This window comes from Verrucomicrobium sp. BvORR106 (assembly GCF_000739655.1).
Classification (GTDB): domain Bacteria; phylum Verrucomicrobiota; class Verrucomicrobiia; order Verrucomicrobiales; family Verrucomicrobiaceae; genus Verrucomicrobium.
Window position 1 is genome coordinate 1 of sequence record NZ_BATR01000036.1, and the last position, 41,472, is coordinate 41,472.

At 62.7% G+C, this 41,472-nt stretch carries 25 protein-coding genes and 1 pseudogene; 14 read left to right on the forward strand and 12 right to left on the reverse strand.

From position 1 onward, the window contains the following. Both BV106_RS05875 and BV106_RS05880 read left to right on the forward strand, forming a co-directional pair. A pseudogene (locus BV106_RS05875) lies at positions 1–882 on the forward strand (gfo/Idh/MocA family oxidoreductase); the annotation flags it as partial. Positions 883–972: 90 nt separating this feature from the next. Next, entirely contained in the window at positions 973–1,488 is a 516-nt protein-coding gene (locus BV106_RS05880; protein WP_051945229.1) for an MGMT family protein, read from the forward strand. A gap of 152 nt (positions 1,489–1,640) precedes the next feature. Here BV106_RS05880 and BV106_RS35095 read toward each other — a convergent pair whose 3' ends face one another. Then, positions 1,641–4,427, reverse strand: a complete 2,787-nt coding sequence (locus BV106_RS35095) for a serine/threonine-protein kinase (protein ID WP_081891541.1) — start codon at positions 4,425–4,427, stop codon at positions 1,641–1,643. Between the two features lie 25 nt (positions 4,428–4,452). Further along, positions 4,453–5,682 (reverse strand): hypothetical protein, encoded by a 1,230-nt coding sequence (locus BV106_RS05890; protein WP_265595376.1) that lies wholly within the window; start codon positions 5,680–5,682, stop codon positions 4,453–4,455. 141 nt (positions 5,683–5,823) lie between these two features. On the opposite strand from BV106_RS05890, the gene BV106_RS05895 reads away from it, so the two are divergent. Continuing rightward, positions 5,824–6,285, forward strand: a complete 462-nt coding sequence (locus BV106_RS05895) for a hypothetical protein (protein ID WP_038161941.1) — start codon at positions 5,824–5,826, stop codon at positions 6,283–6,285. A 400-nt stretch (positions 6,286–6,685) separates the two neighbouring features. Here the strand turns inward: BV106_RS05895 and BV106_RS05900 are convergent, their stop codons facing one another. Continuing rightward, a complete protein-coding gene (locus BV106_RS05900; RefSeq protein ID WP_038161944.1) occupies positions 6,686–8,284 on the reverse strand; it encodes a DHA2 family efflux MFS transporter permease subunit in 1,599 nt (532 codons plus the stop codon). Between the two features lie 76 nt (positions 8,285–8,360). Next, positions 8,361–9,533, reverse strand: coding sequence for an HlyD family secretion protein (locus BV106_RS05905; RefSeq protein ID WP_265595377.1), 1,173 nt, complete (start codon positions 9,531–9,533; stop codon positions 8,361–8,363). A 104-nt stretch (positions 9,534–9,637) separates the two neighbouring features. On the opposite strand from BV106_RS05905, the gene BV106_RS05910 reads away from it, so the two are divergent. Continuing rightward, positions 9,638–10,579, forward strand: coding sequence for a LysR substrate-binding domain-containing protein (locus BV106_RS05910; RefSeq protein WP_051945216.1), 942 nt, complete (start codon positions 9,638–9,640; stop codon positions 10,577–10,579). Positions 10,580–11,492: 913 nt separating this feature from the next. Here BV106_RS05910 and uvrA read toward each other — a convergent pair. Together uvrA and BV106_RS05920 are read right to left on the reverse strand one after the other, a co-directional pair. Further along, entirely contained in the window at positions 11,493–17,102 is a 5,610-nt protein-coding gene (gene uvrA / locus BV106_RS05915; RefSeq protein WP_081891543.1) for an excinuclease ABC subunit UvrA, read from the reverse strand. 591 nt (positions 17,103–17,693) lie between these two features. Beyond that, complete coding sequence (locus BV106_RS05920; protein WP_038161946.1) at positions 17,694–19,262, reverse strand: sialate O-acetylesterase; 1,569 nt, start codon at positions 19,260–19,262, stop codon at positions 17,694–17,696. Positions 19,263–19,426: 164 nt separating this feature from the next. Between BV106_RS05920 and BV106_RS05925 the strand changes: the two genes are divergently transcribed. Continuing rightward, entirely contained in the window at positions 19,427–20,779 is a 1,353-nt protein-coding gene (locus BV106_RS05925; RefSeq protein ID WP_051945219.1) for a hypothetical protein, read from the forward strand. A 12-nt stretch (positions 20,780–20,791) separates the two neighbouring features. After that, positions 20,792–22,591, forward strand: coding sequence for an autotransporter outer membrane beta-barrel domain-containing protein (locus tag BV106_RS35100; RefSeq protein ID WP_051945222.1), 1,800 nt, complete (start codon positions 20,792–20,794; stop codon positions 22,589–22,591). Positions 22,592–22,915: 324 nt separating this feature from the next. Here BV106_RS35100 and BV106_RS05930 read toward each other — a convergent pair whose 3' ends face one another. The 5 genes from BV106_RS05930 to BV106_RS05950 all read right to left on the reverse strand — a co-directional run bounded on the left by BV106_RS05930 (position 22,916) and on the right by BV106_RS05950 (position 28,986). Further along, positions 22,916–23,371, reverse strand: a complete 456-nt coding sequence (locus tag BV106_RS05930; protein ID WP_038161949.1) for a hypothetical protein — start codon at positions 23,369–23,371, stop codon at positions 22,916–22,918. 119 nt (positions 23,372–23,490) lie between these two features. Continuing rightward, positions 23,491–26,412 carry a PAS domain-containing sensor histidine kinase gene (locus BV106_RS35105; RefSeq protein WP_081891544.1) on the reverse strand — a complete coding sequence of 974 codons (2,922 nt, stop codon included), beginning with the start codon at positions 26,410–26,412 and terminating at the stop codon, positions 23,491–23,493. A 126-nt stretch (positions 26,413–26,538) separates the two neighbouring features. After that, positions 26,539–27,267 carry an alpha/beta hydrolase-fold protein gene (locus BV106_RS05940; RefSeq protein ID WP_038161953.1) on the reverse strand — a complete coding sequence of 243 codons (729 nt, stop codon included), beginning with the start codon at positions 27,265–27,267 and terminating at the stop codon, positions 26,539–26,541. A gap of 45 nt (positions 27,268–27,312) precedes the next feature. Then, positions 27,313–28,281 (reverse strand): acetylxylan esterase, encoded by a 969-nt coding sequence (locus BV106_RS05945; protein ID WP_081891545.1) that lies wholly within the window; start codon positions 28,279–28,281, stop codon positions 27,313–27,315. A 180-nt stretch (positions 28,282–28,461) separates the two neighbouring features. Further along, the gene (locus BV106_RS05950) at positions 28,462–28,986 is read right to left on the reverse strand and encodes a cytochrome c (RefSeq protein ID WP_038161959.1); all 525 of its coding nucleotides are present in this window, start codon (positions 28,984–28,986) and stop codon (positions 28,462–28,464) included. Positions 28,987–29,117: 131 nt separating this feature from the next. Between BV106_RS05950 and gluQRS the strand changes: the two genes are divergently transcribed. The 4 genes from gluQRS to BV106_RS05970 all read left to right on the forward strand — a co-directional run bounded on the left by gluQRS (position 29,118) and on the right by BV106_RS05970 (position 34,116). Further along, positions 29,118–29,966: a tRNA glutamyl-Q(34) synthetase GluQRS gene (gene gluQRS, locus BV106_RS05955; RefSeq protein ID WP_038161963.1), complete on the forward strand. Its 849-nt coding sequence runs from the start codon at positions 29,118–29,120 to the stop codon at positions 29,964–29,966. A 44-nt stretch (positions 29,967–30,010) separates the two neighbouring features. Next, positions 30,011–30,922: an aldo/keto reductase gene (locus tag BV106_RS05960; protein WP_038161966.1), complete on the forward strand. Its 912-nt coding sequence runs from the start codon at positions 30,011–30,013 to the stop codon at positions 30,920–30,922. Between the two features lie 66 nt (positions 30,923–30,988). After that, positions 30,989–32,254 carry a glycosyltransferase family 2 protein gene (locus tag BV106_RS35110; protein WP_051945227.1) on the forward strand — a complete coding sequence of 422 codons (1,266 nt, stop codon included), beginning with the start codon at positions 30,989–30,991 and terminating at the stop codon, positions 32,252–32,254. 62 nt (positions 32,255–32,316) lie between these two features. Then, entirely contained in the window at positions 32,317–34,116 is a 1,800-nt protein-coding gene (locus tag BV106_RS05970) for a hypothetical protein (RefSeq protein ID WP_038161969.1), read from the forward strand. Positions 34,117–34,424: 308 nt separating this feature from the next. Here BV106_RS05970 and rtcR read toward each other — a convergent pair whose 3' ends face one another. After that, positions 34,425–36,062 (reverse strand): RNA repair transcriptional activator RtcR, encoded by a 1,638-nt coding sequence (gene rtcR / locus BV106_RS05975; RefSeq protein WP_038161971.1) that lies wholly within the window; start codon positions 36,060–36,062, stop codon positions 34,425–34,427. Between the two features lie 458 nt (positions 36,063–36,520). Here rtcR and BV106_RS05980 point away from each other — a divergent pair, with 458 nt between their 5' ends. The 4 genes from BV106_RS05980 to BV106_RS05995 form a co-directional block, all read left to right on the forward strand. Further along, complete coding sequence (locus BV106_RS05980; protein WP_038161974.1) at positions 36,521–37,252, forward strand: slipin family protein; 732 nt, start codon at positions 36,521–36,523, stop codon at positions 37,250–37,252. Positions 37,253–37,275: 23 nt separating this feature from the next. Continuing rightward, a complete protein-coding gene (locus BV106_RS05985; protein WP_038161977.1) occupies positions 37,276–38,844 on the forward strand; it encodes a TROVE domain-containing protein in 1,569 nt (522 codons plus the stop codon). 715 nt (positions 38,845–39,559) lie between these two features. Further along, a complete protein-coding gene (locus BV106_RS05990; protein ID WP_038161980.1) occupies positions 39,560–41,065 on the forward strand; it encodes an RtcB family protein in 1,506 nt (501 codons plus the stop codon). Between the two features lie 72 nt (positions 41,066–41,137). Beyond that, the coding region (locus BV106_RS05995) for an RNA 3'-terminal phosphate cyclase (protein WP_038161983.1) at positions 41,138–41,472 on the forward strand (335 nt) is incomplete at its 3' end.

Here is a 41,472-nt window from a genome sequence, read left to right on the forward strand (position 1 = left end):
GCCTCGGCCAACTATCGTCGCGTGGTGGAGCTGGTGCAGGGCGGGGCCATTGGTCCAGTGCGCGAGGTGCATGTGTGGGTGTCACGCGCCTGGGGCATGCAAAGCAAGGCGGAGGCCGAGGCCAACGGTGACCTCTTTGTGAAGGCGGGCCTGCTGGACTATATCGACAAGATGCCCACCGAGGCCAAGCCTGTGCCGCCACAGCTTGACTGGGATCTCTGGATCGGACCCGCTCCCATGCGGCCCTATCACGACATCTATTTCCCCGGACCGCGCTGGTATCGCTACTGGGACTTTGCCAATGGCACCATGAGCGACCTCGGCAGCCACTGGAACGACCTTCCCTTCTGGGCGCTGAAGCTGGACCATCCCAAGACCATCTCCGCCGACGGTCCCGCTCCGCATCCGGAGCTGGCTCCGGCCAGCATGTCTGCCACCTATGAGTACGGAGCCCGTGGTGACTTGCCACCGGTGAAGCTCACTTGGTATCAGGGCTCACTGAGGCCCCAGCTGCTGAAGGACAAGAAGATCCCGGAGTGGAGCAATGGCGTCCTTTTTGTCGGCGATGGCGGCATGCTCCTCGCCGACTATGGCAAGTACCTGCTCCTGCCAGAAGACAAGTTCAAGAGCTTTACCGCGCCAGCTCCTTCCATCCCCGCGAGCGTGGGGCATCACAAGGAGTTTGTGGAGTGCGCCTCGGCCGGTAAGCCAGCCCTGTGTGACTTCAGCTACAGCGGTCTGCTCACGGTGGCCAACCACCTTGGCGGCGTGGCGTATCGCAGTGGCAAGAAGATCACCTGGGATCCGGTCAAAGGCGTCACCGATGACGCTGGTGCCAACAAGTTCCTCCAGCGCGAATATCGCGCGGGTTGGAAGCTGTAGAAGAGATTCTTTCTGGTCTGGGTGCGAAGCAAAAACTGCTTCGCACCCAGCTTTGTCCATGGCAGAATGGACGGACTGGAAGGTTTGTTCATGAAGAAATCATCCCCGCCCCCCGCTACTCCGGCCCGCAGCAAGAAACGGAAATCCTGGCAGGAGAAGCTCGACCATGACAATGGGCTGCCCAAGGTCATCCAGATGGAAGGGCGGCTGGAGAAACAGTTTGGTCCCGGGACCATGGTGGTGCCCGCACCTCGTGCGGTGGATGCCAAGATGAAGAAGGTGCCGCTGGGCAAGCTGACCACCATCGAGGCCATCCGCGATCGCTTGGCCTCAGATCACAAGACGACCACCGCCTGCGGTATCACCACGGGCATTTTTGCCTGGATCGCCGCGCACGCCGCAGCAGAACTGGAGGCCGATGGTGCCACTGAGGCGAAGGTCACCCCTTATTGGCGGACGCTTAAGACGGGCGGCGAGTTGAACGCCAAGTACCCGGGCGGTGTGGAGGCACTGCGGGAACGATTGGAAAACGAAGGCCACGAGGTTTACCAGAAGGGCAAACGCTGGCTGGTGAAGGGGTATGAAGAGCGACTAGTGAGGTTGTAGGGGAGTGGAGACACAAGATGCAAGATCTGAGTGGGTGAGTGGAAGGGCGTCAGGATGTTCTTTACTCGAACCCGCAGGCGAGTGCCTTGACTTGAGAAGCTGCTGGCATCGCCAGGAAGCTCAGATCACCTCCCTTAGGGTCTGGCCCCTCCTCACTGAAAACTCAGCGTCAATCCGTTCCTGCCATACCGCAGACTGGTGCCGGCGGGTTGGGGAATACGGCTCGCATCCTGAATCTCGATCTGCCGGTCGGGACCGGTGACGGGGGCGCTCCGGCGGTCGGTGAGATAGATGGTGGTCTTCACCGGGGTCTTGATGCGCAGGTCTGATTCCGGGGCTCCGAAATTACAACTCTCAAACACGCAGTTCTTCGTGGCGATGAGCACGCTCTCCGGAATGCGGCAGTTGATGAAGCGGCAGTTCTCGATGGACAACCACGAGCGCTTCACTTCGTCGCCTGCGTCCTTCTGATAGAGAAGCGGGGAGAAGTCCACCTCGTGAAAGGTGCACTGGTTCAGCTTGATGCCGATGTCGATGACCTTCCAGGGTTGGATGAAAGAACCGGCAAACACACAGTTGTCGAAGGTCCACTTGCTGGAGAAGTAATCACCAAACCAGTCGCCTCCCTTTCCAAGGCGGCAGTTGGAGAAGAGGGAATTCGTGGCCTTGAAATCGGCACCCCACTCTGCGGTGATTTTCACGTTGGTGAAAAGCGTGCCGGTGGCCGTCCAGGATCCTCTTTCGATGAAGGCCGAGCCGCCGGTGATTCGGGCACCTGGCAGCGTGAAGAACCGGCCCGCGGTCTTGGCTTTGGGGTCCACGGGGTCTGGTCCGCCCAGAACGAGATGCTTCTTGGGGCGATAGTCTCCGGCCGGGAACGTGATGCGGCCGATCATCCGTTCTTCGCGATCCAGGAACGCCTGCGTGGCCTGGACGACGGGAATGCGTGATCCATTGACGCGGAATGGACGCCCATTGAAATCGGTGCCGGAATAGGTGGCGAGATCCTCGGCGAAATGGAGATGCGCCTCAGTGTTGTTGGAGCGACCGGTGACTTTCAGCAGGACATGCCGCCGACCGAGCACCTGCCATTGCACTCCCAGATTCTGTTCGTCCCAGGAGGGGCAGACGACCTTGCCCCCGGCATGGAGTTCAATGGCTTCATCACTCTGGCTGCGCCAGCGCCAGACGGTGTCGCTGAGGTATTGCTGGAGTTTCCCTTCCTCGCCGCCCAGCGTGGGCGCGACGGGGGCGGGAGTTACCGGGACCTGAGCGGCGGCGTCAGGCATGACGGGCGCGGTGCTGGCCAATGCAGGGGCCGCGGCTGGCTCCGGCTGGCTCAGACTGGCTCGCACGATCTCACGACGCCGGCGCACCTCGCCAGCACCAGCTTCTTGTCCGGGCTGGGCCAGCTCCTGTTCATAGGCCGCAAGGACGTCGTCATACTTTTGGGACAAGGTGCGCTGGGTTTTGGCGGCCTCGGTTTCAATTTGGCCCAATGTCGTCCGATAGATCCGGCGCAGGTCCTTGAGCCCGCTGGTGATTTCGGGGCCGTCTTCGGCTGACAGTGGCTGGTTTTGTGAAACCCGGGCCTTTTCGGCGTTGAGGGCGGCGATCTCTTGAGGCGTGGCCGTTCCTGCTGCGGCGTTGATCATGGCCCGATCCAGTGCAGCCAGGAACTTGCTGTTGAGGTCTCGCAGTGCGGCTTCTTTGACCTGGGTCACGTCCCGCTGCACGGCGCTTTGGAATTGTGTTTCCAGCCCGGTCAGGCGGTGAGCGACTTCAGGGGGGATGACGGGTGCAGGCGTCGGAACCGGCGAGGGCGCAGCTGGGGCCGCTGCGGTGGAGCTCGCGCTTTCCGAGGTCACCGTGGCAGGTGGTGACCCGTCCGTACCTCCAGCAGTCGACCCCGCGTCGTTCTTGCCGTTCAGCACGTAGAATCCCACTGCGCCTGCGACGATGATCCCCACGGTCAAGACGCCCCACGGGAGCGAGCTGCTCTTGGGCTTGGTACGGGCCGCCGCCGCTGCAGCCTGCTCGGCACTGGCGCGGAAGGGGGCAGGTCTGGGGCTCTGCGCCTTGGCCACGGGGACGGTGAGGATGTGATTGAGATCTTTGCGGAAGTCTGCCGCCTTCTGATACCGGGCCCCGGGCTCATGCTGCATGGCCCGCTTCACGATGGCATCCAGCCGCTTGTCCAGACCGGGCACCACCTCACTGGGTGAGGGGTGCAATCCACGGGGCACCTCGCCGGTGAGCATCTCATACAGCATCACACCCAGGGAGTAGAGGTCGGCACGTCCGTCCGCCACCACCCCCATCTGCAGGGACTCTGGAGCCACGTAGTCTGGCGTGCCCATGGTCACGGTGCTGTGGGCTTCGTCCCCATCCTGGGTGGAATGTTTGGCCAGACCGAAGTCGGCCACCTTCACGCGGCCCTCCATGTCCACCATCACATTCGCGGGCTTGATGTCGCGATGCACAATGCCGTGCTCATGAGCATAGCTGAGTGTGTCGCACACATGGGCCGCGATGGAGATCGCATGCACGGGCTCCAGCTGCCCCTTCTGGAGCAGCATCTTGGAGACGTCCGTACCTTCCACGAACTCCATGACGATGTAGAGCAGACCGCCCGGCATTTCGCCGAAGTCGAAGACGGCGATCATCCCCGGGTGCATGAGCCTCGCCATGAGCCGGGCTTCATTGCGGAAGCGCTGAGCATACTCTGCCTCATCTTCCCAGAGGCCGGAGGGGAGTACCTTGATGGCGACCAGCCGGTCCAGGGAGTTCTGCCGGGCCTTGTACACAGCTCCCATGCCCCCCTGGCCGATGAGTTCCAGCACTTCGTAGCCGTGCAGCGTCTGTTGCAGGGAAGAAGGTGAGGGCGCTCTCCAGTGGGGACCACTGGAAGAGGATGCGGAATATGAAGAGCCAGACATGAGGGGGGCGTGATTTAACCTGAGGCTATGGCGCAGCCCCTTTTTCCTTCAACAGTACTTTGTGCAAAATGTCGCGCAACTTCGCCTCTGTCTCAGCGGGAACTCCCGGCTTGGCCAGTGCCGTCTCCAGATCCTGCTTGGCCCCGCTGACGTCCCCCATGGCGATGCGCACGACAGCGCGCATTCCCAGCGCGTCCAGCACTCGCGAGGGCTCGGCGCCTTTTATCTCCAGGATGCGGGTGAGATCCTCCTGCGCCTCAGAGTGGTTCCCTTTGTTGGCCCGGATCGAGGCGCGAAAGCCGTAGGCAGTCCCCAGAAGTTCGGGAGAAACATTCTTGGACTGGATGATGGCGGTGAAGTCGTTCTCCGCCTCGGCAATTTTCCCGATCTTGAAAAGGGTCAACCCCCGGTTGTTCAGCGTTTGGTGACGGCGAAGATCGCCGAGTGCCGGCGACGCCAGAGCCTTGTCCATCGACTCGATTGCGGCTGTCTGCTGACCGCGGCTGATTTCGACAGTCGCCAGCACCGTGTAAGCTTCCGCGACAATATCGGCGGGCACATCCTTCATGGACAGGATCTTGCCGATGTCCGCCTCTGCTTCGTCCGCGCGATTGGATGTTGCCCGAATGTAAGCCCTTTTCACCAACGCCGCCGCCGCATACTCGACCGGGGGGTTCTCAAGGAACAGCAGTTCGGTGAAGTCGAAGCTCGCCTCGCTCATTCTCCCCTTGTCGCCATAAGCCAGACCCCGCTCCATCAGGGCTTTTCCCCTGTTCTTCACAGAAATGTCCTTCATCTTGAGCGTTTGGGTGAAATCCAGAATCGCCTTGTCCTTCTCACCTGTCGCCGACTGGACTGCGCCCCTCGTGTTCAGGAGGCCGGCTTGGAGGTTGGCGGTCAGACCAGGCAGCTCCAGGGCCCGGTCGAGATCCTTCAGCAGCTCCTTCACCCGGCTTTGATGGTTGAAGATCGCAGCCCGCATCATCAATGCCGTGGCCTTGAATTCATTGGAGACCGCTACGTCGGCGAGGATCTTCTCCAGGGCCTCCGATCCCTCCTTCTCCTTTCCGGTGTGGATGAGATTCCCCGCCTCGCGCGCTTTTAGAGTCAGTTCCGGCGGACTGTTCAAGCCCAGATAGAACTCGGCAAAGTCGCGAATCTCCACCATTTGGGCGGGCAAAGACTTTGTCGCTCCGAGAAACACCGATGGCAGCAACACCACGAAAATCATGCGGATTCGAAGGGGGGCTCGCATGAAAGGCATTCTAAGCTTTTTTCGACTGCGTTGACAATCTAAGGAATGCGCGGCCGCCTGCCGGGCGTGGAAAAACCATTGCCTCCCCGGACTTTACTGGGGTACACTTTCTTTCACCGGTGCAAACACCCGGATAAACGCATGAAACACTCCATGAAGTGGTCGGCGGCGATATTTGCCGCGGGCCTGGTGCTGTGCAGCCCTGCCGCTGCGGAACAGAAAGAAAAAGGGGCGGCGACAGCTCCCGCCACCAAGACAACCCCGGCGGCTGCGGCCGAGAAGGAAGCCAAACCGAAGAAGGACACCTACCCGCTCTATGGGGAAGTGGTCTCCATCAATGCCACCACGCTGGTCATCAAGGGCGGGGTGGACAAACCCAACCGGACCTTTGTACTGAACAAAGACACGGAGATCGTGGACGGCGACAAGGCCGCCAAGGTCAGCGATGTGAAAGTCGGCCATTGGGTAGGTGGCCTGATCAAGAAGACGGAGAAGGGCGATGATCAACTGCTCAAGCTCAATGTGGACGTGAAGCAGAAGGAGGCCAAGGCGGCGGAGCCCGCGGCGACTGGTGCGAAGGCCCCCGACAAGAAGAAGCCTTAGCCCGCTTCGCGGGAGACACCAGACTGCCAGACGCCAGACATCAGACTTGAGGTCAGGGGCGGAGCAGAGTTTTCCTGAATGCTAACTCGTCAGTTGCGTTACCCGATGCTTCCAATACCAGGCTAAAGCCCGGCACTACTTTCAGCTGCCGCGTGCGGCGTAGTCCGGTTGTGCCAACCGGCTTTGGAAGCGGAGGGGACGAAAGTATTGAGGCGGTGCGATGTCATAACCGTCTGCTGCGTCAGGGGTGGCGCGTCTGACCGGGACAGGAATGTCCCTAGCTCCCTTTACTGACCGCAGGATTGAGTGCCTTAGACCGGCTCCTGAGTCCAGGCCGCCTTCCATCCGCCCCCAGACCTCAAGTCTGATGTCTGGAGTCTGGCAGTCTGGTGTCTCCACTTCAATGCGCTCCTGCTGGTGCAGGTCCGGTGGCCTTGCGCGTCAGGAAGATCAGAGGGATCATCGCAAACAGCAGGAGGGAGGCGACGTGGAAGCTGTCGTTGTAGGCCATGATGTAGGCCTGTTTGCGAACGCCGAGGTCAAGCAGCCCCAGGGCGCGGGACTGGGCGGTGACGGCGTCGAGGCCCTGGTTCATGAAATTCTGCGCCATGGCGGTGAGCCGCTCATTGGTGAGCGGGTTGTAGGTGCTGATGGCCTCGCCCAGATGGTGGGAGTGGAAGTGCTCCCGGTTCGTCAGCAGGGCGGAGAGCAGGGCTATGCCGATGGACCCGCCCAGGTTGCGCAGCATGTTGAACAGGCCGGAGGCGCTGGCGGCCTGCTCGGACTCAATGCCGCCTGTGGTGATGAGGGAGAGCGGGACGATGGTGCAGGTGAGCCCGATGGCGCGGATGATTTGCGGCAGGACGAGCTGGTCATGGCCGGTGTCGGCGCTCATGCCGCTCATGAGGAGGGCGCTGAGGCCGAACATGCCGAGCCCGAAGGCCACCACCACGCGCTTGTCCACCCACTGCATGATCTTTGGGATGAAGGGCATGACCACGAGCTGGGGCAGGCCCACCCACATGAGCGTGCGGCCGATCTCCAGCGCGTTATACCCTTGAATCTGGGCCAGATAGAGCGGGAGCAGGTACATCATGCCGTACAGGCAGAGACCCACGACAAGGTTCACAATGCAGCCGAGGAGGAAGTTGCGGCGGGAGAAGAGACTGAGGTTGACGGCCGGAGTGCGCTTCCGCTTCACAAGAGAAAGGATGACAAACACCGGGAGGGTGATGGCGGCGATGATGGCCAGGGTGGTGATGAACTCAGAACCGAACCAGTCCTCGCGGGTTCCTTCCTCCAGGAAGACGGTCAGAGAACCCAGACCCACAGCCATGAAGGCCATGCCCCACCAGTCGCCTTTCTTTAGCAGCGACAATTTCGCGGGCGTGGAGTTCAGGCCGTAGCCGATGGCGCTGATGAGGATGATGCCCGGTACCAGGTTGAGGTAGAAGATCCAGGGCCAGGAGTAGTTCTCTGTGATCCAGCCGCCGATGCTGGGTCCGATGGCCGGGGCGAACATGGCGGAGAGGCCGAAGAGCGCGAAGCCCACCGGCTGCTTCTCCGCAGGCAGCATGATCATCACCATGGTGGAGGCCATGGGAATGAGGGCCCCGCCGGTGAAGCCCTGAAAAGCGCGGAAGGCGATCATGCTCTCCAGGTTCCAGGCAAAACCGCAGCACATGGAAAAGACGAGGAAGAGCACGCTGTTCCACATGAGGTAGCGGCGCAAACCGAAGACCTGGGCCAGCCAGCCGCAGAGGGGAATGACGATGATCTCCGGCACCAGGTAGGCGATGGAGATCCAGGAGCCCTCATCCAGCGTGGCTCCGATGCCGCCCGTGATGTTTTGCAGGGAGGAGTTGGAGATCTGGATGTCGAGCACCGCCATGAACGCGCCGAGCAGGGCGCCCAGCACGGCGATCCAGTTGCGCAGTGACGTTCCGGGGTTCGTGGAGTCACGTGCGCCTGTCTGGGGCAGGGTGGCGGTCGCGTTCATGGCGGGAAGTGTCCGGAGTTTTCAGGTTCAAGCTTTCAGTTTTCAGCACTCGGTGGCGGCACTGGGAGCTGCTGGTTCACTTGACCTTCACGGTGGCGATGGCGGAGAGGCCGGGGGCGATGCGGTCCTGGTTGGCTTCGGCGTTGGCGTTGTGATCGAAGGTGATCTTCACCGGCACGCGTTGCACGATCTTGGTGAAGTTGCCCGTGGCGTTGTCAGGAGGCAGCAGGCTGAACTTGGCGCCCGTGCCGGGGGCAAAGCTCTCCACCCGGCCTTCGAAGCGCTGGCCTTTGATGGCGTCGATCTTGATCTCCACCGGCTGGCCAGCCTTCATGGTGGCGAGCTGGTTTTCCTTGAAGTTGGCCACCAGCCAGTGGTCTGGGGAAACAACTGCCAGCAGGGCCTGGCCGGGTTGAATCTGCTGGCCTACTTGGAGGGTGCGCTTGCCCACCTTGCCGGCGGCGGGGGCCCGCACGGTGGTGTAGGAGAGTTGCAGCTCGGCATCGGACACCGCGGCCTGGGCGTGGTGCTGACCCGCCTTGGCCACGGCGAGGTTGGCTTCTGCCGTTTTTACACCAGCTTCACCAGCCTGACGGGCGGCTTGGGTGGAGGCGTGACTGGCCTGGGCGGCCACGTAGGCAGCCTTGGTGGCGTCGAAATCCTGGTCAGAGATGGCCTTGCCGGAGAGGTTACGCAGCTTCTGGGCGCGCTCGAAGTCCAGCCGGAACTTCTCCAGTTGGGCAGCACTGGCGTTGACCTGGGCTTCGGTCTGGGCGCTGGTCGCTTGGGCTTGGGCCAGGGCGGCTTCTGCCTGGGGCACCTGGGCGGCGGCTTGTTCCAGGGCGGTGCGGGCGGACTGGAGCTTCATCTCGTAGTCACGAGGATCGAGCTGGGCGACGGGTTGGCCTGCCTCGACCTGCTGGTTGTCCTCCACCAACACGGTCTGGATGTTGCCCGCCACGCGACTGCTCACGGGGTGCACGTCCGCCTCGATGAAGGCGTTGTCGGTTTCCACAAACTGGGCGGCGTAGTGCAGCCAGAAGCCGACGGTGGTCGCCACCACCAGCAGGATCGGCAGCCCGATCAAGAGGGGCTTGCGGCTGCGATGGCCGGTGGATTGAGGCGGCTTGGGCTCCGATTCCGCTGGGGTCGTGGTTTGCGGGGCGGCCGCTCCGTTGTGCTCCACTTCGGGGGCCGGAGAAAAGCCCCGCTTGGGAAGCTCATTAAGGCTGATGACTCGACTGCTCATAGGAAAAGGTTCTGGGGTTGCACCCGGAATCTCCTTCACCGCCGTACCTCTGGACATGACTTGTTTCCTTTGCGCGTGATAGGAAAAACCTATAAGCTCATTCTATGGAACTCCGGCATTTGCGTTACTTTGTGGCGGTGGCGGAAGCCCTGAGTTTCAGCCGGGCGGCCACAAGGCTGAGGCTGGCGCAGCCTTCCCTGAGTGCGCAGATCCGCAATCTGGAGGACGACTTGGGATTCCAACTGCTGGAGCGTGATCGCAATCGAGTGGCTCTGACCGATGCCGGGACGGTGTTCCTGAAAGAGGCCCGACAGGTGCTGGCGCGGGCGGACAAGGCGGTGGCACGGGCAAGGGAGGCCGCCGAAGGGAAATCGGGTGAGTTGCGAGTCGCCTCGATGGGCCCGCTCACCTTCAACTTTCTTCCTACCTGTCTGACGCGGTTGCATGCGGAACTGCCGGCCGCTAAGGTCAATATCACGGAGATGTCCGCCTCGGATCAGCTCACCCAGGTGGCTTCAGGGCGCGTGCATCTCGGCTTTGTGCCCGCCCCGTTCCCCAGCCTGGCCGCGGGGAAAAAGCTCGCGGCCCAGCTGATCTTGAAGAGTCCTCTGGCCATCGTGATGTCCACGGGGCACCCACTGGCCTCGCAGAAGAGCATTCGGCTTCATGCGCTGGAGGACGAGACTTTTGTGCCCATTACGATGTTCGGCACGGACGCCCAGCGGATCTGGAGCCAGGAGGTCTGCCGGAAGTCGGGCTTTCTCCCGCGCTTCGGTCCAGCCGCATCCAGCCCGGACAATCTGGTCACCCTGGTGGCAGCCGGCAGCGGGGTGGCTTTGATCCCGAAGATCGCCGAACGCATGAGCTCACCCGGATGCATCACCGTGCCCGTCGCGGACAAGGGGCTGCGGTATGAGCTGTATGCGCTGTACGATGACCGGTTTCCCTCCGTGTTGCGGGACCGGTTTCTCGCCATCGTCACAGAAGAGGCCGTGACGGTGCAGGCGATCCTGGAGAGCAATGGAAGCGTGACGGCACCGCACTAGGGAGTGGGATTTGGGGGGGGCGGGTCAGGGACAGGGCAATGTAGTCACAGTCCCGCTGACCAGCGCCAACGACGCCAGGCTAAAGCCTAGCACTACTTTCAGCTGCCACGTGCGGCGTAGTCCGACGGTCCCCGTCGGCTGTGGGAGCGGAGCGCACGAATGGGTCCGTCGATACCGGCCATACATCGCGACAGACTCCGGCCGACCGCGCCACAAGATACGCTTTCTCGCGACCCTTCAGGCCGCCATGCAAAAGCCGCGCCCCTACCCAGGGTCTGCGTCCACTTCGTGGCCTTCGCCCCTGGGCTGAGCTCTTTGGGCCCTTCAGGCCCGGAGCGCTTCGCGGGTGAAACAAGACATCAGACTTGAGCTGGCGCATAAGAGAGCACCCTCAACGAAGCGGTCAGTAAAAGGAGCGAGGGACATTCCTGTCCCGGTCCCGTGCAAGCGTCCCAAGACGCCGCAATTTGCGTGGGCTTCTCTACGCGAGCGCCAGCTCAGGTCAGGCTTCTCCTGCACAGCGGCGGAATGTCCCTCCCTCCTTTTGCTGATCGCCAGTCTGGAAGCCTAAAGGAGGCGGGGGTTCCCAGCCCCGCGTTGGAGCGAAGGTTTGGCGCGTTGCCTTCATGACTGTCGAGTTGCCGCATTGGACTCAGAGCGCACGTTCCTCGGGCGTACTGATTGGCTGAGGCAGCCGAACTCCTTTCAGGCTGCCGCCGCGGGCGTAGTCCGACGGTCCCCGTCGGCTGTGGGAACGGAGCGATGCAGCGTGTTGGGCGATGGGACATGATGAGGTCTGCGGCGTCAGTCGCGGACCAAAGTAGTATAGAGCTTTAGCTCGTCATTCGCGCTGCTGAGCACAAACAACAACGAGCTAAAGCTCTGTACTACGTTTGCTTACCGCCTCCGCCCCCTACCCCAGCACGGGCTTCAGGAACTTACCGGTCCAGCTGCCTTTCACCTTGGCCACCTCTTCCGGGGTGCCCAGGGCGATGACCTTGCCGCCGCGTTCGCCGGCCTCGGGGCCGATGTCCACGAGGTAGTCTGCCTCGGCAATGACGTCGAGATGGTGCTCGATGACGACCACGGTGTGTCCTTCGTCCACAAGGCGGTGCAGCACCTCGATGAGGCGGCGCACGTCGTGGGCGTGGAGGCCGATGGTTGGCTCCTCGATGATGTACAGGTTGCGCTTGTCGGTCTTCAGGCCTCGCATCTTCTCGGTGACGGTGCGGCCCTGACCGGCGTTGAGTTCGGTGACGAGCTTCAGACGCTGGGCTTCGCCGCCGCTCAGGGTCGGGCTGGGTTGCCCCAGTTGCAGGTAGCCCAGGCCGGTGTCGGCGAGCAGTTGCAGCGGACGGGCAATGCGCGGGATGCTGGCAAAGAAGTCCGCCGCCTCGGCAATACTCATGCGCAGCACTTCGCCGATGTGCTTGCTGTTGAACTCGACCTCCATGGTGGCGGCGTTGAAGCGCAGGCCGTGGCAGACCTCGCAGTGCACGCGGGTGGTGGGGAGGAAGTTCATCTCCACCTTGATCTCCCCGTTGCCCTGGCAGGTCTCGCAGCGCCCGCCCTCGGTGTTGAAGGAGAAACGCCCCGCCTCATAGCCACGGGCACGGGCCAGTGGCACCTGGGCGAAGAGCTTGCGGATGTCGTCTAGGACGCCCACATACGTGGCCGGGCAGGAGCGCGAGCTCTTGCCGATGGGGGACTGGTCCACCTCGTACACGGCGGCGATCTGGTCGGCGTTCAGCACTTCCTTCCAGGTGCGCTCCTCATTCTTCTTCTGCTTGGTTTTGGAAATCACGGCCTGCACGGCGGGATGCAGACAGCCGCGGATGAGGGAGCTCTTGCCGCTGCCGCTCACGCCGGTGATGACAGAAAGGCGGCTGAAGGGCAGGGCCACATCCACATTCCGCAGGTTGTTGGCGGTGGCCCCCTTGAGCCGGAGCCAGCCGGTGGGGGAATTCCGGGCCGGAAGCTTGCGCCGCTGCCCGTGCAGCGGGTGCTTCATGACATCCTTCAGGGCACGGCCGGTGGCCGAGGCCGGATTGGACCGGATGTCCTCCAGGGTGCCCATGGCGGTGATCTCCCCGCCAAAGCGCCCGGCACCAGGTCCGAGGTCGATGATGGTGTCCGCCCGCTTCATGGTCTCGTCATCGTGCTCCACAATGAGCAGCGAGTTTCCTTTATCCCGCAGGGCCAGCAGGGTGTTGAGCAGGTTCTCGTTGTCACGCGGATGGAGCCCGATGGTGGGCTCGTCCAGGACATAGAGCACCCCGCGCAAGTTTGAGCCCAGCTGGGACGCCAGGCGGATGCGCTGTGCCTCCCCGCCGCTCAGGGTGTCGGCGCTGCGGTTGAGCTGCAGATACCCCAGGCCAACCTCCTGCATGAAGCGGAGCCGCTGGGTGATCTCCTTCATGATGTCCCGGGCGATCTCTGCCTGGATGCCGCTGAACTTGAACTGGGAGGCAAGCTCCCCGCCGCGTTCGGCAGAGAGGCAGACGATCTGCTCCATGCGCACCCCCTTCACCTCCACCGCGCGAGCCACGGGGTTGAGGCGGCTGCCGTGGCAGGACTCACAGGGGACGAGGGCGTGCTCCTCGCTGGCGAACTTGCGCTCCTCCTCCATCTCCGCCTCCAGCAGGGAGACGTCGTCGCGGCGGTGGTCCAGGTTCTCCGTGGCGGGGCGGAAGCCGAAGCCGCGGCAGTCGCGGCACCAGCCGTGCGGGCTGTTGAAGGAGAAGAGGCGCGGATCCAGCTCCTCAAAGGACATGCCGCACTGCGGGCAGCTCATCTCCGTGTTGAGCACGTGGGTGGTCTTGTCCGCCAGCAGCACCTTGATCGTGCCCTTGCCCATCTTCAGCGCCTTTTCGATCACCGGGCGCAGCGCGATGGCGGAGGCCTTCTTGTCCACCTGGCCGAGCACGGCGTCGATGGTGTGTTCCTTGAACCGCTCCAGGCGCTTGAATCCGGCGGTCTCCTTGAACTGACCGTCCACCAGCAAGGTGGTGATGCCCTGTTTGGCGGCAAACTCCGCCACATCCGTGTGGAAGCCCTTCCTGGCTTTCACCAGCGGGGCGAGGATGTGCACCTTGCCCTTGGCGGCCATGGTCTCCACGGAGCGGACGATCGCCGCCACGCTCTGCTTCTCCACCGCCACGTTGCAGTTCGGGCAGAACTGGGTGCCCACCTTGGAATAGAGGAGCCGCAGGAAGTGATAGACCTCGGTGACGGTGGCCACAGTGCTCTTCCCGCTGCCGCGGGAGACGCGCTGCTCGATCGCGACGGTCGGCGGCACTCCGGAAATGAGGTCCACGTCCGGCTTCTCCATCTGCTCCACAAAGGTGCGGGCATAGACGGACATGCTGTCCAGGAAGCGGCGCTGACCTTCGGCAAAGACGAGGTCGAAGGCCAGGGATGATTTCCCGGAACCGCTCAGACCGGTGACCACGACCATCTTGTCGCGCGGGATGTCGAGGTTGAAGTTTTTGAGGTTGTGCTCCCGGGCCCCGCGGATCGCGATGGTGTTGGGCGCAGCCTCCACCGTCGTGCTTCCATACTTGGGTGAGGCTTCCTTGAGGGAGGCAGCGCGTTTAGCGGCGGCTCCGGATCCCTCCAGCACCTCGCCGAGATAGCGTCCGGTCCAGGAGGCGTCGCATGCGGCGACCGTCTCTGGCGTGCCTGTCACGACCACGTTGCCACCGGTCGCTCCGGCTTCCGGACCCAGGTCGATGACCCAGTCCGCGCACTTGATGACCTCCATGTTGTGCTCGATCACCAGGATGCTGTGTCCTTCATGAGTGAGGCGTTGCAGCAGCTTGAGGAGGAGGGCGATGTCGTCGAAATGCAGCCCTGTGGTGGGTTCGTCCAGGAGGAAAAGGGTCTTGCCCTGGGGATCATCGCTCTCGGCCAGGCCCTGGGTATCCAGCAGGTGGCCAATGAGCTTGAGCCGCTGGGCTTCACCGCCGCTCAGGGTGTTGAGTGGCTGGCCGAGCCGGAGGTAACCCAAGCCCGCCTCCACCAGCATGTTCATGGAGGCCACCACGGCCTTGGCCCGGCGGGACTCCAGTGCGCCGAAGAATTCCGCCGCCTCCTCAACCGTGAGGCTCAGCACCTCGTGGATGTTTTTTCCTCGAAGCCTGAGCCTGAGCGCATGCGGCTGGTAGCGCTTGCCCTCGCACTCCGGACAGGTCACGTACAGGTCGCTGAGGAACTGCATCTCGATCTTCTCGAAGCCGTTGCCCCAGCAGCGCTCGCAGCGGCCGTCTCCGCTGTTGAAGCTGAAGAATCCGGCGGTGACGCCTTCCGTCTTGGCATCCTCCGTATCGGCAAAGAGCTGACGGATCTGGTCAAAGGCACCCACGTACACGGCTGGTGTGCTTCGCGGGGTGCGGGCCAGCGGGCTCTGGTCCACCATCACCACCTGGCCGACCTTGTCGCCGCCTTCGATGGCTTTCACCTTGCCGGGCTCGTCCTCGATCACCTCCCCGCGCTGGCGGAGCAGGTTGCGGTAGAGCACGTCATGCACCAGCGTGCTCTTGCCGCTGCCGCTCACGCCCGTGACGCAACACATCAGCCCCAGGGGCACGTCCACGCTTACATTCTTAAGGTTGTGCTGCCGGGCGCCTACGATGCGCAGGTTCTGGCCCTTCTTCACCGGGCGGCGTTTGGCGGGCACGGGGATGCTCTTGCGGCCAAAGAGGTAATCTCCAGTGAGCGTGCCTGGCGTGTCCTGCAGGGCGGTCAGCGGGCCGTGGAAGACGAGCTCGCCCCCTTTCTCGCCACGACCGGGTCCGATCTCCACGAGGTTGTCCGCCGCATGCATGACGGCCTCCTCATGCTCCACCACGAGCAGGGTGTTTCCTTTATCCCGCAGGCCTTCCATCACGCCGATGAGGCGGCCGATGTCCCGGGGATGGAGGCCGATGCTCGGCTCATCCAGGACAAAGAGCGTGTTCACGAGCGAGGCACCGAGGCAGGTGGTGAGGTTCACACGCTGCAACTCCCCGCCGCTCAGGGTGCGCGTCTGGCGGTCCAGGTCCAGATACCCCAGGCCGGCGCGCTCCATGTAGCTGAGGCGGGAGACGATTTCATCCCGCAGCATCTTTACCGCGCGATCGCCGTCCGGGACTTCCAGTGTCTGGATGAAAGGCGAGAGATCGCTCACTGGCGTCTTCCAGAACTCCGCCAGGGACTTCCCGCCCACGCGGAAGTACGCGGCCTCTTTCTTCAGACGCCCGCCTCCGCAGGCCTCGCATTCCGTGTAGGCGCGGTAGCGGCTCAGGAAGACGCGGACGTGCATCTTGTAGGCGCGGCTTTCCTGCCACTTGAAGAACCCGCGCACGCCGTACCATTCACCATTGCGGTGGGCTTCTTCAGGGTCGCTGTTGTCGCCTTCGATGAGCCAGCGCTGCTGCGGCACGGGCAGCTCGTTGAAGGGCGTGTTGATGTTCACCTTCGCGGCCTTGGCGCATCGCTCCAGGTCGTCCTGGCACTCGCTGTAGGTGTCACCTTGGAAGGCCCGCACCAGCCCGCCCCGGATGCTCAGGGTCTCATCTGGCATCGCCTTGCCCATGTCGAGCCCCAGAGTGCGGCCAAAGCCACGGCAACTGGGACAGGCTCCGATGGGGTTGTTAAAGCTGAACAGTCCTGGTGTGGGCTCCGGCAGCTTGAAGTCGCAGTCGGCGCACCGCCAGTCGGTGGAGAAGCTCAGCATCTCCGGTTTCCCGGCAGCGTCTTTGCCAGAGCCGGTCAGCGACACGCTCACCTGCCCCTTGCCGTGACGCAGCGCGACCTCGATGGCCTCCGTGAGACGCGGTTTGTTGGCGGGTTCCAGGACAATACGGTCCTGCACCACATGCACCATGGCGGGCAGCTTGCGGCCCTTGAGATTCTGGGGCTCGTCGGTGCGGAACACTTCGCCGTAGATCAGGACGCGCACATAGCCCTGGGCCTGGAGGAAGCTGAAGAAGTCCTCAACAACGGTGTCTGCGGGCACGGGCACGCCAAAGAGCAGAAGGGAGGTCTTACCCGTGTGCGCATGCAGCAGCGCATGGAGAATGCTTTCTGGTGTCTCCGGGCGGACCGGGCGGTGGCACTCCGGGCACTCGCCCACGGCCAGCCGCGGGAAGAGCATCTTCAAGTAGTCGTTGATCTCCGTGATGGTGCCGACGGTGGACCGGGTGGAGCGGATGTTGTTGACCTGCTCAATGGCGATGGCCGGCGGGATGCCGTGGATGGCGTCCACATTCGGCTTGTCCATGCGCTCGAAGAACTGGCGCGTGTACGGTGAGAAGGTCTCCACATACCGGCGCTGGCCTTCCGCGTAGATGGTGTCGAAGGCCAGGGAGGACTTCCCGGAGCCACTGGGGCCGGTGATGACGTTCAGCTTGCCCAGAGGGAGGTCCAGGTCGAAGCCCTTCAGGTTGTTTTGCCGCACACCCCGGATGTGGATGAAGGCATCGGTCGGCGCAGCAGCGGGAGAAGGCTCGGCAGGGGCGGCTTTTTTCTTGCGGGTGGACATGGTGGTCGCGAGGCAGGCGGGCGTGCGGAAAAGAGAAGGGCGGGGGACAAGATCCAGCCAATCCGATTCGTGCGCCAGCGGCGGTCGGGTGCATCGGAATGGTGTTTATTTGACCACCTATGGTGCCTTTAGCCGGGATTGGCGGCGGCGCAAGGGGAGAGAAGGGGGGAGGGGCGAGGAAGTGGCCGGTTGTCGTTTGTCGGGATTCCTTCGTTTAAGCGCGAGCCAGACCGCCGAAACACCTTCGGAGTAAGAGTTCATCCTTCTGTTACCCAACGTAGACTCGCTGGAAGCTCGTCAACGTTGGGCTTGTGGCCGCATCCTCTTCGAGGAAGGGCTTCTCGACGGAGGATGGGGAATTGGCACAGCGGAGGTCCTTGGCGGTCGCTCTACAGCCAAGAGGATGTGCACTTCCAACCTGCCTCTGGCATTGCCAACGACATTCTGTTTGTAGTACAAACTTTTTGATGCTCAGTTCGTGTTACGCCAGATCGACAGAGCAAAAAGTTTGAAATACGAACAGCTGCCAACAGCGCTGGCAGCTCTCAGGTCTGGCGTCTGGCGTCTGGCGTCTGGCAGTCTGGTGTCTTCCTACTCATCCGTCCTGAACGGCTGCGCGGGCAACCCATCCTGATTGAACAGATTCGCCCAAGGGAACTGGTAGCTCCAGGCATAGCGCACAGCCTTCGGCGCAGGCACGGTCGGGCTGGAGACCACCACCTCATTGCCTTCAATGACTGCGTCTGCCCAGACGAACTTCTTGTCCTCACCTGCGATCAGGAACCCCTGAAGCTGGGGCGCGTGTTTCACCGCCAGCCCCTTTCCCACATGAGTGTAGCGAATGCGGACTTTATTACCCTGAACCTCATGCCCTGCATAGAGCGGGCCGTAGATCTCCTGCTTCTTCCCGTACACAGCCGCCATGGCGGTCTGAGCACCGCGGGCACCGTAGCCGGACTTGTTCACGGGATGCACACCCGGACCCAGATCCGTGCTCGTGACCATGAACGTGTTGGGATTGTTCATGATCTTCAAATGCGCCTCATAGGAGTAAGTCGCGTCGGGTGGGAACGGCAGCGTCTTGGGCTGGGGCGCAAAGGCGTTGGCCTTCGCCGTGACCGGATTCGTCGGGTCCCAGGCCGGGCTGCCGCCACTGGGCTTCTGCACGTAGAGGAACGGGAAATCTCCCTGGCCCCAGTCCTTGCGCCAGCCCTTGATGAGCGCCTTCATGAGCGTCACCTGATCCACACCAGTGATGGCGGTGCGGCTTTCCCCCTGATCCCAGAGCACTCCCTTGATGCCGTAGCCGACGTAGGGGCGGATGAAGGATTCAAACAGATTGCCCACCTTCCCGTTGATGGGCTCTCCCGCTGGAGAAACCGCCTGTGGATTCTTGGGCCCGGGCGGCGGTTGTTTGCCTTCTTTTTTGGCCGCGTCTGCCAGAGGTTTCCACACCGCGAACTCCTCGTCGTACTTCGCCTTCAGCGTGTCGTACTTGGCCTTCTCCGCGGGGTAGTCGTAGGTTTCCGCGAACTTCTTCGCCACCGCCGCACACTCCGCATCGGCGCGGTACATCTCCTCACTGAGCCAGAAGCCCGAGGGCGTCCCACCGACGGCACCCACCATGAGGCCCACGGGAACATTGAGCTCCTTCTGCAAAGGATGACCGAATGAGAACAACATGGCACTGAAGGCCGGGATGGTGCCAGGCGTGGCCACCTGCCAGGAATCGCCCGCGCCTTTCTTCAGGAGGCGGAGGTTCGGATAGGTCTGCTTGGCCGCTTCCGCCAGCACCGCATCATCCTTCGTGTAGCTGGTCACTGGCATGTCCATATTGGACTGGCCAGAGCCCACCCACACGTCTCCCACCAGCACATCATCGATCTTCTTGTCGCCGATCATCAGCACGTCCGGCCCGCCGGGCTTGAGAGCATCCAGCCTGACCGACCACTTGCCCGCCGCATCCGCCTGGGTGGTTTTTTCCTGATTCCGGAACCTCACCACCACCTTCTCCCCAGGCGACGCCGTGCCCCAGATGGGGACTGCCATCTCGCGCTGAAGCACCATGTGCGGGGTGAAGACCTTGGAGAGCTTGATCTCGGCGGACAAGCCAGAGGCGCTGGCGAGCAAAACCAGCGTGGGGAGAAGGAAACGGTTCATGAGGGGAGCAAGTGAGCAGTTTTCCCCATACGCAGGCGGCCCCGGCTTTCGTTCAGCCGTGCCCCAATCCGCCGTCATGATGCGACGGAATCGTCACCCACCCCCGCTTTCACGCTTGGGGAGGCCGGAGTTAGGAACGCGGTTCATCCTCAACCCATCCACTCATGAAGCACTCCCGCTTACTCCAAGGGCTGGCAGTCACCGGACTGTTCGCCCTGCCGATGCCTGCCATCCAGGCCGCCAACTTCACCGTCAACGCCGGCGCGACGGACAACACCGCCAAAACCCTCGCTGCTGGTGAAACAGGCACGGTGCAGGCCACCGGCACCCTCTCCATCAGCGGCGGCACCACGGCCGTCGGCATCACCGGCACGGGCATCGCAACCCTCAACAACAGCGGGACGATCTTCCAGACCGGCACGGGACGCGGAATCGACAACACAGGTGGTCCCAACGTCGCCACGATCAACATCACCAACAGCAGCACCGGGACGATCAAAACCCAAAACGGAGACACCATCCGGGTGAACGTGGGGGGCTCCAAGATCACGCTCGACAACTACGGGGCCATCGAGTCCATCCTCGGCAACCAGGCGCTCGATTTCAACGCGATCACCACCGGCCAGGCCATCATCAACAACTACAGCTCGGGCACCATCAAGTCCACGGGCGAAGACGCCATCCGCGCCGGCACGAACGCCATCATCACCAACCAGGGCCTCATCCAGGCCACGCCGGTGGCCGCGCTGGACGACAACGACTTCACCCAGGCCAGCGGCAGCGACGGCATCGATGTGCGAGACAAGACGGGCGTGCAGATCACGAACTCCGGCACCATCTCCGGCCGCCACGGCATCACCGGCGGCGAAGGCGTCAACATCACCGTGAACATCACGAACCTCGCTGGCGGCAAGCTCATCGGCGTGAACGGAGCGGGCATCAACATTGATGAGTTCGGCTCCGTGGTCACGGTCAACAACAGCGGCACCATCACCGGCTCCTACGATACCCAGTACCAGGTGGGCGATGGCGACGGCGTGGATGTGGATGGCATCCTCCACCTCACCAACAGCGGCATCATCCGCGGCATCGGCGCCGGCGGGGTCAATGACAGCGACAACCGGCCCAACAACGCTGAAGGCGTCTCCATCGGTGGCGGCACCATCGTGAACCTCGCGGGCGGCCAGATCATTGGCGAAAACCCCACCAACACCGGAGCAGCGGGCAACGGCATCCTGGTGGACGACTCCAGCGGCGGCAATGCCCTCAGCGCCACTAGCATCACCAACAGCGGCCTGATCCAGGGCAAAAACGGCTACGCCATCAAGATCATCGGCACCTTTGGCGACACCCTCATCAACAACGCCGGTGGCGTCATCCAGGGCGCTGCAGGCGTGACCACCATCGAGACCGGCGGTGGAGCCGACATCATGACCAACCGCGGTACCGTGATCAGCGGCGGCAGCAAGGCCATCGATCTCGGCGAGGGCGATGACAGCCTCGCCATCCTCGGTTGAGCAGCGGCCATCGTGGGCGACGTCCACGGCGGTACAGGAGCCAACACCCTGGTGATCAATCCCGGTGCGGGCGGACGCTTTGTCTTCAACCATTCCTTCTACGACTTCCAGAACGCCCAGTTCCAGAGCGGCACCACGGTGCTCAATGGCACGAGCTTCCTGGCTGGCACCACCTCCGTGACTGGCGGCAGCCTGCTGGTGAACGGCAACCTCATGACGCCCCTGGTCAATGTCTCCCACGGAGCCCTGCTCGGCGGCAACGGCTACATCTCCGGCAACGTCCACAACGCTGGCACGGTCAGCCCTGGCAACTCCATCGGCCACCTCACGATTGGCGGAAACTACACCCAGACCTCCAGCGGCACGCTGCTCATCGAGGTGGCCGGCCCCGGCCGCTACGACCGCCTCACGGTCCACGGCACCGCCCATCTGGACGGCACGCTCCGCATCGCGGCGCTGAACAAGCACGTGTCCTTTGGCGACCAGTACCCCTTCCTCCGCGCGGGCAAGATCACTGGCCGCTTTGATCGCATTGTCATGCCGAATCCCGGCGTGCTGCGTGGCCGCTTCCTCACCGAGGGCGGCACCGGCATCCTGCTCGTGGCCCCGGCTAGCTACACCCTCGTGGCGCAGACGCCCAACCAGGCCCGTCTCGCGAGTGCGCTGGATCACTGGATCGGCACCGAGCACGGTGACATCGGCGAAGTCACTCTCGCGCTGGATGTCCTGCGCGCAGAGCAGTATTCCGCCGCATTTGAAGCCATCCTGCCCACCTACTATGACGGCGCGCTCCGCACTGGCATTGAGCTCAGCCACAACCACGGCCAACTTCTTCACCAGCAGCTCAGCGCCCGCCGCCTTGGTCAGCGCGCCCTGGCTGGCGAGGCAGCTCCCGCCCCTGCCCCGACCGTTGGTTCTAAGAACCCCAAAGCCGTGCAGAAAGTCGCAGCTCCGGTCCAGCCTCCCGTGGGTGATGACGCCCGCTGGAATGCCTGGGTGCAAGGCAGCGGCCTCTTCTCCAGCGGCGGTTTGAGCCTCACTCCCGGCGAAGACTTTGAAAGCGGCACCATCCTGGTCGGCGCGGACTATGCCCTGAGCGAACACTTCGCCCTCGGCCTGTTCGCCAGCTATCAGGAAGGCTGGGGCGACTACGCCAATGGCGGCGAGACCGATCTTGAGTCCGTCCGCTTCGGTCTGTACGCCACCATCGACCACGAAGGCTTCTATGCCAACGCAGCAGTCGGCGGCGGCACCACGGACTACAGCATCGTGCGCCCCCTCTCCTGGGCTTCCCTGGACCGCACCGCCCGGAGCAATCCCGATGCCGCGGAGTTCTTCTCCCTCATCGGCACCGGTTATGACTTCCAGTTCGGCAACTTCACCGTAGGTCCGCAGCTCAGCGCCCAGTACACCCGTCTGGAGATGGACGGCGTGACGGAAACCGGTGCCGGCGTGCTCAACTTGGGCCTGGATGACTCCACCAGCGAAAGTTTCCGCACCTATCTGGGCGGCCGCCTCGCCTACACCATCCATGCCAGCGAGACCGTCGCCATCATCCCCGAACTGCGCGTGTTCTGGCAGCATGAGTTCCTTCAGGACGACGAAACCCTGCACGCCCGCCTCGACGGCGGTCGCGGCCCTGGTTTTGAATACCGCAGCTCCACCGACGATCGCGACGCCGTGTTCGTCGGAGCCGGTGTGGGCGTTCAAGTGGGCACAGAGCTCTACTTCAACGTGTACTACAACGCCGACTTTGGTCGCGGCGATGACGGCAACCACGCCGTGTCTGCGAGCATGAACTTCAAGTTCTAGTTCGTAGAGCCAACATCACGCAGCCCGCATTCCGCCCCGGTCTCCTCCCGCGAGACCGGGGCTTTTCATTTCCAACACGCACGGCACTCTCGATCCTCGCGCCAGCGTCTTGGAGTGCGTGTGGCTCGACACCGCTTTGGCGGCTCTTGTAATACCTTGAACCTTATGGTGTGAACAGAGCAAAGTGAAAGCAAGTGCATCTTGCCAGCTGACGACACGTTTCAAAAAATGGCCCGTTCATTCGGCAGGCGAAAGCTGCGTCAAGCCGCAGCACTCCGAAGACGCTGCCGCGTTTCTTGTCTGGGCCACTCTTCTACTGACTGTCTACAGATCCTCCTCCTCTTCCTCCCCGCCCCCATTCATAAACGACTCCAGCATCTCCCTGCTGAAAACGGCATCATCCTCAATGTCCTTTAAGAACCGGTTCAGCGCGGGCGTCAGCGACTTCTCCTGATCCATCCTCGTGCCGTCGATCAAGCGACGCAGGGTGCCCACGGTGATGGGCCGCGCCTCGCCCAGTTCGTATCTCACCTTCACAAACGTCCAGATGAAGCGCAGCGGCCGCGCCCATTCTCTCCGCTTTCCCGTCACCGTCACTTCACGGAGCGTTGCGTCGTCTTCAATCAGCCAGTGGAACTGCGCATCCGGGTGGATGCTCTCGGTCGCCTCATAGGTCGTGCCCGCCACAAGCCGGAAGTTCCAGATCTTGGAAAAGTCTTCACCGCCGGGCACGATCATGTCGTCAAACCGGAAGAGAGCGGGGCAAAGGTCGGAGTTCATACGCAGGATGCGAAAGGGAGGGTCTCTGCGAAAGGGAGGTCTTCGATTTCCGCCAGAGTCACACAAACGGCAGGCACAATCAAGCGCCAGCTCATGTCTGGCGTCTTGTGTCTCCCCACTCACATATCCCGCCCACCCACCGGCGCATTCAAGCACTCACGCACCATGTGGGCCAGCTTCTGGGTGGTAAACGGTTTGGGCAGGAACCACACGTCTTCCGACAGGGCGATGTTGCGGTTCAAGAGTTCAACACTGTAGCCGCTGGTGAACAGCACCCGGATGTCCGGCCGCGCATCCCGCAGCATGTCTGCCAGGTCCTTGCCGCTGATGCCTTCGGGCATGACCATGTCGGTCAGCAGCAGATCGATCCGCTCGGGATGGTCCTCCACCACCTTGAGCGCCTGACGCCCGGAGCCAGCCTCCAGCACGTGATAGCCGAAGTGCTTGAGCGTCATCTTGGACACGAGGCGCAGCGCCGGCTCATCGTCCACCAGCAGGATGGTCTCGTGTCCACCCTTGGCCTTGGGCTCTGCTTCAACAGGATTGGCAGGCGCTTTCACCGCCGCACGGCAGGCAGGCAGCAGGATCTGGAACTCCGTGCCCAGGCCCAACTGGCTAGTGACCCGCACCAGCCCCCCGTGCTGCCGCACGATGCCATGCACCGTGGCGAGCCCCAGGCCGGTGCCTTGATTAACCTCCTTGGTGGTGAAGAAGGGCTCAAAGATGCGCGCCAAGTTCTCCACCGGAATGCCACAGCCAGTGTCCGTCACCTTGATGAGCACCGCCAGCCCCACGCGGGCATCGGCATGCTGCCGGGCCTCATCCTCCGTGATGACCGCCGAGCCGGTCTGCACCGTAAGCGTGCCCCCTTTGGACATCGCATCACGGGCATTCACGGCCAGATTCAGGATGATCTGCTCCATCATGCCCTGATCTGCCATCACACCGGGCAGGTGGGTGTCTGCCTCCACCTGGAGGGTGACATGCTCACCCAGCGTCCGGCGCAGCAGGGTGATCATGTTCTGCACCACCACGTTCAGGTCCAACTCACGCGGTTGCATGATCTGCTTCCGGCTGAAGGTCAGGAGCTGCCGCGTCAGGCTGGAGGCACGCTCCACGGAAGCGGAAATCTCCCGCACGCCATCCGCTGGTGAGATGTCTCCCGACTGCAACAGCGAGGCGTAGCCCTGGATGACGGTGAGGATGTTGTTGAAATCATGCGCCACCCCGCCGGCCAGCTGGCCCACGGCCTCCATCTTCTGCGACTGGCGGAACTGCTCCTCCAGCTTCTTGCGCTGGGTCACGTCCTGGATCTGCGCGGTAAAGTGCAGCGGTCGCCCCTTGCCATCCCGCACGAGGGAGACGGAGAGCAGGGCAGAGACCACCGCCCCGCCCTGGTGGATGTAGCGCTTCTCCATCTGGTAGCTGTTGCGGTCCCCGGCCAGGGTCTTGCGCAGCAGGCCCATGTCCGCCTGGAGGTCTGCGGCATGGGTTATTTCCTGGAAGGTCTTCGCCATCAGCTCCTCCGCCGTGTAGCCGAACATGGCGCAGAGCGCGGCATTGACCTTGAGGAAATGACCATCCGTGCCCACGAGGGCCATGCCGATGGCGGCCGATTCAAAGGAGCTGGAGAACCGTGCCTCGCTGGTACGCAGGGCTTCCTCCGCCCGCTTGCGCTCGCTGATGTCCCGGACCACGGCCTGCACGATGGTGCGTCCGCCTACATGCAGGGCATTGACGCTGATCTCCGCGTCAAAGACGCTGCCATCCGGACGTTTCATCAGCCATTCAAAGAGACGCCGGGCTCCCTTTTCCTCCACGCTGAACCTCTCCGCCACGTCACTCTGCGCAGGATGGCCATCAGGCTGCCGTTCTGCGGAGATATCCAGCGGTGAACGACCAATCACCCGATCCCGGCTGCAGGCGAGCAGTTGCAAGGCACGTTCGTTGCAGTCCACGAACTTCATGCCATTGAGGATGAAGATGCCGTCCAGGGAGGATTCGAACAGAGACTGGTAGCGACCCTCGCTCTCCCGCATGCGCTGCTCCACCAGCAGACGGCGGTCGCGCTCAGAGACCATCACGTTCTGACGCCAGATGATCAATACCACCGCCAGCGCGGAGGCGATGTCCACCGAGATCTGCACCGCGGGCGAGAACTGCCGGAAGGTCTCTGCCAGCACCACGCTGATGACTGCCAGCATCACCAGCACCAGCGGCAGCATGCGCAGCGCCACCTCACACGGGCGCTCCATCCGGGGATGAGTAAGACCCTGAACCCGCCACGTCATGGCACCGTAGCCAAGTGCGAGATTGGCGAGCGAAAAGCTCAAGTTGAACCAGGTCCCGTCAGCCAGCTTGTCCTGCAGTTGCAGGATGTTCCACTCCATCCACACCGACCCTGTGCCTGCCAGCGCCACCAGGAAGAGCACCCAGGACACCCGGGGCAGTAGCCGCAGCGTGAGGGCTAGAACCACCCCGATCCACAATGCCCCCAGTAGCGTCACTGGGTAAGCCACCAGCAGAAGCAGCGGCACCGGGCCCATCTCCCCCTGGTTGGGCAGATAGAGCGTCAGGACGAATGCTGTCGCTCCGACACCGAGCGCGGCCGCGTCCAGCGAAGCCACCTTGAGTTCCGACTTGGAGGTGTTGGCCCGGAGGCACTGCCAGAGCCCTATCGCGCAACACGGGCCCAGGGCGGAGTAGAGTATGTCTGCGGGAGCGGGGAACGGATTCCACCCCGTCAAAACCTGAATGTCCCAGATGATCTGCCCGCCCGCGTTGGCCAGCAGGCCCCAGGCGAACCAGCGACGCACGCTCTTCTCCTCCGGGGCCGCGGTCCTCACTCCATACCAGCCCAGCCAGGCGGCGACCACGTAGCACAACGTCCAGTGGAAGTTGTCCATGAACTGGATCACCGGCGCGCTCACCCCCGTCTGGCTGATCCCATAAGCCGTCAGCGAGAGCAAGGCCGCGGACAGCAACACCACCTTCGGCAATCGCGAGGGTGGAGCACCGCTGGGGGCAGGGGGTTCTAACATTGGGGCAAAGTCTGCCAGATTACGTTCATCTGGAAATTATAACAAGTATAATGTGCCGCGGGCTGTCATCCCTTGTTGCCGGGATTTCACCGTGCTTGATGCGGAATCGTTTTTCGACCCGCACGCTCACACATAAATCTGTGCCATGCGCCGCCAGTAGTAGCCGCTGTGGGCGCGGTCCTCCCAGAAGTGGATCTGGTGCTCGATGCCCTTGCCCTGGAGGATGGAGCTGAGCAGCTCGTTGTTCTCCCGGAAGGGATCTTCCTTCCCGATCGTCAGCACGATATCCATCTCCCTCAGCCGGGTCAGCTGCCGCGGGCAGTCCACCTTGGGCAGGAAGTGCGTGGGCGTGTGCTCATGCACGCTGTCACTATAGTAGCCGGAAAACAGATTGCTGAAATGCTCCACGCTCAGGGTCAGATCATACCGACCGGAGAAGGCGGCGAGCTTTTTGAAAAGGTGCGGATGGCGGAAGGCGATGTTGGCCGCCTGATAAGCTCCCAGACTGCAGCCGTGCGCGATGACACACGGGTCGGGATTGCGGGAGTTCATGAAGGGGAACACCTCATGCAGCACATATTCCTCGTACTGCGCATGCCGCCGGATCCTGTCCTCTGGATGGGCCCACGGGCAGTAGAGGCTCTCCCCATAGATGCCATCCACACAGAAAAACTGGAGCTGCCCGGCCGCGATCTTCTCCTGCAGCACGAGCGGGATGCGTAAGTCCTCGTACTCGTAGAAACGGCCCTCACGCGTGGGGAAGACCAGCACCTTGGCACCGGCATGACCGATCACAAGGAGCTCCATCTCGCGGCTCAGCCGCCAGCTCCACCACTTGTGATACTCGCGATTCATGCGGGGTCTGACAGCAGAAAGTACCGCCACCGTCCCCAATTTACGTCACAATGCCGCAAAAAAATTGTGAAGTTCCCGCCTCAAGCGGGCATCTTCCTCGGTCTGCCTTGGATGAGGGTGGTGTCCCGCCTCCAAAACGAAGAGTTGTTTGTCGCCAGGCAGAGCATTGAAGATGGAGAACTGCCCGGCTGGCGCCACCGCGGGATCAAACACCGCACACGCCGCATGCACCGGCACCTTCACATGCCGGGCGGCCACCGCCGCATCGAAGTACCGCAGCACCTCCATCGTCTCCGGGCGGCGTTTCACATGCTGCTGCACACTGGCGGCACTGCCGATCGTGGCCAGCTTCATGCGCAGCGGCTGGTTGCCAAAGGTGGGCACATTGTAGTGGGCGCGCTGCAGACGGTCTTCCCAAGCCACGGCCATGGTCCCCACCCCGCCACCAAAACTGATGCCCATGTAACCGATGCGACCCACCACCTGGGGGAAGAGGGCCAGCATGGCAGATACTGCCAGCCAGAGATCATCCACACAGCCTCCCAGCACATAGCGGCTGCGGTTCTCGATCTCGTGAAGCACATGCCAGTGTGGCTGGTCAGAGATCGAGGGATGCCAGCTCCGACCCAAGCCCCGGGCGCAGGGGAAAAAGATGACCGCATCCTCCACTGGCAGCTCGAACTCAGGCTCACTGCGGCCTCCGTAGCCGTGGCCCACGATGAGACCGCGAACGACCTGGCCCGACTCCGGCACCAGAGCCCAGCCCTGAATGCGCGTGCCGCCCGTGGAGATGTAGGAAAGATCCAGCACCCGCCAGCCCTGATTCACCTCACCCGTATCCCGCAGCCGGGCCCGAGGATCACAGACTAGCGCCTCGGCACGACGAGCCAGCCAGAAGTCGGCAAAATCACCCACCTCCTCCGGGGCCTCCACCTTGAGCAAGTCATCCAGCCGGTACCCGTGGGTCGGGTCGAAGGGATGACCGTGTGCCATTCTAGTGGAGCCCGGGGACATGCTTGGGGGGAATGTAGTTTCTTGAGCAGTTCCCATGCGCCAGCGTTCTCAAATGTCTCCCGAGTTGCAAAAATGCCAAATTGTCTTGCGAACGACTCTCATGGAGCAGATTCGGGGGCATCACTCAACCGGGAAACGGCGAGGCTAGCCAATCGGATAGGGGGCGAGGGATCTGTCGTGTCAGGAAAGCCAGTCACTCATCTCATAGAGCTTCCGGTCGCGCTTGGGGGCTCGCAGGCCGCTCCGCAGGCGTTTCACCGTCTGGGCGAAGAAGTCTGCTCCATCGGCACCCTCCCCCTCTGGCCCGCCAAACTCTGATTCTAGTTTTTCCGGGTCCTCACCTGCCTCCAGCCGACGGATCATCTCCCGCATCTCCGGCGGCGCTTTGTCCCCCATGACATCGGTCATCTTCCTCATGAAGTGACCGAGCTGCCGGGGATCAGGATTGCTCTCGTCCATCCCTGCCATGTCACGCTCCATCTCCGCCATGAAGGACTCCATCTTGGCGTCGTCCATGCCTGCAAAGGGATCGTCTCCAGCGTCCTCCTTCGCTCCGCGCAGGAAGGCAAAGCGGGAGATGCGTTTTTCCATCCGGAAGGAGGGGTCTTCCGGGCAACGGGGTGTCTTTTCCCGGTTGGACAGCGTGCGGGCCAGAAACTGGTACACGGTGTGATTGTCCGGGCAGTAAAACTCGTAAATGGGCATCGCAGAATGAAATGGAAAAGGTTCTCCGTGTTGGTGCCTCATGCGCACCATTTCGTTGAGAGATAAAAGATTGCGTTTTCCCCGCGGCTTGACAAGAAACATCCCCGACCCCCGTCTCGCCCCCACCGACAGTGATCACCCGCTTCGCCCCCAGTCCCACCGGATGGCTGCATCTGGGCCATGCGTATGCGGCCGTGTTCGCGCATGAGGAAGCCCGCCGGGCCAATGGCCGATTCCTGGTGCGGCTGGATGATCTGGATCTCACGCGCGTGCGCCCGGCCTACGAAGAAGCCATCTTTGAAGACCTCACCTGGCTGGGGCTGACCTGGGAATCTCCGATCCGGAAGCAGAGCGACCACTTCGAGGACTATCGCGATGCCCTGCGCCGCCTGGAGGCGCTGGGGCTGCTCTACCCGTGCTTCTGCACCCGTCGCGAGATCCAGGAGGAGATCGCCCGGGCCGGACTGGCCCCCCAGGGCCCGGACGGCCCCCTCTACCCCGGCACCTGCCGCCGTCTCCCACCCGACCAGGTGGCAGAGCGCCTGGCTTCAGGGCGCGACTACGCCATGCGCCTGGACCTGACCAAGGCCCTCGACCTCGCCGGGCGGGATCTGGAGTGGCTCGACCTGAACCACGGCCGCCTGATCGCCGATCCCACGCCGCTGGGGGATGTGGTGCTCTCCCGGAAGGAGACGCCCACCAGCTACCACCTCGCGGTGGTGGTGGACGACTTTGCCCAGGAGATCACCCTGGTGACCCGTGGCGAGGACCTGCTGCCCTCCACCCACCTCCACCGGGTCCTCCAGGCACTGCTCGACCTGCCCGTCCCCACCTGGAAACACCACCGCCTCATCACGGATGAATCCGGGAAGCGCCTCGCCAAGCGGGATGACGCCCGCTCCCTGCGCTCCCTCCGCGAGGCGGGCTGGACACCGGATCAAGTCCGTGCTGCCATAGGCGTTCCTCCGCCGGAGGGTTAATTCATCCGCGCATCCTTCTCCTTCACTCCCAGCTTCCTCCTCCCATGTCCCTGCCCCGCCTCAAGCTCTCCCCGAACGGTCCCGAATTCTCCCGCCTCGTCTATGGCACCTGGAGGGTGCTGGACGATGGCTCCAGCCTGCAGGAGCTGAACCGCCGGCTCAATCGCTGTGCGGATCTGGGCATGACCACCATCGATACCGCAGAGATCTACGGTCTCTATGAGGTGGAGGAGGCTCTGGGTAAAGCCCTCGCCCTCTCCCCCGGCCTGCGGGATCGCCTGGAGATTGTCACCAAGGCGGGCATCTACGTGCCCAACAAATTCCACCCCGAACGCCGCACCGCCTTCTACAACGCCTCCGCCTCCCGCTTGATCAAGAGCCTGGAGAAGTCCCTCCGGTTCCTCGGCACTGATCGCGTGGACCTCTTCCTGGTGCACCGCCCCGACTGGCTGACCAGTGCGGATGACACCGCCTCCGGCCTCAACCAACTGGTGCGCGATGGCAAGATCGCGAGCGCTGGGGTGTCGAACTACAGCGTCACCCAGTATGACCTGCTCAACAGCCGCCTGGATCAGCCCTTGGTGACGAATCAGGTGGAATTCCACCTCCTGCACATGGATCCCGTCTATGACGGCGTGTTTGACCAGTGCCAGAAGCTGCAAGTCCGCCCCATGGCCTGGAGCCCGCTCGCTGGGGGCCGCCTCTTTGACGCAACCAACGAAGCCGCCCGTCGCCTGGCTGCGGAGGCTGCGCGTCTGGCCAACAAGTATGACGGGGCCACGCTGGAGCAGCTTGCCTACGCCTGGATCCTGGCCCACCCGGCCCAGGCGCTGCCGGTGATCGGCACGAACAAGGTGGAAAGAATCGAGAGCGCCGCCCAATCCTCCCGCATCCAGTTGGAGCGTGAAGACTGGTACTCCCTCTGGGAGGCGGCCAAGGGCCATAAGATCCCATGATGGGCCGCTCGTCCTTATTCACTTGAAGCATCCCGGCTTTGCGGCACTCATGTGCCTTCCCCCATCATGCCTGCTCGTGTTGCTGTCGTCATCCCCTGTTACAATCACGGTCGCTTCGTAGGCGGAGCCATCGATTCCGTCCTGGCCCAGACGCGCAAGCCCGACCGCATCCTGGTGATCGATGACGGCTCCACGGACAACTCCGTGGAGGTGCTCAAGGCCTACGAGAGCAAGGGCATCGAGCTCTGGACGCGGGAAAACCGCGGCGCGCACAACACCATCAATGAGCTGGTGGACCGCGCCGCGACGGACTGCGAGTACGTGAGCATCTTGAACTCTGACGACCGGTACCTGCCGCAGCGCATCGAGCTCTGCCTGGAACTGGCCACGCAAAACCCGGTGAAGTGCGTGTTTTGCACCGGCCTGCGGGTGATCGATGCCGAAGGTGCGGTCATGCCGGAGGACGCCCCGCGCGCCCGGTGGTTCCACGGTGCCTGGAGCCTGGGCAAGCAGGAGGGCATTTCCATGGCAGAGTGGTTTGGCCAGGCGAACTTCGTGGCCACTACCACCAACGTCTTTGCCCGGGCGACCTACCTGCAGCAGTACCCCTTCCGCCCCTACCGGTTCAATCACGACTACTTCTTCCTCGCCACCGCCGCGCTGGAGAACCAGATCGCCGTGCGGCCTGAGGTGCTCCTGGAGTACCGGGTTCATGGCAGCAACACCATCGCCACCAAGCCGGAGCCGCTCATCAAGGAGATGGTGCGCATGCAGCTCGATCTCTACAAGGAGCACGCCGAGGCCTTCATGACCCAGCCGGAGATGCGCAAGCGCTTCTTCCAGTTCGCCCGCGCCTCCTGGGACAACATCAGCAGCTTCCACGCTGGCTTGCTCCAGCTTGCCCTCGCCCGCCTGGCCACCCTGGCCTCCGAGCAGGAGTTGGAGGCCATCGCCGCCAGTCTGGAAGGGCCGGAGCTCGACGAGTTCCCCAACAAGATCCTCGCCGGGTCCTACGACGGCAAAACGCCCCTCATCTCCGGTGGATTGCTCAATGACCGCCTGGAGACCCTGCGGGCTGAGCACGACCAGTGCAAAAAGGACCGCGAGGCACTGGACCAACTCGCCCGCGCCCGTCAGAAGCTCCTCTCCTCCAAGTGGCTCCGCCTCGGTCTGCTGCTCGGCCAGCTCGGCCCCCTCACCGGGAACGAGGGCAAACGCCCGGCTGACAAGTGGCAGAACTTCAAAGACGCCTGCGCCGCCAGCAAATGGGTGAAGATCGGTGCCACCCTCCGCTCCAAGAGTGCGCGGGCCCTGCGCGATACGAAGGATTGACGCTGCGGCGCACCGCCGGGATTGGGATCGACAAAACCTGACGTTTCCGCAACCATGCGGGAATGCCCCCCCTCTGGCCACGCCTGCTTCACATCGCTTTGCTTTCCGCAGGGATGATCGCCTCTCCGGCGGTCGCCGAGAAGCCAGCTCCCGCTGATTCACCTGCCCTGCCCGCCTGGAGATCCTGGCTCCACTCCGGTCCACCCATGCTGGAGTCAGATAATCAGACCCTGCGGGCGAATTTCAAAGCCTTGCCCCCCGCGGAGCGGGCTGACGCAGCCCGGTACATCTTCGATACCTGGGATGTGAAGCACTCGACAGAGGTGTACTACCTCATCGAGGATGTTGACCTGTCCTTCCCCAAGCTCGTCACTCAATGGGCGGAGAAAGACTTCGAGACCGTGTTCCGCCGCGCCGAGGAGTGGGAGGGATTTCACGGCAATGTTCTCCGCATCGCTCTGGTGAGACAGATGGGAGAACGCAACCCGCTGGAAGCAGCCCGCTTCATGCGGACGAGGCTCAATCCCATGAGCAAGCAGTACTATTACTACGTGACGGTCGAGGGCCTCGTGCCAACGCTGGCCAACAAGCCCATGTCGGAAGTCATGCCTGCCCTCGCCAGCATCGCATCGGGACAGTATGGGCTGGATGAGTTTCGCTGGCTGGATTCCTCCTCGTACCTCCTCGGTGGCGGAAGGCCCTGGAACTCCCCCAACCTGGACGCCGACTGGAGTTTCGTACTTTCCCAGAACCCTGGCCCGTTGAGAACCTTCATGCTCCACACCGTTCTGCATCGGAAGCTTGAGAAGGACTTTGTCTCGGCGATCAAGACAGACCTTGGCCAGGAGGACATACCGGCCTCGCTCCTGCAAAAAAGCATGGCGGCGACCGCTCCGAAAGACCCGATGGAAGTGCTCACCCTGTTCCCAGACGCGAACCTGCTTCTGCTGGAAGCCTGGGTGGAGTCCCTGATCCAGAGCAAGAAAGCTCCCGACTGGCCTCAGTGGGCGGAAAGCGTGCTCAAGCTGGAGCCGGCCGCCAGACGCAACCGGGCAGTGGCCAAGTTCACCCGGATCCGCCTGCTCCATGATGAATTCCCCGCCCGTCAATGGGCTGCCACCCTGGCGGATCCTGATGCTCGCCGTCTGGCCGAGGAACAGGTGCAGGTCAGTGAGATCATCCACCAATCCACCGAGAACTGGGGCAAGGCCCGTGCAGCCGCCAGCGCGCTGACCGATGCGGATGCACGCCGGCGGGCGCTGGAAGGAGTCTTCAAGGCGGGCACCCATTTTACACTGAAAGAGATCACTGCCGAAGCCCAGGACAGCGTTTCAGACCTGCGGGAAATGGACGCCCTGCTGGATGCATGGACGCTGGGCGAGTTCACGCTGGCCGCCCGGGAAAAACACCGGCAGAATGAGTTGTTTCCTCTCCTTCTCACCATGAGAAGGCCCGGCGTCCGGCAAACAATGACCGTGGAGTACACGCACATCGGGCGCTTCATTGGTTTTGACGCCATTCGGGAGGCCATTCAAAACACTGCGCTCCACGCGGCAGAGAAGCAGCTTCTGCTTCAGCGTGTCTCCACCGACGAGGTGGACGGACTGATTGACGGCTTTCATCCGGACGACGTTGTCGGCGGGGCCAAGACCGCGATGGACGCCTCCCTGCGCATTGAGGATCCTGATCAGCGCTTCGTCCAGCAGCGGGGTATCGTGCACCATGCCGTGATGGACAACGTGCAGGAAGCGAAACACCAGGTGGAGGCGGCCCATGTGGATGCAGAAACGAAAGCCCGCCTCATGAAGGAATGGGAGCGGGTCTCCAGATGGTATCGGGCACAGGATGAGAAGGCCGAATGAATTCTCCACGGCCGCTTTGGGTGATGAGTTTCCTGGCACCCCTGGTCATAGTGTGGGTGGAGCGGAGCCACGCTGCAGACCAAGGGCCTGTAGTGAACGACGTTCCGAGCTGGAAATCCTGGCTTCCGTTAGCTCTCTCCGCTCCCAAGGCCGGTTGGCACAACCGGACTACGCCCGCAGCGGCAGCTGAAAGTAGTCACAGAGCTTTAGCTCGGTATTGGAAGACATGGCTAGCACGACTGACGAGCTAAAGCTCTGTGACTACTTTGCCCGACCGCTCCGCTCATCACCCTCGCCCGTGCGTGAGCTCAGGTCTTACGTCTTGTGTCTCCCGCGCAGCGGGCCCAACTCAACTCAAACCGCGCCAGATACTTCTTCAAGCGATCGGCGTCATTGGACTTTGCCTTCGATTTCCGCGACACCGTGAAGAGCTTCCGCCCCGCATCCGACAACGAAACGGAGTCCCGGCATACCTGCACCACATGCTCCAGTTGCACGAGGTCAAAGGGGTCGATCTCCGCGCAGGCCTCTTCACCCAACAGGGAAGGCAGGAGTTTGCAAGGCACAGTCGTCTCCCCCTCCTCCCCAGGGCGCAGCCAGGCGTCCTTCAGACGACCGATCTCAGCCTCCACACACTCCTCGGTGATGCGACCTCGCGGTGCCAGGGTGGCCAGGCGGGTCACCGCCGCGTTGAGATCGCGGAAGTTCGCACTCCATCTGGCCTCGGCGCTCAGGGCGAACTTGAGAAACCGGTCGCGCGCCTCCTTGTTGAATCGCACTTGCTTGCGCTGGCCGCGGGACAGGCGCTCCAGCTCGTAGTCGAGGTTGGGCCCGATGTCCTCCCGCCGCTCTGCCAGCCCCGGCAGGGCAAAGGTCCAGAGGTTGATGCGGGCCAGGAGGTCCTCACGGAAAGTTCCTCGAACCACCTCTGCCCGCAGGTCGCGGTTCGTGCCCGCGATGAGCTGGAAGTCGCTGCGCACCGGCTTGTCCGAGCCCAGCGGGAGGAAGGTCTTGTCCTCCACCGCACGCAGCAGCATGGCCTGCTCATCCGCGCCCAGTTCCCCGATTTCATCCAGAAAAATGAGCCCCTTGTCCGCCTCCTTGAGCAGGCCGGGACGGTCCGTTTGAGCTCCGGTAAAGGACCCCTTGCGATGGCCAAAGAGAGCGGACATGGCCTGATCCCCGCGCAGGGTGGCGCAGTTGACTTCCACGAACCTTCCCGCCAGCCCGGAGCGCTGCTGCCGCAGTTCATAGATGCGGCTGGCCAGCAGGGACTTGCCCGCCCCGGTCGGACCGGTGAGCAACATCGGGTGCGAGGAATTGACCGCCACCTGCTCGATCTGTCCGATGAGCCGGTTGAACGCCGGGTTGCGTGTGGCGATGCCGCTCTTAAGGAAATCCAACGTCTGCTCCTGCTCCTGGGCGAAGCGCGTGGCAATGCGGTCGTACTTGGAGAGGTCCAGATCGATGATCGAGTACTCGCCCGCCGGAGTGTCCCCGCGGTTCGTCCCCCTCGGAGGCGAGCTCTGCAGAATGCGCGCCGGCAGATACCGGGCCTCATTGAGCAGGTACCAGCAGATCTGCGCCACGTGCGTGCCCGTGGTGAGATGAATGAGGTAGTCCTCCGCCTCGGCATCAAAAGGATAGGCCCGCACCCAGTCATAGAGCGCCTCATATACCTCCTGAAAGTCCCAGGGATCCCGCACGGGCATCGGCACCAGGTTCACCTGCGTCTCCGGGGAGCAAGTTCTCATGTCCGCCATCACCTCCCTGGCCAGCGGCTCATGTCGGGGATCGAAGATCAGCTCGAACCGGCTCACCAGCAGATCCTCATGCTGGCACAGACCGACCGTCGGACGCCACCTCGACCAGCGCTCCGGACCCCGAGCGCGGTCCAGTTGGACGCCAATAAAGCCAATGACAACGGTTGGGCGATGAGCAGACACGATGTCTGGATATACTCTTATCCCAGTATATAAACAAGATTGGATTTTCTCGGTAGGCCAAAACGGGCCTGAAAAATAATTGTGCGCTTTCTTCCCTAGTGAAATCAAGGGTTCCAGCGCGTTGAGGGGTCCAGTTGGCACGACTTGGCACGCTCCTGGCAATAGGAAGACACAACCCCAACGCTTCACGCAGACTCCGCGGCAATCGCCAACGAAGACGCACATCGGAGCTGAAGGGTACCAACTTGAAACTGGAGGGGAGCGATCCCCACCTGCCTCATCCGCAAGCCTGCTGAAGTTCCTCCGGGAATAGAAGCAGCGGCCCGGTGCCCTGCAGGACGGTTCAGGCCCCTTTGGAAGTCCCAAAGGTCAGCCGGACCGCCCTCCGCACCAAGCCGCGGCCTCTGCGGGTGAGGCACTTCAAAATACTCCGCATCTTCCCTTTCTCTCAAACTCCCATGGCTCTCATCGAAACCCTCCACCTCGCAGCCGGATTTTCTTTCTCGATTCCAGACTCTCGTGCGGCCCTGCTGTTCCAGCATGGAGCGTTTGTCCGCCCGCTTGCCCCTGGACGCTACCGTCTCTGGCAGGGCGGCCACCAGGTGGTGCAGTATGACCTCCGCATCCAGCAGGTCATCACGCAGGGTCAGGACGTTCTTACCTCGGACCAGGTCGCGCTCAAGATCAGCACGGTGCTGCTCTACCGCGTGGCGGATGCCCTGGTGAGCTACCGCGCCGTCGCGGACCCCGCCGCCACCCTCTATGTGGAAGTGCAACTCGCGCTCCGCGAGCTCGTGGGATCCACCACCTCGGAAGATTTCCTCAAATCCAAGTCGTCTCACGGCGCGGCCTTGCTGGAAGCCCTCCGCCCTCGTGCCGCAGCCCTCGGGTTGGAAATCGAGCGGGTGGAGATCCGGGACGTGATGCTGCCTCCAGAGCTCAAGAAGGCCTTCATGGCCGCACTGCAACAGCGCCAGGAGGCAAACGCCTCACTGGAAAAGGCCCGGGCCGAAACCGCCGCCATCCGTACGCTGGCCAACGCCGCGAAACTCATGCGCGACCACCCGGAACTCCTCCAGCTCCGCTACCTCCAGACCCTCGGCGAGATCGGTGCCGGCAAGGCCACCACCCTCGTGCTGGGACTCACTGAAAGCGACAAACTGGCCTCCAAGGTCCAGTCCGGAATTTGAAATAACTTTAGCTATCTGCCAACATGGCCAACAAGCAAATCTTCCCATCCCAAGCCGGAGCCCTCCTCCCCCGTACCACGGCGGTGAACGAGGCCGGTGGCGTGGCCTACCAGCTCGAAGACCGGGCTGCCCTGGCCCAGCTCGCCGCCACGGGATGCCTCAACGCGACCTACTACGCCTCGGCCGAAACTCAGCTCGATACCGTGCTGCAGCTCGCGACCAAGACGCCGACGGACTTCCTGGCCCGCACCGCGCTCTACTGTCGCAAGAAGGGCCTCATGAAGGATACGCCCGCGCTGCTCTGCGCCGTGCTGGCCTCCCGCGATGTGGACCGCCTTGAACTCATCTTTGATCGCGTGATCGACAACGCCAAGATGCTCCGCAACTTCGTCCAGATCCTGCGCTCCGGCGTGACGGGTCGCAAGTCCCTCGGGACACTGCCGAAGCGCCTCGTGCGCCGCTGGCTCGAGTCCCGTCGGGATGAAGACCTCTTCCGTGCGGACGTGGGCCAGTCTCCATCCCTGGCAGACATCATCAAGATGGTGCACCCCCGCCCGGCCACCACCGCGCGCGCCGCCCTCTATGGTTATCTCCTCGAGCGTGAGCACCCGGCAGATCTCCTCCCGGCTATCGTACGTGAGTTCGAAGCCTGGAAGAAGGACCGCCAGGGCCCCGTGCCGGATGTGCCTTTCCAGATGCTGACCGCCCTGCCGCTCACGTCGGACCAATGGAAGTCCATTGCCCGCCGGGCCCCGTGGCAGATGACCCGCATGAACTTGAACACCTTTGCCTGGCATGGTGTGTTTGAGGACAAGCAGATCGTCTCCCTTGTGGCTGACCGGTTGCGCGATGAAACCCAGGTGCAGCGAGCCCGGGCCTTCCCGTACCAGTTGTTGATGGCCTACACCAGCGCTGGGCAGGAAGTGCCGGAGGAAATCCGTGACGCCCTCCAGGACGCCATGGAACACGCCACGGCCAATGTGCCCCAGGTGAACGGCAAGGTGGTCATCTGCCCGGACGTGTCCGGCTCCATGCGCTCTGCCGTGACGGGCTACCGCAAGGGTGCGACCTCAGCCGTGACGTGCCTGCACGTTGCCGCCCTGGTCTCCGCCTGCCTCCTGCGTCAGAACCGCAACTCTGTGGTGCTGCCGTTCTCCGACAACGTGGTGCCAGCGACCCTGAACCCGCGTGACTCCGTGATGACCAATGCTGAAAAGCTCATGGCCCTGCCCTCGGGCGGAACCAACTGCAGCGCGCCCATGGCGGAACTCAACCGCCAGAAGGCGCAAGCAGACCTGGTCATCTATGTTTCGGACAATGAATCCTGGAGAGATACCCTTCCCCCTGGTCGCTACGGCGCAAGCCCCACGCGCACCATGCAGGAATGGGCCCTCTTCAAGCAGCGCAATCCGCAAGCACGGCTCGTGTGCCTGGACATCCAGCCCTACACCACCACGCAAGCGAAGGAACAGAAGGACATCCTCAACATCGGCGGGTTCTCGGACTCGGTCTTTGAGGTGATCGCCGCCTTCGCCCGGGGTGAACTGGGGCCGGAACACTGGGTCGGCGAGATCAACCAGGTGCCGCTCTAACCAGCGCACTCTCACAACAACCCTTTGGAGGCTGGTGAATGCCTTTGAGACTACATTGCAAACTGTTCTGTCTCATTAACCCCTTTGTCACCAGCCTCCAATCCCCCCCTTTCTTGATCTTCACCTAAACGACGATGAATGCCCGAGGAACTACATCTTACCCTGCAGGCCGCGGGTTCGACTCCCGCCCTCTGTAGCAATACAGACGGTAGCTCAGCGGTAGAGCAGCAGGCTCGTGTTCCTCAATCCCTAGTCATCGTCACCTCTTTCAATCCCCCAAACGCTGACGAATGCCATCGAAACTACATACGGAGTGTTTCGCAAACTCTAGTCGTCAGCACCTTCTCTGACTCAAACATCCCTTTCTCCAATGACGGCGAATGCCCGAAGGAGCTCCTTTTCCCCAAGCACAGACATGGGTTCGATTCCCATCTGCGGGATGAACACCCCGCAGTAGCTTAATGGTAGAGCAGTGAAAAGCTTCTTCACCCCCTTGTCGCCGTCACCTCTTTTAAAAACGTCAATGCCACATCGTGGCTCGCATTGCGCGGGCGGATGCCGGGGAAACTACATCCTACTTGGTTACGGGTTCGACTCCCGTCTCGTGCTGGTTCAGCACGGGTAGCTCAATGGCAGAGCAGGAAAAAAATACGTTTCACCATTCCTTGCCGCCCGCGCTCATTTCATTCAGCCTTTTCACATCCTCACTTCGATCATGTCCGATACCTCAGTCATCTCCCCTTTCCACGTCACCGGCGAAGCCGAAGCCATTCTCCCTGCCCGGGACAGCAAAGGCAAGCCGATCACCGTGATCGGAACGGAGGCCATCCGCAACGGCTTCGACGCCACCTGCTTGGCGCAGGCCCTCAACTCCCGCTCCGCGCCTGGGGTCACAGATCTCGTGCTCAACCCCGATGCGCATGCAGGCTACGGGGCTCCGGTGGGTTGCGTCATGGTCTCGCCGACGCACATCTATCCAGGCCCGGTGGGTGTGGATATCAAGTGCTCGATGAGCCTGCTCCAGCTGAACATTCCGGACGATGTCATCGCGGACAAGGCGGTGCGCCGTGCCCTCATCAATGCCATCGTGGAACGCACTCCGACCGGGGCCGGTCGCGGTCAGCGCACGGCCAAGAAATCCCGTCGTGTGAATGGGGATCTCGGTGAAAAGGTGGTGACTCAGGGAGCCTCCAAGGAAGTGTGCGAAGCGCTCGGGATCCCGCCGGAATGGGCGGCCCGCTGCGAAGATAGCGCGCACGTCGGTCATGACGGAAACGTCTCGACGCTCATCGAGCGCCTCGAAAAGATGCGTCGTTTCAACGGGTATCCGAACTTCGACAAGAAGGTGGAGCAGCTCGGCTCCTACGGTGGAGGAAACCACTTCGGGGAATGCGAACGCGTGGAGCTTGCGGACGGATCGCCTGAGGCGCGCCGTGCAGCCGAGGCCTTTGGTCTGAAGGACGGTCATGTGGCCTTCCTCTCCCACTGCGGATCCCGCGGGTTTGGTCATGACCTGGCCTCGCGCCAGTTCAAGTCCCTGGAAGCCTTCTTCCGCCAGTGGTCGCTGCCGTTCCCGGCGGAGGACCGGCAGCTCGTGTATGCGCCGCTCGGTTCGCCGGAGGCCAACGCTTATCTTGATGACATGTCCCTGGGGGCGAACTTCGCCACCGTGAACCACCTGCTCATCAACTCACTCGTGCTGGAGGCTTTCCAGGAAGTGCTTCCTGGAACCCAGGGGGAGCTCGTGTACTTCATCAGCCACAACATCGCCCGCGAAGAGCTGGTGGACGGACGCAACACCTGGGTGCACCGCAAGGGGGCCACCCGCGCCTTCCCTGCCCTGCATCCTGGGTTGCAGGAAACACCCTTCTACAACATCGGCCACCCGATCCTCCTGCCTGGCAACCCGCGGGACGGCTCCGTCGTCATGGTGGCCAAGCCCGGTGCCGTGAAGTCCTGCTACAGTGTGAACCACGGTGCCGGACGCTGCATGGGGCGCAAGCAGGCGGGGCGTGTCCTGGACCAGAAGCTGGTGGACGCCGACTTCGTGACCCACGACATCCTCACCAACTGCCGCACCTACCCGATCGACGAAGCCCCGAACGCGTACAAGGATTTCAACGAAGTCCTCCGCTCCGTGGAAACCGCCGGTCTGGCCGAGACGGTCTGCAAACTCAAAGCCCGCTTCGTGATTAAAGACGCAAGCGAAGCGGATGACTAATGCCATCCCTGGACTGAAGCGCCGTCGCAACGACGGCGCTTCAGTCAACCAAGAACCAAGAACCTTTTTCCCATGCTCCTCCTCTCCGGCCTTGAAGGCGGTGGCCAGTTGCTACGCACCTCCCTCTCGCTCTCCCTGATCACCGGCAAAGCGTTTCACATGACCCGCATCCGCGGAGCCCGGCCCAAGCCGGGGCTCATGCGGCAGCACTTGACGTGTGTGAATGCAGCGGCGGAGATCTGTGGGGCCGTGGTGGAGGGTGCGCACTTGGGTTCCCAGGAGCTGAAGTTTCAGCCCGGCCCGGTGCGTGCTGGCGACTACCAGTTTGCCATCGGCAGCGGCGGGGCCACCACCTTGGTGCTACAGACGTTGCTGCCCGCCCTGCTCCATGCTCCCGGTCCCAGCAC

Excerpts from the sequence above, each read along its gene's own strand:
- BV106_RS05880 (WP_051945229.1), top strand. The coding sequence starts at position 973 with ATGAAGAAATCATCCCCGCCCCCCGCTACTCCGGCCCGCAGCAAGAAA.
- BV106_RS35095 (WP_081891541.1), bottom strand. The coding sequence starts at position 4,427 with ATGTCTGGCTCTTCATATTCCGCATCCTCTTCCAGTGGTCCCCACTGG.
- BV106_RS05890 (WP_265595376.1), bottom strand. The coding sequence starts at position 5,682 with ATGCGAGCCCCCCTTCGAATCCGCATGATTTTCGTGGTGTTGCTGCCA.
- BV106_RS05895 (WP_038161941.1), top strand. The coding sequence starts at position 5,824 with ATGAAACACTCCATGAAGTGGTCGGCGGCGATATTTGCCGCGGGCCTG.
- BV106_RS05900 (WP_038161944.1), bottom strand. The coding sequence starts at position 8,284 with ATGAACGCGACCGCCACCCTGCCCCAGACAGGCGCACGTGACTCCACG.
- BV106_RS05905 (WP_265595377.1), bottom strand. The coding sequence starts at position 9,533 with ATGAGCAGTCGAGTCATCAGCCTTAATGAGCTTCCCAAGCGGGGCTTT.
- BV106_RS05910 (WP_051945216.1), top strand. The coding sequence starts at position 9,638 with ATGGAACTCCGGCATTTGCGTTACTTTGTGGCGGTGGCGGAAGCCCTG.
- uvrA (WP_081891543.1), bottom strand. The coding sequence starts at position 17,102 with ATGTCCACCCGCAAGAAAAAAGCCGCCCCTGCCGAGCCTTCTCCCGCT.
- BV106_RS05920 (WP_038161946.1), bottom strand. The coding sequence starts at position 19,262 with ATGAACCGTTTCCTTCTCCCCACGCTGGTTTTGCTCGCCAGCGCCTCT.
- BV106_RS05925 (WP_051945219.1), top strand. The coding sequence starts at position 19,427 with ATGAAGCACTCCCGCTTACTCCAAGGGCTGGCAGTCACCGGACTGTTC.
- BV106_RS05930 (WP_038161949.1), bottom strand. The coding sequence starts at position 23,371 with ATGAACTCCGACCTTTGCCCCGCTCTCTTCCGGTTTGACGACATGATC.
- BV106_RS35105 (WP_081891544.1), bottom strand. The coding sequence starts at position 26,412 with ATGTTAGAACCCCCTGCCCCCAGCGGTGCTCCACCCTCGCGATTGCCG.
- BV106_RS05940 (WP_038161953.1), bottom strand. The coding sequence starts at position 27,267 with ATGAATCGCGAGTATCACAAGTGGTGGAGCTGGCGGCTGAGCCGCGAG.
- BV106_RS05945 (WP_081891545.1), bottom strand. The coding sequence starts at position 28,281 with ATGTCCCCGGGCTCCACTAGAATGGCACACGGTCATCCCTTCGACCCG.
- BV106_RS05950 (WP_038161959.1), bottom strand. The coding sequence starts at position 28,986 with ATGCCCATTTACGAGTTTTACTGCCCGGACAATCACACCGTGTACCAG.
- BV106_RS05960 (WP_038161966.1), top strand. The coding sequence starts at position 30,011 with ATGTCCCTGCCCCGCCTCAAGCTCTCCCCGAACGGTCCCGAATTCTCC.
- BV106_RS35110 (WP_051945227.1), top strand. The coding sequence starts at position 30,989 with ATGCCTGCTCGTGTTGCTGTCGTCATCCCCTGTTACAATCACGGTCGC.
- BV106_RS05970 (WP_038161969.1), top strand. The coding sequence starts at position 32,317 with ATGCCCCCCCTCTGGCCACGCCTGCTTCACATCGCTTTGCTTTCCGCA.
- BV106_RS05980 (WP_038161974.1), top strand. The coding sequence starts at position 36,521 with ATGGCTCTCATCGAAACCCTCCACCTCGCAGCCGGATTTTCTTTCTCG.
- BV106_RS05985 (WP_038161977.1), top strand. The coding sequence starts at position 37,276 with ATGGCCAACAAGCAAATCTTCCCATCCCAAGCCGGAGCCCTCCTCCCC.
- BV106_RS05990 (WP_038161980.1), top strand. The coding sequence starts at position 39,560 with ATGTCCGATACCTCAGTCATCTCCCCTTTCCACGTCACCGGCGAAGCC.